This window comes from Mucilaginibacter limnophilus, assembly GCF_004005815.1.
Taxonomy (GTDB): Bacteria; Bacteroidota; Bacteroidia; order Sphingobacteriales; family Sphingobacteriaceae; genus Mucilaginibacter; species Mucilaginibacter limnophilus.
Genome location: NZ_SACK01000004.1, coordinates 56,179 through 113,849, shown reverse-complemented (window position 1 = coordinate 113,849; position 57,671 = coordinate 56,179). Strand labels below are relative to the sequence as shown.

Below are 57,671 nucleotides of genomic sequence, written 5' to 3'. Positions count from 1 at the left end.
CATTGTACCGGTAAATACTTCAAACTCGCCGCCTTTTAGTACATCGATATAATTTAAAAACAGCTTGTTGTAGCCGCTTTTATTGAAGTTCATGCCTTGTATGTAGGTATTGTTATTGCTAATTGCCGCGCCTGCGTTAGTAATGTTAAAAGTTTTTTCTGAAGAAAGTTTTATTATAATTTTTTCAAACTGCGGAAAACCTATATGCAGTTGCTGCTGGCCGGGTGTCATTGTGTATAAACCAAGGCTGCTTAGTACATACCATGCTGAAACTTCAGCGTTCACATCGTTCGCGTTTAATCCGTTAGGGTCGGTTTGATAAAACCGCCTAATGATGCGGTTAATGTATAATTGGGCTTTTTGAGGCGCACCCGTAAAATTATATAGATAAGGCACAATGCCGTTAAAGCCGTTTCCGGTATAGTAGCCTATGGATTTTTCTGGCTCAGAAGCGCTTTTATCACCAATAAGGTATTGATCAAGCTTGCCTTCAAAAGCATCTTTGCCACCATAATAGTCAACCAGCATTTCAGCATCGTGTGGTACCAAAAAAGCGTATTCCCATGCGTTACCGTTAAAGTACGCCGGGTCTTTTTGCGCCGGATTAAATGTCGCCGGCCAGCCGCCGTTTTGCCGTGCAACTAAAAAGCCTGACTTAGGATCATACAAATTTTTCCAGTACTGGGCGTATTGAATAAAGGTCTTGTAATCGGCATCGTGGTTTAACAATTTGGCCAGTTGTGCAAGGCTGAAGTAATTGTAAGCATACACGAGTGTTTTAGCTGCCGCGCCTTCTTCTTTAGCATCTGCATAACCATTTGTACGGAATTTGCCCGCGCTTTCATTTTTATCAAGCTGATTTTTCAGCATGTTGTATGCAGCTTCTGCATCGAATCCTTTTATACCCCTTGCATAAGCCCCGGCAACCCATGCGGCAAATGTCGCGGTGCTATCAGCGCTGGGATTTACGAGATAGCTTTTTATAAAATCAACTGTCCGTGTGCTGTCAATAAGGGTTATCAACTGGTAATGCTGACTAAATTGATTGTATAATGTGCTTACATCATAATAAGTAAAACCTTTAGCCGAAGCGGTGTTGTTGCCATCACGATATTGTCCGTCAACATCCGAAGCGATAGTCGGGTTCAACATGGTTCGGTATAACGCCGAATAAAAATTTACCAGTTTCATCTGTGCATAATCGGGCAGGGCAGGGCCTTTAGCCGAACTATGGTTGTATGGATTACTGATAGATGGCGACTGCGTTTCGCGTGCAGGAAGGGGAGGCGCGCCGCCTTCTACATAAATTTTTGAAAGTTCGGCGTTCCATGCAATTTTTGTCGCTTTCTGAACTTTGTCGATATCAAAGCCTGGTATTTCGGCATTCAAGTTTTTTAGCGCATTATCAGTGCTGACATGTGATAGGCCGGTATTTACAACTACCTCGTTGGGGTTGTCGAACTGAACAACCATCCTGATGTTTTTCCCCTCTGCTTTTTCTTTTCCGCTGAGCATTACTTCATCTGCACGGATGCTGTATGTTTTAAAAGCCTTTGAAAATTTACTGTAAAAATATACCTGGCGAATGCTGCCATTGACATTTACTTTACGGTAACCTTTTATTTCATGATTGCTCAATACTTCAATCTGCGCGCTTTCAACTGTACCACCTTGCAGGTCGATCAAGATGTTGGCTTGAGTGGTTGACGGATAATCAAAAACCTGCATACCGCTGTGCGATGCTGCAGCCAGCTCGACACCTATTTCATACTTATCCAATCGCACTTTATAGTATCCCGGCGATGCCTTTTCAGTTTTTTTTGCATACTTTGAACGGTAATCGGCATCCTTAAAAGTAATGTCGCCGGTGGTAGGCATAAAAATGATCTCGTTAACCACTGAATCTGCGGAAACGTTATATCCTGTTTGCGAGAAACCATAAATGTATTCGTCGGTAAAATTGTATCCACCGCCATTTGGTTGTGTTTGCGGGTTAAGCCTTGCCATGCCATAGGGCAGTACCGCGCCCGGAAAAGTCTTACCTGCTCCGGAAGTGCCAATAAAAGGATCAACCAGCGGGGTATAATCTTTCCTTTTTTGTGCCGATACAGCGATGCTTATATTTAAAAAGGCCAGTGCAAAACACACGCCGCGAATAACTGGGCTCATAGAGTTATTATTTTCCGGATTTTAAACGCAAATAAAACGCTTTATTATGATACGTATGTATCATTGCCGGATGCTACAATATTAAGAAAGTTTTGCGCTGATTTTCTCAAGTACTTTCTGCCAGTGAGCTTTCATTTCATCGCGCTGCTTACTGTCTTGCAATTGTTCTTGATGAAAACTGATGGTAGCTTTTCCTTTAGCATCCAACACACGCACCTGTAGTGTAGAAGTGTTATCCCAGTCGGCTCTTTTCCAGCGCATACGAATGTGTGAATAAGGCTTGACTACTTTTATAGTGCCGCTCACGTCGCCGGATTTAATTTCGGCCTCTTTAGAAAGATTTTCGACCGCAATATTTCCTAACCAAAGTGCCAACCCTTCATCTGAAAATAGAAAGTCCCATGCTTTTTGCAACGAGATATCAAATGTTTTGCGGGCACCAACTTCAAAACCAACAGCTTTCGTTTCCCCTGTAACTTTTTCCATATCAATCTATCAGTTTAAAACTATCGGCATCCTTTAAAAAAGGCATGGCACGGCGGGCAAGTTCAAGTTCGTGCGCTATTATGGTAAAGGTGTACATATCTTCCTCGTCGCGCTTGTAATAAACTACTTTTCCGTTAGGATCGATACAGGTGGAATCGCCCGAATGATATACCTGGTTACCATCGTGCCCAACGCGGTTAACGCCAATAACATAACTTTGATTTTCAACGGCCCGGGCAGGTATAAGGGTCCGCCAGTGCAGCGCACGGCGTTCAGGCCAGTTGGCCACAACAATCAGCAAATCGTATTCGGCATCTACGTTACGCAGCCATACCGGGAAACGCAGGTCGTAGCAAATAACCGGGCATATCTTCCAGCCTTTTAGTTCAACTATGAGTTTTTTACTTCCCGGTGCATAGGTTTCATGCTCTTTGCCCATGGCAAACAGGTGCCGCTTGTCGTAGGTATCATAAGTACCATCAGGGCGCATCCAGATAAGGCGGTTATAAAACTTACCACCTTCGGTAATAATAACGCTACCGGTTACCACACAATCAAACTTTTTGGCAGTATCATGCATCCACTTTACCGTTTTACCGTCCATGGTTTCGGCAAGCGCGGCGGCATTCATGGTAAAACCTGTATTAAACATTTCAGGCAGGATGATCAGATCGGTTTTTTCACGTATGGACGATAACCGCAGTGTGATGTTTTGCAGGTTCTTATCGGTGTTCTCCCAAAATAAATATCCCTGGAAAACAGTAACTTTTAAATTGTCCATAGGCAAAATAGGTTTGCGGCATTAATTAAGGTATGTTGTTATACGTACGTTAACCACCGCAGGTTGTTAAATTCGCATTAACCTTTCAACGGCTTTATCAAGCGTTTCTTGTGTTTTGGCAAAACAAAAACGTATCACATTGAAATCAGTACCCTTGCTGTAAAACACCGATGTAGGTATAGCCGCAACACCTGCCTCCTTTATTAGCCGCTGTACAAATTCAGTATCTTTTTCGGTGCTAATGGCATCGTAATATACCGATTGAAAGTAAGAGCCATAGCAAGGTAGCATTTTAAAACGGGTTTCTTCAAGGCCTTGTCTGAAATGATCGCGTTTTTGCTGGAAAAAGCTTGCCAGATCGGTAAAATACTGTTCGTTCTTGATAAATTCAGTAATACCATATTGCATAGGCGTGTTTACCGAAAATACCTGGTACTGGTGTATCTTCCTGAACTCTTTCGTCATGTATTCAGGCGCTATGCAATAGCCAATCTTCCAGCCGGTGGCATGCAGCGGCTTACCAAATGATGCTACAATAAAACTGCGATCGCGCAATTCAGGATAACGGGCTATGCTTTCGTGCGTTTCACCGTCGTATATCAGATGCTCGTACACCTCATCACTCAAAATAAAAATATCCTGGTTTTTAATGATGCTGTATAGTTGTTGAATGTCCTCTTTACGCAGAATAGTTGCTGTTGGGTTATGCGGCGTATTCAGGATGATCATTTTGGTGCGGTTGCTGATGAGCCTTTTCACCATTTCCCAATTGATGCTGTAGTCCGGCGGTTCAAGCGAGAGCGACTTCACCACGCCCCCCATCAGCCGGATCGCGGGTGCATAGCTGTCGTAGGCGGGTTCAAAAATAATCACCTCATCATTCGGGTTAACCACAGTACTGATGGCGGTAAACAAAGCCTGCGTACCACCGGCGGTAATAGTGATCTCATTATCCGGATTATAGGTGGCGCCGTAAAGCCTTTCGGTTTTAATAGCGATCTGCTCACGTAGTGCCATAACGCCGGCCATAGGAGCGTACTGGTTATGGCCGCTTTTCAGCGCATTGTTCACCATTTCGGTAAGCTCAGGCGGACAATCGTAATCAGGGTAACCTTGCGATAGGTTGATAGCGCCTGTTTCGGCAGCCAAGGCCGACATGGTAGTAAATATGGTTGTGCCTACTTGCGGTAACTTTGATATGAATGGGATCATCAATGGCTAAAATACAGCTTTACGTACATCCTTTACTTATTTGTGGAAAATTTAAATTAATAGCTGAAAGGCGTGATGTGGGGTTTTATTAACTGCGCGGGTTACTAACTCAGCGATGGGTTTCAAACCCATCGCTGTTAATGGAAATTATGATAATAAATCCATCGCTATGTTTAGCAATTGTAATTAATAGGCATCGCTATTGTTATAACAGGCCATCCATTTTTACCTTTCGACACCAATAACTACCTTAGTGCCATGAAGCCATTGAAACTGATTATTGCAGTTGTATTAGCTGCATCTGTAAGTGCGTGCAGTCCTAAAAAGGAGAAAAACGTGCCTGTTGTGGGTTTTGTTGACGCTTTTGAGGATGCTACCATATCGCAGGCACGCACCGGTTTTACCGACGCGCTTAAAAAGAATGGTTTCAGTGAAGAAAAGAATACTGTCAAAATTGAATATAAAAACGCGCAAGGCGATATACCTATGCTTACGCAAATAGTAAACTACTTTGTTAACGAGCCGGTAGATCTGCTGGCAACCTGCACAACGTTATCAACACTAACTGCTGTACAAAAAACCAAAACCATTCCTGTATTTGCTATGGTGTCGCCCACACCGGAACGTATGAAGGTGATTGGCACTGACGGTAAAATACCGCCAAAGCTTTTCGGCGCGGTTGAAGAACTGGAATATATTGATACCTCGTTCTCGCTTATACCATCGTTATTAAACCTGAAGTCGGGCAAAAAGTTGACGGTCGGCATGATCTACAACCAGTCGGAACCTCAATCGGCTGACGCTATGATGCGCATAAAAGGACTTGCAGATAAACTCGGTGTAACCCTTATAGCTTTGCCGCTTAACTCAAGCGCCGATGCACAACTGGTTACGCAATCGCTTCTGGATAAAAATATCGACGCGTTTTTTGCTAACCCTGACAACACCGTGTTTGCTGCATTCGAAACTATTAAAAAGAACTGCGACCAGCGTAATGTGCCCATTTTTACCAGCGAGGCAGGTTTGGTACAGCGTGGTGCGGTTGTTGCATTTGGTGCTGATATTTACCAATGGGGTTATCAGGCAGGCGAACAGGCCGCTCAATATTTAAAAACCGGTAAAACCGATGGTTTAAAGCCTGAAATGGTAGAGATCAGGAAACGGGTTTACAACCCTGAAGTGGCGAAGAGGTACCATATCAGCATTCCATCAAACTTCGAGGCCGTAAAATAGCATGGATTTTTACCTTACAGCGCTGATACAGGGATTGTGCTTTGCAGGCATCGCGCTGGGTATTTATATTTCAATGAAGATTTTTAATATCCCTGATATTACTACCGATGGCAGTTATACTTTAGGCGGCGTGGTAACCTCGGTATTGCTTACGCATCAGCAGCCGTTATACATTGTGCTTCCGGCTGTGATGCTGGCCGGTGCAGTAGCCGGGGCGTTTACAGGCTTTATCCATACCAAACTGAAAATAAACGCGCTGCTATCGGGTATTTTGGTAATGACGGCATTATATTCCATCAATCTTACCCTGATGGGACGCTCAAATATTCCGCTGATAGGCACCGCATCTCTATTTGATGTGCTGCATATTTCATCAAGCCCTAATAACAACACTTTTATAATACTTGCCGCTTTTGTGGTGTTGCTGGCTGCTATTATTAGTTATTTGCTTAAAACTGACTTCGGACTGGCTATGCGTGCCACCGGCAATAGTGAAACCATGATACGAGCCTTGGGCGTAAATACAAACCGTATGAAGATCATAGGCCTGGCACTGGCTAACGCACTTACAGCCACCAGCGGTTACCTGATGACGCAGTTTCAGGGCTTTGCTGATATCAATATGGGTATAGGCATTGTAATAATCGGATTGGGTTCTGTAATTATCGGCGAAACCATTATCAACTGGTTTGGGATAACATCCGCCTGGATAAGTCTGGCGCTGGTGATAGGAGGGGCCATTGTTTTTCAAATGGTATTGGCCGTAACGTTAAGTATCGGTGTTGATGCCAACCTTTTGAAACTGGTTACTGCTATATTTGTACTGCTGATAGTAAGCCTGCCGCGACTGGCGATTAAAAACCGCGTGTTATGATTCAGCTATCGCAGATATCTAAAACATTCAACAAAGGCCGATCTAACCAGGTAAACGCGGTTAATGGCATCAATCTTAACATAAGTGCCGGTGAGTTTGTGGTAATTGTAGGGTCGAACGGATCAGGTAAGTCAACTTTACTTAACCTTATTGCCGGAAGTATTTATGCTGATACAGGCAGTATTAATATTGATGATAACGATGTAACCAAATTGCCTGACTATAAACGTAGTAAATGGATAGCGCGGGTATTCCAAAACCCGTTGAGCGGCACTGCTCCCGATTTGAGCATTATTGATAATTTCCGGCTGGCGGCGATCCGCACCAAACCCAAAGGACTTTCTATTGGCATTGATGAAAAGTTTAAGCAGAAAGTTCGTGAGCAAATAGCTGCTTTAAACATGGGTTTGGAAACCAAGCTCGATCAGCCCATGGGTACACTTTCAGGTGGTCAGCGGCAGGCGCTCACGCTGCTGATGAGCGTTACAGATACCTGTAAAATATTATTGCTTGATGAACCTACAGCCGCCCTCGATCCACGTTCGGCCGATATGGTGATGCGTACAGCAGACAACCTGATAAAACAGTTCGGGCTGACTGCAATTTTGATCACTCACAACCTAAAAGATGCCTACAATTATGGAACGCGTTTGATACAAATGAGCGAAGGTGCTGTAATTCATAATCTTAATACTGATGAAAAATTGCAAATAACACAGAATGTGTTGTTTGAATGGTTTTCGTGAAACAATTTTAACTTTTGGCAAAATTATTGTTTTGGGCTACGTACCATGAAAAACAACAATTTTGAAACGATAAGCGACGCCTACCAATTGGTTAAAGGCGCTAAAATAAAAGGCAAAACACAGGACGAGATATTTGAACTTGGTCATTACGATCCGGATAAACGCGGGTACACCGTTTACCCATACGAGGAAGGCGTTATGTTCAGAGATTTCAGCGTGCTGGTATCTGAAAAGGAACTAAAGAATAATTACCTGATTGAGGTTGTAAAAGCTAAAGCTATACAAGCCGGTATTAATGAAAAAGTTAATGCTTTGGCTGATATTAATAGCCTGAAAAGTGCTTAACACTTTTCAGGTTTTCATTTAAATGTACTTCTAAAAGTAAGGCGGCGTATTGAAAATGCCTTGCTCACTGTCTGTTATATTTTGTTTTTGCAGCCAATTATCCGTAATCTTGCAAAAAATATAACAATGCTACTTCGTAATATACATACCAATAAATACGCTATGCGGCCCATGGGCACGCAGCGGGGGTGGTGTGTATTGTCAATACTCTTCGCTTCGCCATTATAGGCCTCCCGCGTCAACACTAATAAGTATTATTATTTTTTACCGGCTTTGTTATTAAAGCGAACACAATTTTTATGGACACTTATTTTACAATTGAAGAAAAATATCTGCAAGCTGTTGATGAGTTGGCATATGGCGAAACGCCAAAAGCGTTGCGTTTATTTAACGAGATCATTAGTAATGATCCGTTATACTCGCGGGCTCATTTCCAGTTAGGCAAAATATACTATTATAACATAAAGGATTATCAAACAGCAGGGTTTCACTTTAAAACCTGTGCAGAGCTGGAACCGGGTTTTCCTGATGTTTATTATCATTATCTGCACCTCGTGGTTTTTTTAAATATGGAAAACCTGCTTAACCGTATCAAGCATCAGGCTTTAAATACTTCGGGTGTTGATGCTGCTTCGGTATATAAACTTTCAGGTTTATTTTTTGAAAAGAACAAGCGTTTTGATAAGGCTTTGGCTGATTATAATGCCGCTCTTATTGCTGTTACTGATACAAAGGAACAGGAGAACATTGAAAACAGTATCGAACGTATTAAAATGAAAATTCAGCAAAAGGTTATTTATAATTATCAGCTTGCAGAATAGCAAAAAGGCTTAAGATTATTCTTAAGCCTTTTTATTTCTTCTACTCAGCTGTAAATACTTTTACCCAATCCACATACATGGTTGATGTTTGTATGGTGCTGTTGTCAAAGTCCGGACCGAAAATATCACCGCCTACGGCTAAATTGAGTGTAATGCGTTGCTGCTTGCCGAACATAAACGGAATGTAAGCGCCGCCTTTACCTGTTGCCGATTTGGTTTCAACAATCTTACCGTCAAGCAGGTAAGTTAGTGTGTTTTCCGCCCAAATCAATTCGTACACATGATATTGCGTGGTAAGGTCGGTTCCCGAAGTAACCGTTGTAACTGTAGCGCTTCCGTCAGTTTGCGCTACGCCCGGGTTACGGCCATAAAAGTAATTAGTGAGATACTCGTTTGACCGGCCAAGTGATTCAAGTATATCAATCTCCCCGTTGGTTGGCCAGTTGTCACCATATATCCAGAATGCAGGCCACATGCCTGCACCAAGCGGCAGTTTTATACGTGCGCTCACCCTGATTTTTTGCGTTGATGATGTATGAGTAAACGATTCTTTTGACTCGATACGCCCCGAAGTATAAGTAAACGTTTTATTATCAGCCGATCCGGGCAGCGTATTGCCTGTTACCGTTTCTCTTTTAGCGGTGATGAAAAGTTTCCCGTTATCAACCACCAGATTACCGCTTTGATAGTGTTGCAGTTCGTTATTGTAAGCACCGCCTTCCCAAATATCCCACTTATCAAGCCCGGCTGAAAAATCTTCCTCAAAAATTTTTGTATAGCCGAGCGTGGTTAACGATTGTTCGTTAAGCTCATATCCGGCGTTTTCGTCGGGCGTTACAGGTTTCGGTTTTTCATGCTTGGCATCTTTTGAACATGCGGAAAAGAGTACCGGCAATACAGTAAGCCAAAGCAGTGTATTTATTCTCATGGTTTTTTATACGTGATCTTATATATAGCGCCATCAGTATCGTCAGAAGTTACATATAATGAACCATCAGGCCCTTGCGCCAATCCGCACGGACGGCGTTTGGCATTGCCCTGTGCAACATCATCAGGTGTGCCGCCAAAACCATCTGCAAAAATCTCCCAGTCACCATCAGGCTTACCATCTTTAAATGGCTGAAACACCACAAAGTATCCCTTTTGAGGCTCGGGCGCGCGGTTCCATGAACCGTGGAAAGCTATAAAAGCTCCGTTTTTATATCGCTCAGGAAACTGGTTGCCTGTATAAAACAACAAGCCATCGGGTGCAAGGTGCGCAGGGAAAGCGGCAACCGGGTCAATGTATTTGCTGTCACCTTCTTTTTTACCATCACCGCCATATTCCGGTGCAATAATCTTTTTCTTTTGCTGGGGATCATAATAAATATATGGCCAGCCTGCATTATCGCCTTGTTTTAATGCATATAAACACTCGGCAGGCAGTTCAGCTGATTGCTTGTCATTATACAGTTCAGGAAACAGGAAGCTCAGTTGGTCGCGGCCATGTTGCATCACAAAAAGCTGGTTAAGTTGCTGGTTCCAGTCTAACCCAACCACATTGCGCAAACCTGTTGCATAACGCACGCCGTCGGCATACTTCTGGTTAAGCTTATCAGCTTTAAATTGCCATATACCACCTGCCGAATCAAGTATAGGGCAACCTTCTTTACCCATTGAGCCTTTCTGACGATCCTGCTGCTGGCACGAATTGGAGTACGCGCCGATGTTTACATACAGGTTACCCGCATTATCAATCACTATTGATTTTGATTCGTGCTGGCGCCTTTCTATCAAACCGGTAACAATAACTTCAGTTTTTGCCGGATTGATCACCTGGTTCTTGCTGTTCAGCTTATACCGGTAAACCGAGCTGTTCGACGAGGTGTACAGATAGCCGTTTTTAACATACAGCCCCGTACCCGGATAGTTGCCGAATGATAACGTGACGGTTGCTTTTCCGTTTGCCTCGTGTAATACCAGTACACCTTTATTGTTTTTTGTCTTGTTCAGCTTAACAAAAATATCACCTTGTGGGGTAACCGAAAGATGCCTTGCAGACCCTATCCCTTCAGCAATCACTTGTATATTGAAACCCTCGGGTACCTTTACCGGTGGGGTAGTGCTTTGCTGCGCTATGGCAGTAGCCGAAAAAGCAATGCATACAGCTGTAGTGGCTATACGCAGTTTTTTTACAATGGCCGGATTCATGAAGTTTTTCAATTTAGTAGTTGCTTGCCTCATTAAGTAAGGCAATATCATCATTATTCAAAATAATTTCAGCAGCTTTTGTAATTTGTTGTAACTGCTCAATACTGGTAGCGCTGGCAATAGGAGCAGTAATGCCGGGCCTTGCAATCACCCAGGCGATGGCAATAGTCGCCGGGTCAACATTGTGCCTTGAGGCAACAGTATCCAATGCCTTTAATATGTTAAAACCACGCTCATCAAGATACTTTTGTATGCCTCCTCCGCGCTTGCTTTTGTTTAGGTCGGCAGCTGAGCGGTATTTACCTGTTAAAAAGCCGCTGGCTAATGAATAAAAAGTAATAACGCCAAGATTATGTTCAAGGCAAACCGGCTCAAGCTCACTTTCATACCCCGCGCGGTCGTAAAGATTATACTCAGGCTGAAGGCATTCATACCGGGCAAAGTTATTCTGCTCGCTTACTTGTAAAGCTGCCTGCAGGCGTGCCGCGCTGTAGTTTGATGCGCCTATAGCGCGAACCTTTCCTTGTTTGATTAGCTCGGTAAAAGTTTCAAGCGGTTCTTCAAGCGGTGTGTTTTTATCATCTTCGTGTGCCTGATACAGGTCGATATAATCAGTTTGCAAACGTTTTAATGATGCATCAACAGCCTCAAGGATATACTTGCGCGATAATCCGCGTTTGTCTCCCATAGGCTTACCCACTTTTGTTGCGATAATTACCTGGTCGCGCTTTCCGGATTTTTTTAACCAGTTACCAATAATGGTTTCTGATTCACCACCTGAGTTGCCCGACACCCAGCGTGAATATACGTCGGCTGTATCTATCAATTCAAAGCCCGAATCAACAAAGGCATCAAGCAGTTCAAATGAGCGTTTTTCGTCGGCTGTCCAACCAAAAACATTGCCGCCGAAAGCGAACGGACTGATTTGAATGCCCGACCGGCCTATTTCTCTTTTTTCCATATTAAAATTGTTGTTGATTCGCAATGGTAATTTGTTCAGCCAGTTCATCAACCCAGCCTGTAAAATAAGGCTCGGTGCCGGCTACCCGCATCCAATTACCTTCTGCGTCTTTAGCTATAATCAAGTGCAAGGTGTTATCTATCGATGTAAATTCATAAGCCGGGCCAAAGCCATCAACGTTGTTTAATTGTACGGTACCGTCAATCGTGCTGTCTGATCCGGTTAACGTAGCGTCAAATAATTCTGCCATAATGTTTAAATATTATCTGTAAAACAACATCCTGTATAGCGTTCTGTTTCACCGGACACATCAATACAAAGCAATATTCTTGTTGCATTCTTGAACGCTCAAGTACTTCACGTATTAATAATTTGTTAAAACTAATAGTAAAAGTGTGTTGTTGAAATACATATAACTACTGAATTATGAAGAGCAAACCAAATTATTTCCAGGTTTCCCAGGGCGTGTGGGGAATGAAAATAACTTTTGTAAATATTTATATGATTGCCAATCGCCGTGGAGCGGGGAAAGGCTGGGTACTGGTTGACGCCGGTTTACGTGGGTCGGCAAAAAAGATCATCGCTATGGCCGAATCGCTGTTTGGCCCTGGCACAAAACCTGCCGCTATTGTGCTTACTCACGGGCACTTTGACCATGTTGGCGCATTGGAAGAATTGTTAACTTATTGGGATGTGAATGTTTATGCACACCCGTTAGAGCTGCCATATCTTACCGGAAAATCATCTTACCCGCCAACGGATCCGGCTGCAGGCGGCGGCTTGATGTCATTAATGTCATGGGCGTACCCAATGAAGCCAAAAGATCTGGGCGACCGGGTGAGGCCGATAGACAAATATGAAGGTATTCCTGAATTACCTGAATGGAAAGTAATTCACACGCCGGGCCATACGCCGGGGCATATTTCATTGTTCCTGCCGCTTAACACTACCCTTATTGCCGGTGACGCATTCACTACTACCAAAGCCGAATCTGCCATACATGTGCTTAACTTCATTAAAAAACTATCGGGCCCGCCAAAATATGGTACAACCGACTGGCATGCAGCCGAAAGATCTGTAAAAAAACTGGCTGCCTTGCAACCGCGTATTGCTGCAACCGGGCATGGTTATGTAATGCGTGGTAAAGAACTGCAAACTCAGCTGAACTATCTGGCTAACCATTTTCGTGAGCTTGCAGTGCCAAGCCAGGGCCGTTATGTTAAACGCGCGGCGTTTGCTGATGAGGAAGGAGTAAAATACGTACCCTCATATACTGAATCTACTAACATTAAATTGAAAGCCGCGGCTGTTGCTGTAACAGCGGCCATAAGCGTATTTTTTATTACCAGGGCTGTTATCAGTCGCCGGTAACAAATACCTGCTATATTTGCCGGGTGGAAGAAGCGATACCCAACCCGCAGGTACTTATTGACGCAGTTACAACTAAAATGCCTTTCGGTAAACATAAAGGCATATTAATTTGCGATTTGCCGGTGTATTATCTTGAATGGATGCACGGCAAAGGTGGTTTTCCACCCGGCAAATTAGGTATGATGCTTTCAACGGTTTTTGAGATAAAAACCAACGGGGTAGGAAAGATACTCGATGAGATTAAAATGCGGGTGCATGCCGCCCGTAAATAAAGCGTCATAGTAAAATATGGCGCTTTTTTTATTATCCGATTCCAAAGGGGGTGATAAAAAAGGCCGCCCCGATTATCGGAGCGGCCTTAATCAAACCAACTTAATTATGAAAACAAATTTTTATTCTTTCGCCGAAATTACTTTATAGCGATTTCACGCGATTGAATTTTAGCTTCTTCTTTTTTAGCTACGTTCAGTTTCAAAATGCCGTCAACATATTCAGCTTCGATGTTATTTTGATCGGCGCTTTCAGGTAAAGTGAATGAGCGTACAAATGAATTGTAGCTGTATTCTTTCTTGCTGTATTTTTTGCCTTCTTCAACGTTTTCAGCCTTCTTTTCAGCAGAAATGCTTAATACGTTTTTGTCAAGATTGATCTTAAAATCTTCTTTTTTAAGGCCCGGAGCGGCAAGTTCAATGTTGAACTCGTTTTCGGTTTCAGCAATGTTCACCGCAGGTACGCGGGTTGCAAGCCTGTCGGCAACGAAAGAATCGTTTAAGAATGAATCGAAAACATCGCTAAAGAATGGGTTAACTGAGCGATTCTTGTTGTTAAATTTAACCAAAGTCATTTTTATATCCTCCTAAGTATTAGTAATTTTTTTTATTTTAACTTCGTTGATGTATATTCAACTGCTATACCAATACGCTTTTGAATGTATATTGAAGACTTTTTGTCTTGTTTTTTATTTGCTGAATGACTTTTTGACATCAAATGGCTGAAAAATTATCATTATACCGATACAAAACCGATATCCCCATCCGCTTTTCCGACCTTGATGCTTACGGACACGTAAACAACGCGGTATATCTTACTTATTTTGAAATTGCCCGAACCAGCTACTGGACCGAAGCTATTGGTTGGGATTGGAACAAAACCGGAGTAATACTTGGCCGCTCAGAGATCAATTATCTGAAACCACTTACGCTTAACGATAAAATTTCATGCTATGTGCGCACTACACGCATTGGTAACAGCAGTTTTGATGTAATGCATGTGCTGGTAAAACATACCGAAAATGGCGAAGAGATTTGCACCACCGGTAAAACGGTTTGCATTAGCTATGATTACCCGGCCAATAAGTCGACACCTATACCACGCACCGAGCGCCAGCGTATGATAGAGTATGACGAGCCACCGTTGATATTGAATACGAATTGATCGTTCGATTTAAAAATATGCAGTGCGGATTGATTTGTCATTCTGAAACGTAGTGAAGAATCTATTCGCCGATAGATGCTTCGTTCCTCAGCATGACAACAATGTTGTGCTTTACATCTGCACAAAGTCACGCATCCGCATATCTGCACATCTAAAATATCTTCCCCGGATTCAAAATCCCATTTGGGTCAAAAGCCTGTTTGATGCCTTTCCACAAAGCAAAATGAGCGGGTTGGAATTTTACCGGCATATATTCCTTTTGCACCAGGCCAATGCCATGTTCGCCTGAAATAGTGCCACCTAACTTAACAGTAAGCTCAAATATTTCTACAATAGCTTCATTTAGTTTGTGCTCCCAATCGTAATCGCTCATGTTTGCCTGGATGATATTCACATGCATGTTACCATCGCCGGCATGGCCAAAGCAAAGCGATTCAAAGCCATAATGTGAACCAATCTCTTTTATACCTTTTAATAGTTGGGGCAGATATGCACGCGGCACAACAGTGTCTTCTTTTTTGTAATTAGTTGCTGTAGCTTTTATAGCAGGGTTAGTATGCCGGCGGATACGCCATAGTTCGTCTTTCTGGGCGGAAGTATCAGCAAACAAAACATCGCGGCAGCCGAAATTTTCTAATACCCTGTTTATAATTTCGCAATCTTTTAGAATAGTGTCCATGTCGCGGCCATCAACCTCTATCAGCAAGAAAGCCTCGGCAGTTTCGGGTAGACTGAAATTTAGCGAACTGTAATTGATCACCCATTCAACAACCTGGCGCTCCATAAACTCGAGCGCTGATGGCGTAACGCCTGCCCTGAATATGGCTGATACTGCAGCGCAGGCATTTGCGCTATCCGGGAATGAAGCCCACATAAGCACGCTATGAATAGGATAGGGCAGTAGTTTAACCACCGCTTTAGTAACAATACCCAATGTGCCTTCAGAACCGATAAGCAGTTGCGTTAAATTATATCCCGACGAAAATTTGAGTGTATTGGCGGTAGTCCAGATAATATCGCCTGATGGCAATACTACTTCTAAATTGAGTATATACTCACGGATGGTACCATACTTAACAACTCTCGGTCCGCCACTGCCGTGTGCTATGTTACCACCTATAAAGCTGCTGCCCTTGCTTGACGGATCGACAGGGTAATACAGGCCTTTCTCAGCAACGGTATCCATTAAAACTTGGGTTATAACGCCGCTTTCAACTGTGGCCTGCAGGTTGGCTTCGTCGATATCAATAATGCGGTTAAGCCTTTCGGTACTTAACAATACTCCGCCTGCAACAGGGAGTGCGCCGCCGCTCAGGCCGGTGCCGCCGCCGCGAGGAGTAACCGGTATTAAATGCTGGTTGCAAAGTTTTAACAGTTGTGCTATCTCTTCCGGCGAGCCCGGTTTAACCACAACTTCAGGATAAAAAACAAAATGCTCTGTTTCGTCATGAGCATATGTTTCCATATCGCTTTGGCCGGTTATCACATAAGCCTCGCCGACTATTACTTTTATAGCATCAAGTATTTCACCGGTGATCTTGTTGTAGTTCATGGCTTAATATAACGCATAGTAACCGCGCTGTGATCTACTTTGCCTTTAAATGGCGGGTGTTTCTTTTTGATAGTTACAATAATCTCCTCTGCAAAAGAATAACGTTGTTGTATCTGTTGAATGATAGTATTAGCTACAGTTTCAAGCAGTTTGCGTGGCTTTTTCATTTCCTCGCAGCAGAGATGATAAATGTATTCGTAATTGACAGTCTTGTCGAGTTCATCACTTGAGCTTTCATCACCGGCATCAAAAGTAACATCTACTTCAACAATAAAAGTAGTACCAAGTACCTGCTCTTCAGGATAATAACCGTGCTGTGCAAAAAACTCAGCGCCCTTTAACGAAACAGTCGTCATCATGCTCAAAAGTAATCAACATAAATAAATTTGCAATTGCCGCGCTTTACTTACATTTGAGTGAACCAACTATATTTCCTTATGGCTAAGACTGACCTTTTTGAATCGCCCGATTATTATCTTATTGATGAACTGCTTACCGATGAACATAAGCTGATACGCCAAACGGTGCGTGAATGGGTTAAAAAAGAGGTTAGCCCGATAATTGAAGATTACGCGCAGCGAGCCGAATTTCCAAAACACTTATTAAAAGGTTTGGCAGAGTTGGGTGCTTTCGGGCCAACCATTCCAGAGGAATATGGAGGCGCTGGACTTGATTACATGGCTTACGGCATCATGATGCAGGAGATTGAAAGAGGAGACTCGGGCATACGGTCAACGGCTTCTGTACAAGGTTCGCTGGTAATGTACCCGATATATGCTTATGGCAGCGAGGAGCAAAAGAAAAAGTACCTGCCTAAGCTGGCTGCCGGTGAACTGATAGGCTGCTTCGGTCTTACAGAACCTGATCATGGCTCGAACCCGGGCGGCATGGTAACTAATTTTAAAGATGCCGGCGACAATTACCTGTTAAACGGCGCAAAAATGTGGATATCAAACGCCCCGTTTGCTGATATAGCTATTGTGTGGGCTAAGGATGAACAGGGTAAAATACATGGATTAATAGTTGAGCGAGGCATGGAAGGCTTTACTACGCCTGAAACACACGGTAAATGGTCGTTACGTGCATCGGCTACAGGTGAGCTGGTGTTTGATAATGTAAAGGTGCCTAAAGAGAACCTGCTGCCGAATGTATCGGGCATAAAAGGGCCGCTTGGCTGCCTTAATCAGGCACGTTACGGTATTGCCTGGGGTGCTTTGGGTGCGGCTATGGATTGCTACGATGCCGCTCTCAGGTATGCAAAAGAGCGGGTACAGTTTGACAAGCCAATTGCCGGTTTCCAGCTTCAGCAAAAAAAACTTGCCGAAATGATAACCGAAATAACCAAAGGTCAGCTACTGGTATGGCGTCTTGCAACGCTTAAAAACGAGAACAGGGCAACTCCTGCACAAATATCAATGGCTAAACGAAACAGTGTTGAAACAGCATTGAACATAGCGCGCGAGGCAAGGCAAATACTTGGCGGTATGGGTATTACAGGCGACTATCCTATTATGCGCCATATGATGAACCTTGAATCGGTGATAACATATGAGGGCACACATGACATACATTTGCTGATAACCGGTATGGACGTTACAGGTATTGATGCATTTAAATAATAAATTAATTTTTTTAATCGGAAGGCTAAATTCGGCTTTATATATTATATTTGCCTTGTTATCTGTAAGTTAATCCATCATTGAATAACTTTTCCCCCAATTGGTTACTTTCAATGCTGCATTGCCGCTTTGTATGGCTATGCTGCGTATTGCCCATTGCTTTATCCTCCTGCCAGAAAAGACACCCTATTGATAACGGGCAAGACTCCGAAGAATTCAAGCCCATATTAAAACAAGCCAGCTGGTATTTTGAGCATAATCAAATTGATTACGGGTTGGTTTACCTTGACTCTGCTTTCGCTACTTTACCACGGCCTACTATTAATGATAAGTTTAGGTATTATGGTATTAACTTCGTGATTTATAACAAGGTTAAAGGCGATCATGAAAAAGGGCTTGCATTTGCCGATAGCATGCTGTTATATGCTAAAAAAAGCGTTAACGAAAAGCAGTACGCCGCTAATTTCGCCGAGGCGAATTTTGCCCGCGGCGACGCTTTTTTCGATATGAACCGTTTCAGCGATGCATACCAGTGTTTTTACCAGGGCTATCTGGTAGGTAAAAACTATGTTAATAACGAGGCTCTTGGTGATTTTACCTACCGCATGGCCATGATTATGTACAAGCAGGAGCATTATAACCTAGCTGCAGGTTATTTTAAAGAAAGTTATGCGCAAAACCTTGCCGGCACTGATGGGTTTGTACCTTTCTTCCGCAGGCAGGAAATACTGGATAATATTGGTTTATGTTATAAGAATAACGGCCAATTAGACAGTGCGCTGCATTATTTCGATAAGACATTAAGCTATTTGGATGAACATGGTTACAAATACCCCGAAAAAGCTTTTAATGTAGAAATGGCACGTGGTGTTGTTTACGGCAATATGGCTGAGGTGCTCACCAAACGAGGGCAATATCATAAAGCAGCCACACTGCTTAAAAAGAGCATCGCTATAAACCTGCAAAAGGACGCCGACTATCGCGACGCACAACTTACCGAAATAAAACTAGGTAAATTATACCTCGATCTTAATCAGCGCGATTCGTTAAAAAGCCTGCTTGAGCTGATGAAGAAACAGTTTGATACACTAAAGAACGACCAGGCCGAGGCCGAGTGGAACCGTTTGATGGCAAGCTATTTTCTTAAAGATAAAGATTACAAAAAGGCAGCGGAGTATTTATTGGCCTATGATGAGCAAAAAGATACGATAAACAAGCGCCTGACCGGTTTAAGGGAAAGCGATGTTACCCAACAGGTGGCCAATTACGAAAATCAGCATAAAATTGATACCCTGCGTAATAACAATAAACTGCAAAAGATATACCTTATTGCTGCGGTATTGATTACGCTAATGCTTATTGTTATTATCTCGCTGATATTTCGCAACTGGAAACGGTCACGTAACGAGGTGATACTGGTAAATAAGCTGAATCAGCAAATCAACCAACAAAATGCGATTTTGGAGAATGCGCTTGCCGAGCTGAACATCAGCAGCCGGGAAAAGGACAGGATATTGCGTGCCGTAGCGCACGACCTGCGTAATCCGCTGGGTGGTATTGCTTCGCTTACTACATCGCTGATTGATGATGACGATTTTAACGACGAGCAAAAAGTATTGCTTGTTTTAATTAAAGATACCTCATACAACTCGCTTGAACTGATTAACGAGATACTTGAAGCCACAAATAGCTATAACGCCAACTTTAAAAAGGAAATGGTTGATATAAACTCTTTGCTTAGCAATAGCGTAGAGTTGCTGCGTTTTAAAGCGGCAGAAAAGGATCAGCAGATCACCATGGAGTTGTTGAAAGAACCGCGTGAACTGTACATCAGTCGCGAAAAAATATGGCGTGTTATCAGTAACCTCATTAGTAACGCTACCAAGTTCAGTCCGTATGGCGCTATCATACATGTTAAAGTAACCGAAGAAGATGACGAGGTGAAGATTGCTGTTAACGACCACGGTATTGGCATACCAGATCATCTGAAGAGCGAAGTGTTCAATATGTTTACTGATGCCAAACGCCCGGGCACCGCCGGCGAAAAATCATTTGGCCTTGGTTTATCAATCTGTAAACAGATAATTGATAAGCACGACGGCAAGATATGGTTTGAAAGCAATGAGCATGATGGTACTACCTTCTTTGTGAAGCTTCAAAAGCAAGCAGCTTGATTTCATTAAGCTGAAAATCTGCTTGTTAGTAATTTCCTTGTAAAACGTGTAAACCTTCCGTAGAAACGCAATGTTATTCAATAGTTAATAATTTATTGATTTGAATAACTATTTTTCTATATGGGAAAAGATAAAAACGGGGCATACATTGCACCAAAAGGAAAACCATCGGGTAGCGAAAATGAAACCCACCACTTAAAAGATGCATTTGCAGCTGTTGATCCGGAAACAGAAAAGGTGATAGCTGAAAAATATACCGAAGACGGTACTGATGAATTGTCGGCCAACGTGCACGTAAGGCACCCCAACCGCAATGTGAACAAGAACCAGGAGGACGAGGACAACGATCAATAAAATGCATACCTATGGAACTGATAACAAGAGAAGAAATAACTGAACTGGCAAACGAGCATAGTGATCCCTGCATATCGGTTTATGTACCTACCCATCAGTCGGGAATGGAAGTAAATGAAGGGCATGATCTGATATTATTTAAAAATGGACTTCAACAGGTAAAAAATGTACTTGAGGAAAGAGGTACTGATCCTGTAAAGATTGATGCATTACTGAAGCAAGGCTTTGCCTTATTAAAAGAAGAAAAATTCTGGAATAATCTTGGTGAAGGACTGGCAGTATTTATATCTGAAAAAACGTTTAAAACAGTCGTGCTACCTTACACAGTAAAAGAGGAGACTATAATTAACAGCGCGTTTTATGTTACACCACTATTGCAGGCTGTAAGTAAACCGTGTCCGTTCTATTTACTGGTATTGAGTAAAGATAACGCGCGCTTTTACGAAGGTGACAAATATCAGCTGAAAGAACTTGAAGTTGAAGGTTTGCCTTATGGCGTTGATGACGTAGTTCATTTCGAAGATAAAGATGATCAGCGGCTTTTCAGACGCGGCAGCAGTGCCGGCAGGGAAGGTGGAGGCAGTTATCATGGACACGTTGAAGGTCAGGCTGATAATAAACAAACCATAGCTTTATATTTTCAGGAAGTTGACCGCACCTTGTTTGCCGAGGTGTTACATGATAAAACCGCGCCTTTAATACTTGCAGCGGTTGAATATCAAATACCAATTTACAAAGGCATTACCAAATACAATCATGTTTGGGAAGAAGGTATCATTGGTAATTCTGATCATGAAAGCGAACGCACACTGCATCAGCAGGCTTGCGAACTGCTAAAGCCTTACTTTAAACAGAACGTAAACAAGGCGCTTGAAAACTATTACAACCAGATAGCCGGTCCGTTAACCTCGTCGATGCCGGAAACGGTGATACCTGCAAGTCATTATGCACGTGTTGCCGACTTGTTTGTATGCCGCGACGAGCATATTTGGGGTAGGTTTAACGAAGCGGATAACGCCTTGGAGATACATCCTGAAAAACAGGATGGTGATGATTGCCTGATAAACAGTGCGGCTGTAAAGGTGATGGCCAACGGTGGAGATGTGCATGTGCTTGATAGGGAGAAGATGCCCAAAGAAAGCATCATCGCGGCATCACTGCGCTATTAACTATTTTTTAAGAAATTGGCATACCAGCGGCCGGATGATTTTATGATCCGCTGCTGGGTGCCGAAATCTACATAGATCAACCCGAACCTTGGGTGATAACCTTCGGCCCATTCAAAGTTATCCGTCAGCGTCCAAATAAAATATCCCTGTACCTTGCACCCTTCCTGCTTTGCTTTTAGCACCTGTTGCAGGTGTTTTTGTAAGTAGTCAATGCGCTTTACGTCATTTACCTCATTATTTTCAACCTTGTCCGGAAACGCTGCGCCATTCTCAGTAATTAAAAGCTTTTTTATCTCCGGATACTGGTCGTATTTTTTCAATACCTCGTATATCGCTTTTGGATACACCTCCCAACGCATATCTGTAAGTGGTACGTTCCGGTTTTCAGCCTTAACCAGCCGGGCGCCAATGTAGGGTGTAAAAAATGAATATTTTACTATCTCTCGGGTGTAATTCTGCAGACCAATAAAATCAAAATCAAAAGCCATTTTATCCTCATCTCCCGGATAAAAATATTTCTTTAATGATTTCAAAACAGGCAGATCAGCATACGGATAGCCCATGCCCAATACCGGTTCAATAAACAAGCGGTTTATTAAAGCATCGGCACGTTTAGCTGCCGCTATGTTTCTGGGTGTTTGCGAATATGGTTCGATATGAGAACATGAAAAGGTAGTTCCTATTTGTGCCTGCGGGCAAAGCGCGCGTAGTGTCCGACCACCGGCTGCAATGCAAAGTACAGCATGATGAACAGCCGGTAAGAAGTTTTTTATCCCGCTGCGTCCGGGCGCATGTATGCCGAAGAAATATCCAGCACCGGTAAACACCGCAGGCTCGTTCATCACCATCCAGTGTTTTACACGGTCGCCAAAAGCATTGGCGCATATTTTTACATATTCACTAAACCAATCAACAATTTCACGATTAGTCCATCCGCCTTTTACTTCCAGCGCCTGCGGCAAATCCCAATGGTATAATGTGATCCATGGTTCTACGCCTTGAGAAATACAATAATCAATAATATGGTTATAGTGCTCAATACCTTTTTGATTAACCTCACCCGTGCCGCTTGGCAGTATGCGTGTCCACGCAATAGAGAAACGGAAGTTCGGTATATTAAGCTCTTTAACAAGATCAATATCCTTTTTGTAGGAGACATAGAAATCGCAGGCCGTAGTAGCCTTGTCGCCGTTTAGTATCTTTCCTTTTCGTGCGGTAAAATTATCCCAGATAGATTCGCCCTTGCCATCAACGTCGCACGAGCCTTCTGTCTGGAAAGCGGCGGTAGATACGCCCCAGGCAAAATCATCCCCAAAAAGTTTTCTGTTTAGTGTAGATTGAGAAGCAGTAGTCGCCATTAAATTGAGCCGATAGTAAAGCCCAAAATGGACAATAAAATTCTATTTAAAAAACGCTTTTTGATAAATACTTAATGTATAAATGATGAGGGTATGCTTTTAAGCAGCATCCATTCTTTTATGCCGGTAAAAAGCTTCGAAAAAATGTTGAGCAGTTTCATATGGTGGAGTTGATGTAAGTAAAGTTACAGGCCGTATATCAAGCTATGGTGCTGTTAATGTTATTTAATTGTTAAAAAGCAAAGACCGTATTCAGGATAGTTATAAAACAAAGCGCTACGTTATTTACCTTTGGAGCGCAATCCACTCAGGCAATATGAAAGAATACTTTTTACCCCTTTTTGATTACGACCGCCATTGCAACGAGTTAATGCTCGAGCTGATAATTAAGGCAGGTAGTCCTGAAAAACCGGTAAAACTAATGGCACATATACTTGGCGCGCAACAGGTATGGTTAAACCGCTGCAATGGGCTTGCAAATGCGTATACAGTTCCTGTTTGGCCTGATTGGCAGGTTGAAGAATTGTCGCCTTATATGAAAAACAATCCGTTAGCGTGGGCAGCTTTCTTAGCAAAAGCCGATTTTACACAGCGTATTGTTTATAAAACTTCACAAGGCGCAGCTTTTGATAATACCGTAACTGAAATACTTACCCATGTAATAAATCATGGTACGCACCATCGCGCACAAATTGGTCAGCACTTAAAGCTTGCCGGTATTGAAGAACTGCCACTCACCGACTATATTTTTTGGGTACGAGGACAACGATAACTTAACACCGATATGAAGAAAACACTTATTTTATTTGCCGCTACCGCGATCATTTCATCAGGTTGTAAAGACAGTAAAAACGAAGAACAACAAGAAAAGCAACTGTTTACTGAAGTGATGGCTATACACGACGACCTGATGGGTTATGAAAGCACCCTGATGGAAAACAAGAAGAAGCTCGACAGCCTGGCTAAAAATCCCACTCTTAAAGATTCGGCTGAGATTTTAGATAGAAATCTTACCACTGCCGATGATGCCATGGGCGAGTGGATGCATCAGTTTGACCCGGATTACTCGGGTAAACCGCATGACGAAGCGATGAAATATCTGCAACAGCAAAAACAAGAAATACAAAAAGTGGATACGCTTACTAAAAAAGCTGTAAGCGAATCAGGAAGGTTCATTTCAACCCATAAATAAATGAAGAAACTTACAGGATTACTTTTACCGGTGTTGATGATAGCGGCATGCACATCGAATCATACCGGCAAAACATTGCCTATATACGGCGAGCGCGAACCCGTTACTAAAGCACTGAACAGCCAGCAGGTTACTGACACTGTTTACCACACCATACCTGCGTTTAAGTTTATAAACCAATTTGGCGATAGCATAACCGATAAAAGCCTAAATGGTAAAATATACGTAGCCGATTTCTTTTTTACCAGCTGCCCAAGTATTTGCCCCATTATGCACCGCAACATGCTGAATGTGTACAACGCTTTCAAGGATGAAAAAGACATCAACATTATTTCTTTCAGTATCGACCCAAAGCACGACAGTGTAGCTGTGCTAAAAAAATATGCCGATGGCCTGGGCATAAGCGGGAATAGCTGGTGGCTGCTGCAGGGTGATAAAATGGCTACGTATGACCTTTCAAAAAGCTTTTTGGTCACCACGCCAAAAGAAGACGAAAAAGAAAAGTTTATTCACGATGGCTACTTCATACTGATTGATAAACAAAAACGTATCCGCGGCAGCTATGATGGTACCAACGAAGAGCAGGTTAAGCAGCTTATTGAGGATATCAAAACCTTAAAAGCTGAACCGGCGGAGACGGCTAAATGAAAAAGCTTGCTGCTATAGCATTTTTGTTAACGGCAATGGGCTGCTTTATACTATCATGCCAGAGCAGTGAGGACATTGAGTTTAAACGCCATTATGCAGGCGGCATGCTGTTATATCAAACGCATTGTCAAAATTGTCATGGTAAGAACGGTGAGGGATTGTCGGCGCTTATACCACCGCTTACCGATACCAATTATATCAGTAAGAACAGGCATAAACTGGCTTGCTTTGTGCAAAACGGCGCCAACGGCATCATCAATGTATCCGGGAAGTTTTATGAAGGCAGTATGCCGCCTTCGGGCTTGTCTCCAATTGAAATTGCAAAGGTGCTGACGTATGTGGGCAATTCTTTTGGTAACAAAACCGGCCTTATAAATTTAAATCAAGTACAGAAGGATTTAAAGGAGTGTAAGTAGCTATGAGTCGGAAAGTCGAAAAAGTCCGAAAGACACTTCATACAATTCAAATTATCTGTGCTCTAACTCCTTTTAATCTTCCTAACTTTCGGACATTTCCGACTTTTCTAACTTCCGGACTTATAACTAAATCTCTATCTTTACACCTGCAAAATGTTCTATCGCTGTCTGCGCAAGCGGAGAGAGGAAAGTCCGGGCAACATAGGGCATCCTGCTTCCTAACGGGAAGGCGCCATGGCATGGCGACAGAAAGTGCCACAGAAAATATACCGCCCGTTGTGGGTAAGGGTGAAAACGCGAGGTAAGAGCTCACGGCTTTTCCGGGTGACCGGAATCGCGGTAAACCTCAGGAGTTGAAAAACCAAATAGGTCCCGTGCATGAAGCGGCCCGCTTCAGATGGCCGCAAGGCTGTCAACGGGATGGGTAGGTTGCTTGAGCTGCAGAGCAATTTGCAGCCCAGATAAATGATAGAAACCGCCGCATGGCGGATACAGAACCCGGCTTACAGCTTTGCTGCCATAATGCCCCTTTCAATTATGAAAGGGGTTTTTTATTATTTTGTAAAACTATAAGTGTTTACTTTTGTATACATATAATACACATTATATTTAGTTAAGTTTTTACTCAAGCAATCACAGTTATTGAATACCACTACAAATGGCTAAAATTTTAATTATCGACGACGAGCGGGCGATCCGCAGCACATTGCGTGAGATTTTGGAATACGAAGATTATCAGGTTGAAGACGTTGACAACGGCGTTGACGGGCTGGAGATGATACAGAATAACGATTACGACCTGGTACTGTGCGACATCAAAATGAACCGCATGGACGGCATGGAAGTACTGCAGGAGGGATTAGTTATTAAACCTGATCTGCCGTTTATTATGATTTCCGGCCACGGTACTGTTGAAACCGCTGTTGAGGCCAGCAAAAAAGGGGCGTTCGACTTTATTTCCAAACCACCTGACCTGAACCGCTTGCTTATCACCGTACGCAACGCGTTAGACCGTGGTAGCCTGGTTGTTGAAGCCAAAACCCTTAAACGTAAAGTTTCAAAGGTTCGGCCTATACTGGGTGAATCACAGGCGATAGGCAAAATAAAAGAAACCATTGAGCGTGTAGGCCCTACCGACGCACGTGTGCTGGTTACCGGCGCCAATGGTAGCGGTAAGGAGCTTGTTGCACGCTGGCTGCACGAAAAATCAAACCGCGCCAATGCGCCTATTATCGAGGTTAACTGCGCCGCTATACCAAGTGAATTGATTGAAAGCGAGTTGTTCGGTCACGAAAAGGGATCGTTCACCTCGGCTATAAAACAACGCATTGGTAAATTTGAATCGGCAAACGGCGGTACTTTGTTTCTTGACGAGATAGGGGATATGAGCCTTTCGGCACAAGCTAAGGTATTGCGTGCGCTCCAGGAAAATAAGATCACACGTGTGGGCGGTGAAAAAGAAATAGACGTTGATGTGCGCGTTATAGCGGCAACGAATAAAGACTTGCTGAAAGAAATTGATGCCGGTAATTTCCGTATGGACTTATATCACCGCCTTAGCGTTATCCTGATACACGTGCCACCGCTTATCGAGCGTAAAGAAGATATCGGCCTGCTTACACAAAGCTTTTTGGAAGAGATATGCGGCGAATACGGTATGCCGCCTAAACGAATTTCAGAAGCCGCTATCGACGCGTTGAAGGCGCTGCCGTGGACAGGTAACATCCGTGAGCTGCGCAATATGGTTGAAAGGCTGATTATTATGAGTGATAAGATCATTACCGATAATGACGTACGGGCTTTTGCTAATCCATCAGGACCAGCTACAACTGCAACTCCTGCCGCTACAACATCAACACAAACGGATTACAACCAGTTTAAAAACTTCCAGGAGTATAAGGATTACGCTGAGCGCGAGTACATCAAGTTCAAACTGGAAAAAAACAACTGGAATGTATCAAAAACAGCCGATGATATTGATATCCAACGCAGTCACCTGTACAGCAAAATTGAAAAGTACGGGCTTAAGCGTGGCGAACAATAAATCAATGCGGAACCTCAGTTCCGCATGTTGATATACTGCAGTGGTTGCCCAAAGTCGCCCTGGCGGCATAAGGCAATCACTGCCTGTAAATCATCAATCTTTTTGGCCTGCACACGCACCTGATCGTCCATAATTGAGGCCTGCACTTTAAGCCCGCTGTCTTTTATGGCTTTTACTATCTTCTTGGCGGCTTCTTTATCAATGCCCTCTTTAACGGTGATCTCTTTACGTATCATGTTTCCGGCGGCGTAGTGCTCTTTGCCAAAATCAAGCGCCTTGGCATCAAGCCCTTGTTTCATCATGCGGCTTATAATAGAGTCGGTTATGGCCTTAAGGCGCATATCGTTTTCAGTAACAATGGTTATCTCATTGGTTTTTTTATCTAATTCAACCGTGCTTTTCGAGTCGTTGAAATCGTAACGGTTCAATATTTCTTTTTTAGCGTTGTTGATGGCGTTATCCAGTGTCTGGCCGTCTATCTTGCTTACAATATCAAATGATGGCATAGTGCAGAAGTTTAAATTTTGTCAAAACTACTACAAAATAATTATTGTAGTAATATATACCTTTTTGATGTAAACAATGAGTTAATATTAACTTAACAAATAAATAGGCACATTTGTGCTTGCGGCTGCAAGGCCGCATGTTTTATATATGGATACCAAAGATATACCGTTAATCAACAGGGAGATAAGCTGGTTGTATTTTAACGACCGTGTATTGCAGGAGGCAGCAGATCCTACTGTTCCGTTAATTGACCGTATAAGGTTTCTCGCTATATTTTCATCAAACCTTGATGAGTTTTACCGTGTAAGGGTAGCTACGCTTAACCGCCTTACCAATCTTAACCAAAAATCGAAACAGATATTAGGCTACAATCCTAAAAAGATACTTAACCAGATAAAAAATCAGGTAGTAAAGCAGGAACGTAAGTTTAATAACCTGTACGAAAACATCATTGTTAAACAGCTTGCCGAAGAAAAGATCTTTATCCTTGATGAAAAGCAGCTTAACGTAGCCCGCGGTACTTTCGTTAAAAATTACTTCCGCGAAAAGTTACTGGCCACGCTGGTGCCTATAATGCTTGATGACGGTAATGCGGTACCCGAACTAAAAGACCGTGTGATTTACTTTTTTGTAAAGCTCACAAAAAACAAAAAAGCACGTTATGCGCTGATTGAATTCCCTGATAATCTGCCAAGGTTTTTAGAGCTACCGGAAACAAATAGGCTCAAATTTATCATCCTGCTTGATGATATCATCAGGTATAACCTTGAGGATATCTTCTTTATCTTTGATCATGACACTATAGAGGCATACTCGATACAGTTAACACGTGATGCCGAACTTGACCTGGACAAAGAGGTGAGCGAAAAATTTGTCGACGCGTTATCAAAGAGCCTGCAAAAGCGTCATAAAGGTAAGCCCATGCGTTTGTTGTACGACAGCGATATGCCTGTTGAAATGCTTCAGCACCTGGTAAACAGGATGAACCTGCAGGGCGAAAGCCTTATACCGGGCAGCCGTTACCATAACTTTAAAGATTTTATAAAGTTCCCGAACGCCGGAAGGCCGGAGCTGGAATACGCACGTTATCCGCAGCTACCGGTTTCTGACCTTTCATTTGGCCGAAGCCTGATGGGAGTAATAGCAAAGAAGGATTATTTGGTAAGCACGCCATACCAGTCGTTCGATTATATTATCCACTTTTTACGCGAAGCGGCTATCGACCCAAAAGTTAGGGAGATAAGCATAGCCGTGTATCGTTTGGCCGAAAATTCAAGGGTGGTACACGCGTTGATAAATGCCGCTAAAAATGGCAAAAAAGTAAATTGTTTGGTTGAGTTAAGGGCGCGTTTTGACGAGCAAAATAATATCCACTGGAGCAACAGGCTTGAAGAAGAAGGCGTAAAAGTGCTATATGGCATCCCCGGATACAAAGTACACTCAAAAATATGTTTGGTAACGCGTGCCGAAAAAGGAAAATTGGTGCGCTATGCATGCCTGTCAACCGGAAACTTCAACGAAAAAACAGCCCAGATATACGCCGATCATACCTTGTTTACGGCAAACAAAAAGATTACCGGTGATTTAGCATTGGTATTTAAGGCTTTGATAAAAAACACTTTACCAAAAGGCTTAAAAAATTTAATTGTATCACCTGTTGACTCACGTCCGGCTATTTATAAGCTTATCGATAATGAAATCAAAAACGCAAAGGCAGGCAAGCAGGCTTACATGATATTAAAAATGAACAGCCTTGCCGACGAGCAAATGATAGCCAAACTGTATCAGGCCAGCAACTCGGGTGTTAAAATACAACTGATTGTACGTGGGATGTGCTGTTTGATACCCGGCTTAAAGGGGTACAGTGAAAATATTAACGTGATAAGTATTGTTGATAAATACCTTGAGCACGCGCGGGTGCATATCTTTTGCAATGGCGGGGATGAACTGGTATACCTTACCTCGGCCGACTTTATGACACGTAATATTGATAACAGGGTAGAAGTTGGCTTCCCGGTGTATGATGAAGCGTTGAAAGAAGAGATACGCGATATGATTGATATACAATTGGCTGACAACACCAAATCGCGCGAAATAACGGCAAGCAACACCAACAAATACCATAAAACAAAAAGCGATGTACCGCATCGCGCGCAAATAGAGATTTACAATTACCTGAAAAATAAAAATTAATACATTGTGAGATACGCCGCAATAGACATAGGCTCGAATGCAGTTAGAATGCTGATAGCCGAAATTGTTGAAAACCATCACTCGGTTTCATTTAAAAAAGTGACCCTTATACGCGTGCCGCTGCGCCTTGGCGACGATGCGTTTTTGCACCAGCATATTTCCGAAAAAAAGGCAACAGATCTTATAAAATCAATGCAGGCGTTTAGTAACCTGATGGATGTTTACAAAGTGAGCGATTACATGGCCTGTGCCACATCAGCCATGCGCGAAGCCAAAAATGGCCCGGAGGTGGTTAAGCAAATAAAAGAAGCTTCTAACCTCGATCTGGAAATTGTTCACGGCGAAAAGGAAGCGAAGATTATATCAGCCAGCCACGCCGAAGAGGAAATAGACCGAAGCAAAAACTATTTATACATCGACGTAGGCGGTGGCAGCACTGAACTATCCTTGTTTGCAGCAGGCGAACTCATTGCATCTCGTTCGTTTAACCTGGGAACCATCCGTATTTTGGATAATCAGGATAAAGAGGAAACCTGGGAAGAAATGAAAGAGTTTATCCGTAAGAACACACGCGGTATCAAAGACATTTCAGGAATTGGTACGGGCGGTAACATTAACAAGCTTTACCGCTTGTCTGACCTGAAAGATAAGTCGCCATTGCCGTTCAATAAATTAAAGTCGCTGTACAGTTACTTGTGCTCTTTTTCACTTAAAGACCGCATAAATGTACTGGGCCTGAATCATGACCGTGCCGACGTAATTATACCTGCCTGCGAGATATATATTACCGTGATGAAAACGGCCGGAATCAAGAATATATACGTACCAAGCGTAGGTATGGTTGACGGAATTATTCAAACATTGATAGAAAAAAATTTCCGAAAAACTCATTAAAAAATTGTTAGGAAATTTTTTAAAAAAATGTAAAAATCTTACTACATTTGTGATGCCCTCTCATAGGGTATGTTTTTCATAGGTAGATGTAGGGTCGGGTACATAGTATTCGACCCTTTTTTGTGCCCGCAACTTTATCCCGCCGCTTTTGTTATACTTGTGCTGATTTATGAAAAAGAAGATCGTTATAGCCATTACCGGTGCAAGCGGCGCCATTTACGCCAAGCTTTTACTTGATAAATTACAGCAGTTGTCTGTACAAGTTGAAGAGGTGGGTATTGTAATGTCAGACAATGCCCGCGAGGTATGGCGCGTGGAACTGGGCAATGAGGATTATAGCCATTACCCGTTTAAATTTTATAGCAAGCATGATTTTAACGCGCCGTTCGCATCAGGTTCGGCACGGTTTGATACTATGGTGGTGGTGCCATGTTCGATGGGCACGCTCGGGCGTATAGCCAGCGGAGTGTCTGACGACCTGACAACCCGCGCCGCCGATGTTATACTAAAAGAGCGCCGCAAACTGATCCTGGTAGCACGCGATACGCCGCTCAACCTCATCCACATCCGCAACATGGAAACGGTTACCCTTGCCGGCGGAATTATCTGCCCGGCCATACCATCGTACTACAGCAAACCACAAACTATTGAAGATGTAGCCATGACGGTGGTAAACCGTGTTATTGATTTGATAGGGTTGGAAAGCGAGAGCTACAGGTGGGGAGAGAAATAGGTCCATCTACGCGTCATTGCGAGGAACGAAGCAGTCTCTGAAGTTTTTGCAATGAATGGTCTATTGAGCCAAGGAAATTAGTCATTTAATGTACTTGGATTAAACACGCCGGTGATAACGCCGTTAACCAAGTCCGCTACCTTTATATCTTTTCTTGATACTTGCTTCTCACCGTTAAAAAACTTTTTTATTGCAGGTAGCAAGGTGTCTCCTTCGCTGGCAATATACTCTTCACCCTTGAAAGCGCTCATATCGATGTTATATTGTTCCGAATATATTATCAGCAAATCAATTGTATCATCACCATAAATTCGTAGGTCTGTTTCAAGCATTGATTCCTCATTTATGTTTTTCTGATGAACCCCGGAGAAATCACTAATCATCACTTTTAATTCAGATAATATTTGCGCATGGGTTTTCGACATTTTTACATCATTATTTTAGCTAATGTATTCATTTATTGTTTCAGCAAAATAATTTTGACGATCCAATAACCGTACTTACATCAACCTAATCAACAATTCAACCAAAATACCTACCTTTGCACCTTGTAAATGAACAGGAAAGTAGCATTTTACACACTTGGCTGTAAGCTTAATTATTCGGAAACTTCGGGTATTGGCCGCTTGTTTAACCAGGCGGGTTACGATACTGTTGAGTTTTCTGATACCCCCGATGTATTTGTGATCAACACCTGTTCGGTAACCGAGAATGCCGATAAGAAGTGCAAAAAGATAGTTAAGGAAGCTTTAAAGGTTTCACCTAATGCTTATGTAACTATTGTGGGTTGCTACGCGCAGCTTAAGCCAAAAGAAATTGCTGAAATACCCGGTGTTGACATGGTGCTTGGTGCTGCAGAGAAGTTTCAAATAGTTGATCATATTACCGACCTTACCAAACGCCCTAAAGCAGTTGTATATAATAGTCCGGTTAATGAGGTTAACCAGTTTGTGCCTTCATACTCATTTGGCGACCGTACACGGACTTTCCTGAAAGTGCAGGACGGTTGTGATTACTCGTGCACCTTTTGTACCATTCCGCTGGCCCGTGGCGCAAGCCGCAGCGATACCATTGCGAATGTACTTGAGCAAGCCAGGCAGATTGCTGCTTCAGGCATAAAAGAGATCGTGTTAACCGGTGTTAACCTTGGCGATTTCGGTATCCGTAACGGTAATCGGGAAGACCGGTTCTTTGACCTTGTAAAGGCCTTAGATGAGGTAGAAGGCATTGAGCGGTTCCGTATTTCATCAATCGAACCAAATTTACTTACCGACGAGATCATTGAGTTTGTGGCAACCTCGAAAAGATTTGTGCCACACTTCCACATTCCGCTGCAATCCGGTTCAGACAAAATATTAGGCCTGATGCGCCGCCGTTACAAGCGCGCGCTGTATGCCGACAGGGTAACTAAGATAAAAGCTGTAATGCCCGATTGCTGTATCGGTGTAGATGTTATCGTTGGTTTTCCAGGCGAAACACGTGAAGATTTTATTGATACCTACAATTTCCTTAACGGGCTGGATATTTCATACCTGCATGTGTTCACCTATTCGGAGCGTGAAAATACACTGGCGGCAGAAATGGCGGGCTCGGTACCAGGGTCAACCCGTGCCGAACGCAGCAAAATGCTGCATATATTAAGCGACAAAAAACGCCGTGCTTTTTACGAAACTCAGTTAAATACCACCGCCGAAGTGCTGTTTGAAGGCGATATAAAAGACGGACTGATGCACGGCTTTACCCGTAACTACGTGAAGGTTGAAGTGAAGTACGACCCCATATTGGTTAATGAATTGAGGACAGTGCAGTTAACCGACATTTCACCGGCGGGTAATGTAGAAATTACAGAGGCCGAGGAAATATTAGTGCATTAAAGCCTATATTCGTTGCCAAAATAAGCAACTATGTTTCCTACCATATCCGAACTGATACATTATCTAACCGGCTTAAACATCCCTTTACCCATACAAACATTCGGCTTTTTTGTGGCCCTGGCTTTTATGGCTGCTTACTGGGCGTTTGTACAGGAATTTAAGCGTCGCGAGGCAAAAGGTGAGATAAAGCCATTCGAAAAAACGGTTACTATAGGTAAGCCTTTATCAAATGCAGAGATTGTTGGCAACGGTATATTCGGTTTCATAATAGGATATAAACTGCTCGACGCTGCATTAAATTACAACGAACTTGTAGCTGATACGCAAGGATTTATTCTTTCGGCACGAGGAAATGTGGTAGGTGGTATTATCTTCGCGGCGATATTTATCTACTGGGCTTATGCCGAGAATAAAAAGCAACGCCTTGCCGAACCTGTTACCAAGCGTGTGTTAGTGCATCCGCACGAGTTAATGGGTAATATCCTGCTTTGGGCGGCTATCGCCGGTTTTGCAGGTGCTAAGCTGTTTAACGCGCTGGAGAACTGGGATGCTTTTATGAATGATCCGGTTGGTATGCTGATAGGCTTTAGCGGATTAACTTTTTATGGTGGATTAATTTGCGGTGGTGCAGCTGTATTATATATAGCCCACAAACACCGCATTAGGCCGCTTACCATGCTTGATATTGGCGGACCGGGTATGATGCTGTCGTATGCCATTGGCCGTATAGGTTGTCATTTAGCTGGTGACGGCGACTGGGGTATAACTAACTTAGCGCCAAAACCAGGATGGCTAAGTTGGGCGCCCGACTGGGTATGGGCATTCAGGTATCCGCATAATGTGAATGGCGAAGGTGTACCAATACCCGGCTGCATTGGTAAATATTGTGCACAGTTAAAAGAGCCTGTGTTCCCTACACCGTTTTACGAAGTAATTATGTGTTTGCTGCTGTTCTGGTTTTTATGGAGCATCCGCGACAGGATAAAAGGCCCGGGTGTTTTCTTCGGCATATACCTGATATTGAACGGTGTTGAACGTTTCTTTATCGAGCTGATCCGCGTTAATACAAAATATCATGTTGCCGGAATATCTTTCACACAAGCCGAACTTATATCCCTGATATTGGTTATAGCTGGTATTGTACTTATAGCGAATGGCAAGAATAAAAAGTCTTCTGCCGCTGTAGCATAATCAGGTTATTAACATCTATCTGCATAAATTATGGATTTGAAAGATATTGTACTGCAAACTACTGAGCTTTCTAAACAGGTTGGTGCTTTCATCAGGCAGGAAAGAAAGACCTTTAGCATTGATAAAATTGAATACAAAGGTGTAAACGACCTGGTATCATACGTAGATAAAACCGCCGAGCAGCAACTTGTTACAGGACTGGAAAAAATATTACCTGAGGCTGGTTTCATTACCGAAGAAAAAACAAATACTAAAGTAGGAGAGCGTTACAACTGGGTTATAGATCCATTGGATGGTACTACTAATTTTATACATGGCTTGCCGCCATACTCTGTCAGCATTGCTTTAAAAGAAGGCGACGAACTGGTTGCCGGTGTGATATATGAAGTGAGTCTTGACGAATGTTTTTATGCCTGGAAGGGCGCCCCGGCTTACCTGAATGGCAACGAAATACGGGTAACCGATACGCCTTCGCTTGAAAAAAGCCTGATAGCTACAGGTTTCCCGTATTATGATTTTGGCAAGCAGCAGGCTTATATCGATCTGTTTGCCGAACTGATGCGTAGCTGCCATGGTTTGCGCCGTTTAGGTTCGGCTGCGGTCGATCTGGCTTATACCGCTGCCGGACGTTTTGAGGCATTTTATGAGTATAACCTTAATGCCTGGGATGTAGCAGCAGGTATCGTTATAGTACGCCAGGCGGGTGGTGAGGTAAAAAACTTCAGCGGCGGTGATGAGTGTATTGAGTCGAGGCAGTTGATGGCCACTAACGGTAGAATAAGTGGTGAGCTGCTGCAGGTAATACAGAAATATTTTTAGTGAACACTGCGGTCATCCCGAACTTGTTTCGGGATCTCACCTGGGCGCAGTTACTTGCATGAGAGATGCTGAAACAAGTTCACCATGACATTTAAATAAAAAAAGCACTGATTCAAAATCAGTGCTTTTTTTATATCGGTGAAATCTCACCTCAAATCAGTGTAATCATCAAATTACAGCGCTTCGCTCACCACTTCCTGTACTTCAGGTACCATACGTTTAAGCAGGTTTTCAATACCGGCTTTAAGTGTTACTGTTGACGATGGACAGCCGCTGCACGAGCCGCGAAGCTCAACAGTAACCACGCCTTCTTCAAATGATTTGTATGCAATGGCGCCGCCGTCCTGCTCAACAGCCGGGCGAACGTAGTCGTTCAATATTTGTTGTATTTTTACTTCAGTATCACTGCCTTCAAAGTTTACTTCTACAGGCTCTTCGGTGCGTACGGTAAGCTCTGATTCAACCGCGCCTTTTACAAATTCTTTCAGTATCGGCTCAATATCTTCCCAGTCGGTACCATCGGTTTTGGTAACGGTGACAAAGTTGCTGGCGAAGAACACGCCGTTTACAAACGAAAATTTATACAGTTCTTTTGCAAAAGTTGAACCCTCGGCACTTTCTTTAGTAGGATAGTCAACACTGCCGTTTATCAGCAGTTTGTTAACAATAAACTTCATAGTGGCCGGGTTAGGGGTGGCTTCGGTATATACGTTGATGTTCATCTCTGTTTCTATTTAAACTAATAACAAATTTAATGATGAATTTGATTAGTAGTATATACTGATTTAGTTATGACCTGTTGGTGACTGTAAGAAGTTATGAGTTCCTTTTGATATATACATGAAGACTGCTTATCCAAACACGCTTTATAAATATCGCTGATTTATATCTGTCATCTTTAGATTTATATATTAACTCATGGTAACCAAAGCCATTTGACCGTGATGGTAGATATTGTGTTAACGATATATACGCATCATTAGTTACTATGTTAGGTTTGCCGGGATACAAAGGATATATATACAATTCAGAATTTTGAAGATATACCCTTTTATATCGCAACAAATTATATACTCCTATACCAAAGGCCAAAGCATTCCAAAAAAGCCATGGAACAATTTCTGAAGACAATATATCTTGAGGAAAAATATTCTTAGTTATTAGTAAACCAATAAAAGGGAAGAAAAGAACCATCACGTACGTTAAGTATGAATAAAGTCTTTTCTTTTTCATGTTGCTATATCCCCGTATAATTCAACGGCGAGATACCTTTTATTTCTTCTTTAATCTCATCGCTTACATTCAGCGTCTTTACAAAAGCAGCGATGGTTCCTGCGTTTACCTGTGAGTTGGTTCGGGTAAGTTCCTTCAATGCCTCATACGGATTAGGGTAGGCTTCACGGCGAAGTATGGTTTGTATAGCCTCGGCAACTACCGCCCAGTTGGCTTCAAGATGTGCGTTTATGGCGGCTTCGTTTAACAATAATTTACCCAATCCTTTTATGGTTGATTTTATGGCGATAAGTGTATGTGCTACAGGGACGCCAATATTACGTAATACAGTGCTATCGGTAAGGTCGCGCTGCAGGCGTGAGATTGGCAGTTTAGCTGCCAGGTGTTCAAACAGGGCATTGGCTATGCCAAGGTTGCCTTCCGAGTTTTCAAAATCTATCGGGTTAACCTTGTGAGGCATGGCCGATGAACCTACTTCGCCTGCTTTTATTTTCTGCTTGAAGTAGTTCATGGAGATATACGTCCACACGTCGCGGTCAAGGTCGATCAGGATATTGTTGATGCGTTTCAATGCATCGCACTGTGCCGCGAAATTGTCGTAATGCTCAATTTGCGTGGTATATTGTGAGCGGCTCAAGCCTAAAACGTCATTCACAAAGTGGTTGCCGAAGGCTTTCCAGTCAATTGCCGGGTAAGCGATATTGTGTGCGTTAAAATTGCCCGTAGCGCCGCCAAACTTCGCCGAATAGGGTACCTGCTGCAATTGTACCAGTTGTTTCTCGATACGTTCAACAAACACCTGTATCTCTTTACCCAAACGTGTTGGTGAAGCCGGCTGCCCGTGCGTATGCGCCAGCATGGGGATGTTTTCCCATTCAGTGGCGTAGCTTTTCAGCGTATCAACCAGTTCCGTTATAGCCGGATAATACACATCCTGTAAAGCTACTTTGAACGAGTAAGGTATGGCGGTGTTGTTAATATCCTGTGAGGTAAGTCCAAAGTGAATAAACTCTTTGTACTGGTCAAGACCACCTATTTCATCGAACTTTTGCTTGATGAAATACTCAACGGCCTTAACATCATGGTTGGTAATTTTCTCTATCTGCTTAACACTTTCAGCATCAGCTTCGCTGAAATTTTTGTAAATATCGCGTAGCTTTTCGCTCAAGCTTTTATCAAAATCCTTTAGTTGCGGCAACGGGTGCTCGCACAGGGCAATGAAATATTCAATTTCAACAAACACGCGGTATTTAATAAGCGCATATTCTGAAAAATACGCTGCCAGTGGTGCTGTAATGTTTCTATAACGTCCGTCTATAGGAGAGATTGCTGATAAAGCGTTAAGCTGCATACGGTAAATTTTCTGCAAAGGTAAAATTAATGTGCGAATGTTGTGATAATTGAGTGCGATGAGTTAACACATTGTAAACGAATGGTAAAATCAATTGGAAACTTTGAAATCAAAAAATGTTTCCATAGTTTTGTGCCGTAATGGAACAAAAAGACAGAATAGTAGTGGGTGCCGAAGACCTTTTTTTAAAGGCCGGGATAAAAAGCGTTACTATGGACGACATTGCCCGCCATTTAGGTATGTCGAAAAAAACCATTTACCAATTTTATAAAGACAAAAACGAACTGGTGGTAGCACTGGTAAAGAAGAAGCTGCAGGAAGATGAAGACCAGATTCGGGGCATAATTGAGCAATCGGGCAATGTGATTGAGGAGATGATCAATATGATGAAGTGCAATGAAGAGATCTTCAGCCGCATTAATCCTATTGTAATACATGATATGCAGAAATACCATCCCGAAGCATGGAACCTGTTTCAGGAATTTAAAGCAGGCTTTCTGGTAAATATGCTTGAGGTGCTGTTGGATAAAGGTAAAAAGCAAGGCTATATACGGGAAGATATTGACGTGCGCATCATTTCGCGCATGCGGGTGAGCCAGGTAGAAATGGGCTTTAATACGCAGGTGTTTCCGCTGGCTGAGTTTAACCCATGGAGGGTGCAGTTTCAGTTTTTAGAGCATTTCTGTTTTGGTGTATGTACGCTCGAAGGCTATAAACTGCTTGATAAATACAAAAGTGCATTAAATGATAAATAAATCACTGTTGACACAGGGTTGTCAATGCGAATAATTTTTTTGCAGCGGTAATGATAAAGCCAATGAATACGTAAACAAGTTAACTCAATCACAAAAACACTCGAACATTAACCACAACAATTTATATATGAATACACGCAATATATTTTTTATTACACTGCTAAGCCTTTTCGCGCTTAACGGTTTTGCGCAGCAAAGTCCGCCGCGCACGCCGCAAAGCTATAGCTTTAGCCTCCAGGACGCTATCAATTATGCTTATCAGCATAATGATTCTATGAAAAATGCTGCTTTAAGTATTAAAAGTGCAAACTATCAGGTTAAAGAAACCATTGCTACCGGTTTGCCACAAATAAATGGTTCAGCATCATTTCAGTATTATTTTAAACCTCCAGTAGCAGTTGGACCAACGTTTAAGCAAAACCCGCCAAACCCGGATAATCCATTTGATCCGGCCAATATCGACAAGGATGCGCCGGTAACGGTATTTCCTTTTGGCCCAATCCGTACAACCAGTGTTTTTTCGGTACAGGCTACTCAATTATTGTTCAGCGGTACTTTCATTGTGGGGTTGCAAGCGGTAAAAACATTTAGAGAGCTGTCTAACCGCAACTTTTCGCGCTCAAAAATTGAAACCAATGTGGCCGTTACCAAGGCATACTACCAATTTTTGGTAAATACTGAGCAAATAAGATTACTTGATGCTAATATCAAACAGTTAAAACAGCAGCTTGATGAAACATCGGCGCAAAACAAGCAGGGCTTTGTTGAAAAGATCGATGTTGACCGTTTAACAGTGCAGTATAACAACCTGGTAACAAATCGTGAAAATGCATTTCGTTCGCTTGATCTTGCCAACCAGATGCTTAAATTCCAAATGGGCATGCCTGTTGAAGACCAGCTTACACTTACTGATAAACTTGAAGATGTTAAACTAACTCAGCAGATACAAAGCACTGCTGACACAGGTTTTTATCGTAATCGTATAGAATATCAATTGCTGGAAACCAACATTACCCTTAACGAGTTGGACGTTAAAAGCAAAAAGGCCGAATTTTTACCATCGTTATCATTAAACGGCGGTGTTAACTATGTGTTCCAGGAAAACCATTTGCGTTATTTATTTGACCGCAGCTTTCCGAACAGTTATATAGGTTTAAGCCTTAACGTGCCAATTTTTAGTAGTGGCTTACGCTTAAATCAACTGCGCCAAAAGCAAATTAATGTTGAAAAAGCAAAAAACGAATTAAGCAACGCGGTAAATGGATTTAAACTTCAGGCTAACGCCGCTAATGTTACTTATGCTAATAGCATACAATCGCTCAACAGTCAAAAAAGTAACCAGGCTCTTGCACAGGAGGTTCTTCGCGTATCACGCATAAAATACCAGCAGGGCGTGGGCTCAAGCATCGAGGTATCTCAGGCGCAAACAGCTTTAGAGCAGGCTAATGATCAATATATACAAGCTTTATATAATGTTTTGGTAAGCAAGGTTGACCTTGACAAAGCATACGGACGCATACAATAAGATCAATCACAACATATAATATACATAATCACACAAATGAAAAATTTATTATACATAGCCGCCCTATTGTTCCTGGCATCATGCGGAGGCAATAAACCGAAAGATAAAAAAGCCGAGCTGGCCGAGCTGCAAAAGCAGCAGGCTGAGCTGAACGCGAAAATTGCCAAACTGCAAGCCGAAATTGGTACCAACGACTCGGGCAAGGTGCTTGATGTAACCGTTTATAAAGTTGAAACAGGCCAGTTTAGCAACTATGTAGAAATACAGGGTAAAATTGATGCTGAAGAGAACGTTACCGCATTTCCGCAGGCAGCAGGTGTTATTACAGCTATTTATGTAAAGCCGGGACAACGTGTAAGCAAAGGCCAAAAGCTTGTACAGTTAGACAATAGTGTGTTAGTACAGCAAATTGGCCAGGCCGAAGCACAAGTTACTTTAGCACGTAGCTTATATCAACGCCAAAAAAATCTGTGGGATCAAAAGATTGGTACTGAAGTGCAGTTTTTACAGGCACAAACCAATTTGCAGAGCACTGAAAAACAACTGTCTGCATTGCGTCAGCAATCGGCTTTATATAGTATAAAATCGCCTATAAACGGCACTATTGAGCAAATGGACCTCAAACTTGGTGAATCTGTTAGTCCGGGTTTATCAGGAATTGGTATTGTTAATGATAAAAATCTAAAAGTAAAAGCTAATGTACCGGAATCATACGCTTCAAGCGTAAGCACCGGTAACAAGGTGAAAATTTTAATACCCGATGCAAATGACTCAGTTACTACTAGTGTAACCTTTGCAGGAAAGGCTATCGATCCGGTATCAAGGAGTTTTCCAATTGAGGTAAAGCTGCCATCGCGTAATACATTAAGGCCGAATATGACAGCGGTACTAAAAATTGCCGATTACACCAAAGCTAATGCTATTGCCGTGCCGGTTAAAGCTATACAAAAATCAGAGAACGGCGATTACGTGTATGTTAACCAGAACGGTGTTGCAAAACAAAAGAATGTAAAGCAGGGCAATGTATCAGGCGGTCGTGCTGAAATAGTATCAGGCCTGCAGACGGGCGACCTTGTAATAGTTGAAGGCGCTGCTGATTTGGAAGACGGCGACAAAGTAAAAGTACTGCAAGGCATATAAAATCTATCACATAAAAAAATTCCTTTCTGTTATGAAAGATGTTGAAAAACAATTTGGACCATCCAGTTGGGCCATAGATAATAAAACGGCAATATATGCAATGGTGTTTATTATAACACTGTTAGGCTTGTTAAGCTATATTAACCTGCCGAAAGAGAACTTTCCGGACATTGCGCAGTCTAAAGTGTTTGTGCAAACGCAGTACCTTGGCCAATCGCCCGAGAATATTGAGCTGTTAGTTACCCGCCAAATAGAAAAGCAGTTAAAATCACTTAAAGGCCTAAAAAAGGTTACATCTAACTCGCTGCCAAACGTATCGGTAATAACTGCCGAGTTTAACGCGAATGTTAATATACGGGATGCTAAACAGGATGTAAAAGAAGCGGTTGATAAAGCGAAGCCCGATTTGCCTCAAAATGATGATAACTTGAAAGAATCAAGTATATCAGACATTAACGTTGCCGACCTGCCCATACTATATGTCAACCTTTCGGGTAATTACGACCTGAAAAAATTGAAAGAGTATGCCGATAATCTGAAAGATGAGATTGAAAGTTATAAAGAGATATCAAAAGTTGAATTAGTAGGTGCTTTAAAACCTGAAATTGAGATCAACGTTGATATGAATAAGATGACCGCCGCGCAGGTAAGTTATAATGATATTATAACAGCTGTTGGTGGTGAAAACATAATCGCGTCTGCCGGTACCATTAAAATGGATGGCGTACGCCGAAGCGTTGATATCAGACAGGATTTTAAGAATGCCGAAGAAGTTGCCGCCATGGTGATACGTAACCCAAGCGGCCGCGCTGTTTACCTGCGTGACATTGCTGAGGTTAAAGACGGTTTTGCCGAGCAGGAAAGCTACGCGCGTTTGAAAACTAATGAGCAAAAGGCTTACAAAAACGTTATCACGCTTAACGTGAGCAAGCGTTCGGGCGAAAACCTTATCGCGACATCAGATAAGATAAACGCGATGATAGCCGAGAAGCAGCGCACTGAGTTTCCGCGCGGACTTGACATTACCGTAACCGGCGACCAAAGCGACCAGACACGTACTACCGTGAACGACCTGGTGAATACCATCATCATCGGCTTTATACTGGTAACGGTTATCCTGATGTTCTTTATGGGTACTACAAACGCAATTTTCGTGGCATTGTCAGTACCATTGTCGTGCTTTATCGCCTTCCTGGTGATGCCGGCCATAGGCTTTACGCTGAACATGATCGTGCTGTTCTCGTTCCTGCTGGCGCTGGGTATAGTAGTGGATGATGCTATTGTGGTGATAGAAAATACACACCGTATTTTTGACAACGGAAAAGTGCCTATTGCCAAAGCCGCTAAAATGGCTGCCGGTGAGGTATTCCTGCCGGTATTCTCAGGTACCATGACAACCCTTGCACCGTTTGTGCCGCTGGCTTTCTGGAACAGTTTGATCGGTCATTTCATGTTCTTCCTGCCAATTACGCTGATCATTACTTTGTTGGCATCGTTAATTGTGGCTTACATTATTAACCCGGTATTCGCGGTTGATTTTATGAAACCGCATGTTGAGGGCGAGCATAATAATCCGAAGTTTGATAAAACGGTTAAAAAGGTATCTATTATCATGGCTGTTATAGCGGTGATAGGCTATTTGATCAACATTGGTTTAGGTAACTTCGTGGTGTTTGCATGGGTGTTGTATATGCTTAACCACTTTGTATTTGTTAAGTGGATTGACCGTTTCCAAAACGGCGCATGGCCTAAGTTTCAAAACTGGTATGCGCGTATGCTTGAAAAAGCTGTGCGCAGCCCGTGGTGGGTATTGGCCGGTATAATCGGTTTGTTTTTCCTGAGCATTGTGTTTACGGCTATCCGTTCGCCAAAAGTGGAGTTCTTCCCTGAGGCCGACCCTAACTTTGCCTACGTTTATATTACACTGCCAACCGGTACCGACCAGGAATTTACCAACGAGGTGACACGTAAGCTTGAGCAGCGTGTGGCTGATGCTGTTGAACCGGATAAAGATCTGGTTAAATCAATCATCTCGAACGTAACTGTTGGCGTAACCGACCCGCAGGATGAAGATCAGGGCTCTTATCCAAACAGGGGTAAAATAGCGGTAGCATTTGTAAAATTTGGTGAGCGCGAGGGCAAAAGCACTAAAGTTGTGCTGGCTAATATCCGTAAAGCGGTAACCGGTGTTGTACCGGGCGCGCAAATTTCTGTAGCGCAGGAGCACGGTGGCCCGCCAACGCAAAAAGATATCAGTATTGAGATAGCCGGTGATGATTTGGATACGTTAACAAAAACGGCTACACGTTTGAAAAACTTCCTGATAAAGCAAAATATCGGTGGTATTGAAGAACTAATACCCGACGTACAGGATAACAAGCCCCAAATTGTGTTTACTGTTGACAGGGAGCGCGCTAACCGTGAAGGTATCAACACCGATCAAATCACAAAGACATTAGGCGCTACCATATACGGTGCTAAAGCTGCTGATTTTAGGAATACTACAGAGGATAACTACGAAATAAACGTACAGGCCATGGAAGCCCAGCGCCATGATATTGACGCTATACGAAACTTGAAGATCACCTACCGTGATTTTGCAACCGGTGGAGCTATTCGTCAGGTGCCTATATCGGCTTTTACTACTATTGAGTATAAAAACACGTACAGTAATATCAAACATAAGCAACAGCGCCGTGTGATTACGCTGGGCTCGAACGTTATACCGGGCTTTAATGCCAATGAGGTTAACCAGCAGATATTGCAGTCGGTAAATAACTTCAAAAAGCCGGAAGGCGTAACCATCCGTCAGGGAGGCGGTCAGGAAGACCAGGTTGAAGCCGCAACATTCCTGTTATCGGCATTAGGTGTTTCTTTTATGATAATTCTGGTTATCCTGATGATGCAGTTTAATTCATTCGGTAAAACGTTCATTATCATCAGCGAGATATTCTTTAGTATCATAGGGGTGTTCCTGGGTATAAGTATCTTCGGCATGACCATCACCATCGTAATGACGGGTGTAGGTATCATCGCGCTCGCGGGTGTGGTGGTACGTAATGGTATATTGCTGGTTGAGTTTACCGACCTGCTTCTTGAGCAAGGTATGAGCCTGCACGACGCGGTGGTTGAAGCCGGCCGCACCCGTATGACCCCGGTAATACTTACCGCAACCGCGGCAATACTTGGTTTGTTCCCGCTGGCTGTTGGTTTCAATATCGACTTTGTTGGGCTGTTCACCTCGTTTGAGCCGCATATTCACTTTGGTGGTGATAACGTAGCCTTCTGGGGCCCGCTGTCATGGACGATGATCTTCGGTTTGGCATTCGCTACCATTATCACGCTTATTATAGTGCCATGTTTGTACCTGATACGCACCCGTTTAAAAGACAGGCTGGCCGGACGCAAGCACAATGAAGACGAAGCGATTTCAAAGGAAGAGTTAGCCGCTTTAAATCATCATTAAAAAACAACAATTCCCAATAAATTAACAATTGAAAGGCCCCGCAGTAACGCGGGGCTTTTTATTTTGGTGCCAGATTTTTGACAGTGTTGACGGTGTTGACAGGTGTTGACGGTGTTGACAGTGTTGACGGTGTTGACTGGTGTTGACAGTGTTGATGGGTGTTTACCCTGTTGATGTCAACACCTGTCTTGAGCTAATAATAGCAACAAATTTATCTACTCACCACTCACTTTTCACCATTAACCAACCTTAATGTATCTGCCAGTCGATAGGTTGTTTGCCTTCTTTCTCTAAAATAGTGTTGGTTTTCGAAAAATGCCTGCATCCAAAAAAGCCGTTGTCGGCAGAGTAAGGTGAGGGGTGGGCAGCCTTTAATACATGATGCTTTTGGGTTTCGATAAGCTCTGTTTTTGCTTGCGCAAACTTCCCCCACAGCAAAAAAATGATGCCTTCTTTTTGCTCAGATATGGTCTTGATGACAGTATCGGTAAATATTTCCCAGCCCTTTTTTTGATGCGAGCCCGGGCTTCCTGCACGTACGGTAAGCGTGGCGTTAAGCAGCATTACACCTTGTTCGGCCCATTCCGTTAGCTCACCGTGCGAGGGTATGGTAAAACCCGGAATATCGCTTTGTAGTTCCTTGTAAATATTTTTAAGCGAGGGCGGCGGATTAATACCCTTTTGCACTGAGAACGATAGCCCGTGCGCCTGGTTCGGCCCGTGATAAGGATCCTGACCAAGCAATACTACTTTAAGATTATTGAACGGCGTTTTGTTGAAGGCGTTAAAAATATCACTGCCTTTAGGGTATACTTTATGCCCGGCTTCTTTTTCTTCTTTCAAAAACTGTTTAAGCCGTATCATGTAATCTTTTTCAAACTCGTCTTTCAGTATATTCAGCCACGAAGGCTCCAGATCTATCGCCATAAATATTATAGTAATATGTTGATTAAGACTGCAAATAAACGGATATTTGCGCTCTATTTAGTAATTACAATTTATGTCAAATACTGTTCGCTTAATTATAGCGTGTGTAATAATGGGAGCCGGCGTAACCCTTTGTGGTTTTGGTTTCTGGGGCTGGGGAATACTGGTTGTTCTGTTAGGGGGTATAGTGCTGCTTAGCTTTTTCTTTAACGAGAATATGATACTGGCGCAGTGGTTTCTGCGTAAAGAAAATTCAGAGAAAGCTGAACAATGGCTGCTGAAGATCACTGATTACGAAAAACAGCTGCACCGCAACCAGCATGGTTACTACAACCTGCTGATAGGCCTGATTGAATCGCGCAAGGCGCCGCTTAAATCAGAAAAATACTTTAAGAAAGCCCTTTCACTGGGCATGACCATGTCGCACAACACCGCATTGGCTAAACTTAGCCTGGCGGGCATAGCAATGGCCAAACGCAATAAGCGAGAAGCTGATATGTATTTAAAGGAAGCGGCTAAAGATGATAAAAACAAGTTGCTTGCTGATCAGATAAAAATGATGAAAGCGCAGATGGGACAGATGGATAAGCAACAAGTAGTACGCGGCGGTTACCGTCAGTTCTAAAAAGTAAATAATGAACGGCTCTTTAAATAAAGGGCCGTTTTTATTTTTCTTCTATTGAACTGAAGTAGCTTGGCTCAGATGAGTGTGTTTGTGAAGAGGTATAATGTCTCTCAACAAAACCGAAATCATCTTCAGCAGGCCTTGAAACTTCAACCATTTTCAATATATTCCTGATTACCGACAGATCAAATATTTCCCTGTTTAGTTTGATCAGGTATTCGTTTTCTGTTATTTCAACTATAGAGCTTGTCATAAAATTTGTATTATACAGTATTTAACTATAAAACTAAACAACTGTTTTAATACGAAAGTTTGCTTTCTTTTATGATTTCGTTAAGAAATTATTAACAGTGGTTGTGAAAAACTTTTTACTTAACAACGCCCTATTATAAAATTGTATAAAACAAAATGGGCAACCTGGTAAGGTTGCCCATTTTGATATGTAATGAACAATTTTTTTATTCAAACCACTTCATCACCTCTTCTTTCGAAGGCATGGCGATATCAAGTTTTAACTTTTTGCGCATACCGCCCATGTCGTTATAAACTTTGTTCGGGTTGGCTGCTTTTAACTCTTCAATAGTGTTAAAACCCATTTTATTTAAAACGGGTACCCATTCAGGTTGTACGCCAATATTAACAAAATCATCAAGCGTAGAAATTTTTGATTTCTTTTCGGGGCGCATTTGCGGGAAGAACAATACTTCCTGTATGGTGCTTTGATTGGTAAGCATCATCACAAGTCTGTCGATACCTATGCCCAGACCTGATGTTGGCGGCATGCCGTATTCTAACGCGCGAAGGAAGTCGTCGTCCATGGCCATGGCTTCTTCGTCTCCACGACCGGCAAGTAACAACTGCTCTTCAAAACGCTCACGCTGATCGATAGGGTCGTTCAGTTCCGAGTAAGCGTTGGCTATTTCTTTGCCATTTACAAACAACTCGAAACGCTCAACTAAGCCATCTTTGCTGCGGTGCTTTTTAGCAAGCGGCGTCATTTCAATAGGGTAGTCGGTAATATAAGTAGGCTGTATCAGGTGCGCTTCAACTTTTGCGCTGAATATCTCGTCAATAAGTTTGCCTTTACCCATAGAATCATCAACTTCTATCGATAAATCAGCGCAAACCTTGCGCAAGCCGGCCTCATCCATTGCTGAAACATCAATGCCGGTATATTTTAGTATCGAATCATACATTGACAGCTTTTCGTACGGACCGGCAAAGTTTATTTGATTTTCGCCAACCTGTACGGTAGTTTTACCATGTACGGCTTTGGTGACCGTTTCCAGGCACTCCTCAACCATGGCCATCATCCAAACATAGTCTTTGTAGGCCACGTATATCTCCATGGCGGTAAATTCCGGGTTATGAGTGCGGTCCATACCTTCGTTACGAAACATTTTGCCAAACTCATACACGCCATCAAAACCGGCGACAATGAGTCTTTTCAGATATAACTCGTTGGCTATGCGCAAAAACAGCGGCATATCAAGCGTGTTGTGATGTGTTTTAAACGGACGTGCCGCCGCTCCGCCGTGCACAGCCTGCAGGATGGGCGTTTCTACTTCCATCCATCCTTGCGCGCTAAAATATCCGCGCATAGCGCTGATCACTTTTGAGCGGTTAATGAATATTTGTTTGTATTCAGGGTTAACAGTAAGATCGACATAGCGTTGGCGGTAACGCAACTCAGGATCGGTAAAGCCATCGTAAATATGCCCTTCATCGTCGCGTTTTACAACAGGTAGCGGTTTAAGCGACTTTGCAAGTACAGTCATTTCCTGCACATGTACCGAAATTTCGCCGGTTTGGGTAATAAATACATAACCCTTAACACCGATGTAATCGCCTATATCAAGCAGCTTTTTAAATACGGTATTATAAAGCGTTTTATCTTCGCCGGGGCAAATGTCGTCGCGTTTCAGGTAAACCTGTATACGGCCTGTCGAGTCCTGCAGTTCGGCGAACGAGGCGCTGCCCATTATACGGCGGGTCATGATACGGCCGGCAATCGTTACTTCTTTATACGCCTCTGGATTGTTGTTAAAATTCTCATTGATATCCTTTGCCCAGGCATTTACCTTGTATTCCTCGGCCGGATACGGGTTGATGCCTAAAGCGCGTAATTCCTGTAATGATTTGCGTCGTAAAATTTCCTGTTCAGATAGGGCGGTGCTCATGTTATAAAATACCTGATTTATTAAGGCTGCAAAAATAGCGTTTTAGTTGGAGATGTGAGCAGTTTGCGTTAAGAATTGGACTACGGCAACTAAAACAATTTACCTGTTTTTTCTCTGGAGAATAGTTTGTACATACAAACTTTAGCCGTATTATTACATCAACCAATTACAATTAAACCATTTTGCTCAAGCCATGAGATACATTTACCATTGTTTAACATTTCATATTTTATTAGTCACACAGGCGGTCTTCGCCCAAACTTCGGATACTTATACAATACAAGGCCGTGTAATAGATTCGGCCACAAACAAGCCTGTTGATTATGTTACAGTCAGTCTCGACAAAACTAATGGTGATCCGATGAAAGCAGGTTATTCCAAAACTGACGGCTCTTTTATTCTGGATAAAATAGTTAGCGGGACGTACATGCTGCACATTTTATATGTTGGATATGGCAGCAAATCCATCCGGTTGAATGTAAGCGGAAATTTTAATCTGGGTACCATATCGCTTTCTTCGCAAAGCAAGCAACTAAGCGAGGTACAGGTAACCGCAATGAGACAGATAGTACGGCAGGATGTTGACCGGATTACGTATGACATACAGGCCGACCCCGACAGTAAAACCCTGAATATGCTGGATATGATGCGCAAGGTGCCTTTGCTGTCAATTGATGCTGCGGATAACATCCGTTTGAAAGGAAACAGCGATTATAAGATCCTTATAAACGGAAAGCCCTCGGGGCTGATGACGCGTAACCCGCGTGACGCCCTACGCAGTATGCGCGCAGGGAATATTAAATCTGTAGAAGTGATCACAACGCCGCCTGCCAGGTACGAAAGCGAAGGTTTGGCAGGTATCATCAATATCATAACCAACCAGCGCACTGATGAAGGTTATAACGGCGATGTCGGGTTGTATTATATCACTTATGAAAGCCACGGCACATGGACGGACCTGAACGTTAAAAAAGGGAAATTTGGAGCGGTTGTTTATGCCGAGGGGTTTATCCGCAACGGCCCCGATCTGAATTTTACAAATGTCCGCGAAAGCACACAGCCTTTTATGCAACGTGTAGAGCAACGAGGCAAAAACAATAACAATAATTCCGGGAAGGGCTTGTATATCACAACTGATCTCAGTTTTGAGATAGACTCTCTTAACCTGCTGACAGCCAACATTGGTTATTACCCCGAGTACATTGACCGCAAAGGTGAGATGTCTGTTATCACAAACAATATAGATAACGGCAATACGTACCTTTTAGACAATACCGACGATTACAGCCGCGACGCGCTGGACTTGGGGGTGAATTACCAATTAGGCTTCAAGAATAATAAGGACAGACTACTTTCTGCCTCGTATAAATACATGTGGGCTGCAACCGACCAGAATATCATGAACATTGCTACCGCCAATGTTTTTTATAATGATAATAACATATTGAATCAATTAAATAAAGCCGCTTCACTTGAACAAACGGCCCAGCTTGATTTTGTGCACCCGTTAAAGAGATTAAGTATCGAAGGTGGATTTAAAGCCATTTTCAGGGATAATAACAGTGATTTCAGCAGCCGTACCTTTATGGGTAATAATGGTGCAATATTGCCAGAAAATGTAGTTGCTGATAAGTTTGATTACCTGCAAAAGGTATATGCTTTTTACAATTCATATGAGTATAAAGTGAACGAAAAAAATTCCCTTAAAGCCGGCTTACGTTTGGAACGTACAGTAATAGACGCTGATTTTACAACCAGCGGTATAGATTTTAATACAGGTTATAATAAACTGATACCTTCAGTAGCACTGCTGCACAAATTTAAAAATGCAGGAAACTTAAATTTTGGATATACGCAACGGATACAGCGGCCTAACATCTGGCAGCTTAATCCTTTTGTAAATACCAGCAATCCGGTGTTTTACACCTCGGGCAATCCAGATTTGAAACCGGTACTAAACCATAACTTTGAATTGAACTACAGTAAGTTTGGTAAAGGTACTTTTGTTGGCGGTATTAGCTATTCATTTGCCGATAATACTATACAAAACGTGGTTGCTTTGGGTGCTGATTCCATCAGCAGGTCGAGCTACCAAAACCTGGGTAAGAACGACAATATTGGCGCTGATATAAATTTTAATTACCCTATAACTGAAAAGCTGAGCGTTAACTTTGGCGGAAGACTTGCTTACCTGTGGATGGACGGCTTAGTTAATGGCAACCCTTACAGCAATAAAGGCATGCAAGGACACTTCACCAGTAATTGGAGCTACGGTTTCGGCAATAACTGGCGGCTCAGTGCAGATATAAATTACAACAGCCGTTCGCTTAGCCTGCAAGGTGAAACCAGCAGCTTTACCTATTCGGCGGTACGTGTAAGTAAGGATGTATTTAAGAAGCAGGGAACGTTTATGCTGGCGGTGATTAACCCATTTCCGCAATACCGAACCTTAACCACCAAACTTAATACAGAAGGTTTTATGCAGCAGTACCAAACCCGGGTGCTGATACGCGGAGTTCATTTGAACTTCTATTACCGTTTTGGCAAGCTAAAAGAAGCTGTTAAAAAGAACAGGAGAGGGGTTAATAATGATGATGTGGAGAAATTGAAGTGAAGAATTGTAACGACTATTAGAAATGCTGCCTGGTTAAACTGTTAAGAACAACTCTTCCAACTTTTGCACAAAAAGCCCCAGATGATAGCCATCAGCCAGACCATGATGCACATGTATTGATATAGGCATCATCATTTTACCATCAGCAGCGGTGGACACCTTTCCTACTGAAATTTTCGGCATACTATCGGGAAACTTAAAGCTGCGAGCATGACTAATGCCTGTAAACTTTATCCATGGCAATGCCGAAAAATGTATCACGTCCTTATCGGGGCAAAGATAGCCTAATCCGTCAAGCGCCTTTATACGTTCCGTTTCTTTGATTGCCGCAGCGGCAAATTCATTAAAATCAGTATCATAGTTAAAACGGCTGTAGCCAAAAGTGCCATCTTCACGACCGATCGTAGGGCTAACGCTTATGGTATCATATACAACAATTCTGTGGTCATCTGTTATACGATACCTCATAGCTTCTGTCGCGTTAACCGCTGTAAGTATTTTGTGCATGTAATACAGGTAGAAAGAATACCTGTTTGCTTTGGCAGTGCGGTAAACAGCAGTACAGTCAAGGTCAACAGTAACGCCATAGAACGGCTCGTCAAAGCTGCTGAAAAATTCAAAATGTTCCTTGCGTTTCCAGGTAGAAAAGTCGATATAGTGCATAGCGCAAAGGTAATACTAATGCGTTTGCAGGTGGAACACCTGCAAAGGGGCGGGTTATCGTCAACTATGATATTTTAATATATTAATGGCAATAACCTTTTTATTTTTACGAAGTATTAACCTATTATTTTTAACTGAAACTTCATCAAACTCATATTCAGGAAAATTACCTTCAATACTAATACTGCTTACTGAAAACACATATTTTTTAGCTGTATCCAAATAATGTATTACAATTTGCCGAGGGTTATCATGGTTTGCAAAATAAATCACAAAAGGATAAAATTTATTAGTACTATGGTCGTAAATTAACTCGCCCAACTCTAAAACTTTTTTTCCGTTTAGCTTATTTATAACGACAAAATTGCAGCGTCCGTTAGCTGGACAACCGGTTCTGAACAGTAAATACTTATTATACTCTTTTGCAAGTTGATAACCTATCCGGTAATTAATTCCGTACAATTCACGAAACATCTCACCGGTCATGCTATAAATAATTTTCTTTAATCCCTTATTGTTTTCTAATGTTAGCCAAACTGAATCACAGTTAAATTGATAATAAAGTTTGGAGCCGTTTTGCAGACTAACGATTTTACAATTGGCGGGACTTTCGATAATCGACTTGTCATCAGGACAGCCACAGATTTTAGATTGTCCCCAACTTGTTTGAAATACAAGTAGACCTAAAAGTAATATCCCGATATCTTTCATATCAATCCGCCTCAGTTTCCTGCAGATAAAGCTCGTCAATCACATCAGCATATTTCTTCTCAATCACTTTGCGTTTAGCTTTAAGGGTAGGCGTGATCTCACCATCTTCCATGCTGAATGGCTTACGCTTTACTTTAAAAGCTTTTATGCGCTCAAACTTAGCCAGTTCATTTGATAATTTGCGGATGTCCTGACCTATCCATTGGTTTATTTCCTTGTCGTCAATAAATACTTCCGGACGTTCAAAAAACTCTTCTTTTAAATTGAATTGTTCCTGAAGCGATTCTTTGTTGGGTATGATGATGGCTGTAATGTGCTCACGTTTATCGCCAATTAAAAATACGCCTTCAATTTTGGGGCTTTTTAGGTAGGTGTTCTCCACCGGAGTAGGATAAACGTTTTTGCCATAGGCGTTTACCAGCATGTTTTTCAGCCTGTCGGTTATCTGAATATTACCTTTATAAAAGCGGCCAATATCACCTGTATGAAACCAGCCGTCAGCATCAATGGCAACGGCGGTTTCTTCCGGTTTGTTCCAGTAGCCCTTCATTACGCAATGCCCGCGCACAATTATCTCGCCTTCCTCACTCTGGAAATCCGGCTTAAAGCTTTCGTGGGTTTGTATAGTGTAAATCTGTTTGGTGTCGATATTTTGTATGCCTACTTCAATACCCGGTATAACACGGCCTGCGGTGCCATATACCTGCCTGTCCTGCTCATTCACGCTCATCACCGGTGATGTTTCAGTAAGGCCATAGCCTTCTAAAACTTTTATACCAAGGTCGCCGAAAAACTCACCTACGTTTTTAGGTAGTGCGCCGCCACCAGAGATCATGAATTTCAGCCTGCCGCCGGTTTTCTCTTTTATCTTATTGAATACCAGTTTTTCGGCTATTCTATTTTGAACCGAAAGCACAATGCCCGGCGTTTTGCCTGCTTCGTTGGTTTCACGAAACTTCCGCCCGATACCCAACGACCATGTAAATATCTTAGCTTTAAAACCACCACCCGCGGTGCCCGATTTCATAGCCCTGTCCTGTATTCGCTCGAGCAGTCGTGGTACGCAATTCATCACCGTCGGGCGTACCTCGCCCATATTGCGGGCAAGCAAGTCGAGGCTTTGCGCGAAAGCAATTTTACAGCCAACAGCAAGGCAAATATGATAAGTTGCTGTCCGCTCAAACACATGCGACAGTGGCAGGAACGACAGGAAAACATCATCCTTATCCACCACAGTGATCTGTATTAAACTGGCCCAAACGTTGGTGGTAAGATTGTAATGGGTTAGCATTACACCTTTAGGAATACCGGTTGTACCTGATGTATAAATCAGGCAGGAAAGATCTGACGGCAGTATGGCTTCTCGACTGGTTGTAATTGCTGAGCGGTACTGGTCAATTAGAGTAAGTCCCTCTTCAGCGACCTGTTTTAAGCTTACAATATTAGCGTTAACGGCGCTGTTGATATGTTTTTCGTGATCGTCAAACGCCGGGATAACGCGTATCAACGCCGGGCAATTGTTAGCGATTTTAAGTACTTTTTTAAACAGAAAAGGATTGCCTACCAAAATTGTGCGCGCGCCCGAATCATTCAGGATATATTCCATATCCGCCTCGCTAAGGGTAGGGTAGATAGATGTGTTTACCGCACCAATTTGCTGTAATGCCTGATCATAATAAATATAATCCGGACCGTTCTCGATGATCAATGCCAGCTTATCACCTTTTTGTATGCCGATGTGCAGCAGCCATGCCGATATAGCATCGATCTTTTCAATAGCTTCTTTATATGTAATGTCAACCCATGTATCCTTTACTTTATGACTTAAAAATGGATGCGTTTCCGGGTGAATGTTAACTACTATATTGCGTATAAAACCGGGAACAGTTGAAACTTTATTCTCGAAATTCATTAATTCAGGTTATCAATCAGTAAACAAAGCTAATTTTTATTTTACAAAATTCCGACGATATCTTTCTCATGCCTGACTTTTAAATGATAACACTTGTTTCAGTAATATTTAAGATTGCTAAATAATTAATATCACAATGAAAATAATAATTGTAGGTGCATCAGGCACCATAGGCAAAAAAGTAGTTGAGGCTTTGAAGACAGATCATGAGATAGTTACCGCCGGTTCAAAAAGCGGCGATCTGCAGGTTGATATCACCTCGCCTGAATCAATAGAAGCGTTCTACAAACAGGTAGGAAGTTTCGACGCACTAATAAGCACTACAGGTTCAGGGCACTTTGGATTGATTAAAGACGCAACGCCCGCTGATTATAAAAAGGGGATAGAAAATAAGCTTTTAGGGCAGGTAAACCTGGTGCTGATCGGTCAGCATTATATTAACGCTAAAGGTTCTTTTACACTTACGTCAGGCTTGCTGGCAACCGAACCGTTTTTAAATTTCAGTAACGTAACATTAATCAATGGCGCTTTAAATGCCTTTGTTAAAGGAGCCGCTATTGAATTGGAAGACGGTGTACGTGTTAATGTTGTGAGTCCGGGTGTGGTGATTGATTCACCGCATTATTTCCCTGTATTTCCGGGTGCGGTTCCGGTTACCATGGACAGAGTAACGGCGGGTTATGTGCGGAGTATATTTGGCGGTATTACAGGACAGGTGATAGACGTGTATTAGCCCCGCTCCAACTTTTCTAAAAATAGAGTATAAATGATATAATGTATTACAGTACTCTCCAAGCAGAGGGTAGAGTAGTTCATAAAAAAAGCCACTTAAAAGCGGCTTCTCTATATCATAGCGTCAGATACCTTATACCGAAAAGCTTTCGCCGCAACCGCAGGTGCGGCTTGCGTTAGGGTTATGGAAGTTAAAGCCTTTTCCGTTCAACCCGTCTGAGAAGTCAAGTTCAGTGCCGGCCAGGTAAAGGAACGATTTCATGTCAAGCGCCATGCGTACACCTTTATCTTCAAAAAATTGGTCGCCTTTTTTCTCTTCGTTATCAAAATCCAAATTATATGATAAGCCCGAGCAACCGCCACCCTGTACCGATACCCGCAGAAAATACGAGGCATCAAGCCCGGCGTCCTGCATCAGGTGGTTTATTTTATCTTTCGCTTTATCAGTTACTGTAACCATTTTTAAATAGATTCAAAAGTTAAGAATCAGGAATCAAGATATAGCCATCAAAATTTAAACCAGTTTATTTCTTGGTTCTTAATTCTTGGCTCTTGACTCTGCTCTTAATGGTGTGATTTTTCCAGCTCAATTGGCTCTAAACCGTTTTTTACACGGTAGTCGTTAATAGCCGCTTTAATAGCGTCTTCGGCCAGTACCGAGCAGTGGATTTTTACCGGCGGCAATGCCAGCTCTTCAACAATATCCATATTGTCTATAGCCATTGCATCGTCAATGGTTTTGCCTTTAAGCCACTCTGTAGCTAACGACGACGACGCGATAGCCGAGCCGCAGCCGAAGGTTTTAAATTTTGCGTCGGTGATAACATTGTTGTCATCAACTTCAATTTGCAAACGCATTACGTCGCCGCACTCAGGGGCACCTACAAGACCGGTACCTACTTTGTGGCTGCTTTTATCTAATGTACCCACGTTGCGCGGGTTGGTGTAATGATCAATTACTTTATCTGAATATGCCATTGTCTTATGTCTTTAAATTCTAATCTCTAAATACTAAATTCTATTTTGCTCCCGAAATTCGAAATTAAAATCTTAGTGTTCTGCCCACTCAATTGAGTTCAGGTCGATACCTTCTTTAAACATTTCCCATAGTGGTGAAAGCTCGCGAAGGTGGTTAACCGCTTTTTTAGTTACCTCGATAGCGTAATCAACTTCTTCTTCGGTAGTGAAGCGGCCTAAGCCAAAACGTATCGAAGAGTGTGCCAGATCGTCTGACAAACCTAAGCTTTTAAGAACGTATGACGGTTCTAACGAAGCCGAAGTACAGGCAGAGCCTGATGATACAGCAAGGTCTTTCATCGCCATCATCAAACCTTCACCCTCAACATATTTGAAAGAAATGTTTGCTACGTGCGGTAAGCGGTATTGTTTGTTACCGTTAACATAGCTTTCTTCAAGTTCGGTTAATGATGCTTCCAGTTTATCACGAAGTGATGACAGGCGCAATGCTTCAGATGCCATTTCTTCACGGGCTATTTCGCAAGCTTTACCTAAGCCAACAATGCCTGGTACATTCAATGTACCTGAACGCATACCGCGCTCGTGGCCACCACCGTCCATTTGTGCAGTAACCTTAACACGCGGACCTTTACGACGAACGTAAAGCGCGCCTACACCTTTAGGACCGTACATTTTATGTGCTGATAAAGCCAGCAGGTCAATACCGTCAGCATTAACATCAACCGGTATTTTACCAACCGCCTGGGTAGCGTCTGTCATGAACAGGGCGCCATATTTGTGTGCTATAGCAGCAATTTCTTTCACCGGCTGAATAACGCCAATCTCGTTGTTACCATACATGATAGATACCAGTATGGTTTCCTGGGTCATGTTTTGTTCAAGTAACTCAAGGTCAACCAGGCCATCTTCCTTAACAGGAAGGTAAGTAACGCGACCACCCATTTTTTCAACGTGTTTACATGCGTCTAAAACGGCTTTGTGCTCGGTTACAGCAGTTATAATATGATTTCCTTTGTCTTTATACATTTCAAACACACCCTTAATGGCAAGGTTGTCACTCTCGGTAGCGCCTGAAGTAAAGATGATTTCCTTTTCGGTTGCTCCAATTATTTTAGCCACTTGTTCGCGGGCATAGTCAACAGCTTCTTCAGCCACCCAGCCAAACGCGTGGTTACGGCTGGCAGCGTTACCAAATTTGTTGGTGAAGTAAGGCAGCATAGCCTCAAGCACCCGCGGATCCATTGGGGTAGTTGCGTTATTATCTAAATAAATAGGTAAGTCCATAGTGTGTGTTTATCAATACAAAGATATACAAATAAATTATTTAAAATTGTTCAAAAACTGTCATGATTTTGGTCACTTTTTAAAGAATTTTAGTTCGTAAGTCCGAAGGTCGTAAAGTCCGAAAGACGGAAACAGTATTACACGTTACATTCATAACACCAACTTTTCTAAAAACGGAACTCCCGGACTTTCTGACATATGCGGACTTTCGGACT

Annotated in this window: 55 protein-coding genes and 1 other RNA gene (1 of these 56 running past the window's edge); 31 read left to right on the top strand and 25 right to left on the bottom strand. The window is 42.6% G+C overall.

All coding sequences use genetic code 11. The features are described from left to right. The 4 genes from EOD41_RS11475 to EOD41_RS11460 all read right to left on the bottom strand — a co-directional run. Positions 1-2,169, bottom strand: partial view of a glycoside hydrolase domain-containing protein gene (locus tag EOD41_RS11475; RefSeq protein ID WP_127704957.1) — the 5' portion only. The gene continues 282 nt to the left of window position 1, outside the view; only the first 2,169 of its 2,451 coding nucleotides appear in the window; the start codon lies at positions 2,167-2,169; its stop codon lies off the left edge, out of view. Positions 2,170-2,250: 81 nt separating this feature from the next. Further along, entirely contained in the window at positions 2,251-2,655 is a 405-nt protein-coding gene (locus EOD41_RS11470; RefSeq protein ID WP_127704956.1) for an SRPBCC domain-containing protein, read from the bottom strand. A gap of 1 nt (position 2,656) precedes the next feature. Further along, on the bottom strand, positions 2,657-3,436 hold the full coding sequence (locus EOD41_RS11465) for an amidohydrolase (protein ID WP_127704955.1): 780 nt from the start codon (positions 3,434-3,436) through the stop codon (positions 2,657-2,659). A gap of 66 nt (positions 3,437-3,502) precedes the next feature. Next, positions 3,503-4,648: a methionine aminotransferase gene (locus EOD41_RS11460; RefSeq protein WP_127704954.1), complete on the bottom strand. Its 1,146-nt coding sequence runs from the start codon at positions 4,646-4,648 to the stop codon at positions 3,503-3,505. 258 nt (positions 4,649-4,906) lie between these two features. Here EOD41_RS11460 and EOD41_RS11455 point away from each other — a divergent pair, with 258 nt between their 5' ends. The 5 genes from EOD41_RS11455 (at position 4,907) to EOD41_RS11435 (ending at position 8,667) form a co-directional block, all read left to right on the top strand. Further along, positions 4,907-5,881 carry an ABC transporter substrate-binding protein gene (locus EOD41_RS11455; protein WP_127704953.1) on the top strand — a complete coding sequence of 325 codons (975 nt, stop codon included), beginning with the start codon at positions 4,907-4,909 and terminating at the stop codon, positions 5,879-5,881. Between the two features lies 1 nt (position 5,882). After that, the gene (locus EOD41_RS11450) at positions 5,883-6,755 is read left to right on the top strand and encodes an ABC transporter permease (RefSeq protein ID WP_127704952.1); all 873 of its coding nucleotides are present in this window, start codon (positions 5,883-5,885) and stop codon (positions 6,753-6,755) included. Then, positions 6,752-7,501, top strand: coding sequence for an ABC transporter ATP-binding protein (locus EOD41_RS11445; protein ID WP_127704951.1), 750 nt, complete (start codon positions 6,752-6,754; stop codon positions 7,499-7,501). Before EOD41_RS11450 ends, EOD41_RS11445 begins: the two co-directional genes overlap by 4 nt. 45 nt (positions 7,502-7,546) lie before the next feature. Continuing rightward, positions 7,547-7,846: a hypothetical protein gene (locus tag EOD41_RS11440; protein WP_127704950.1), complete on the top strand. Its 300-nt coding sequence runs from the start codon at positions 7,547-7,549 to the stop codon at positions 7,844-7,846. Between the two features lie 299 nt (positions 7,847-8,145). Further along, the gene (locus EOD41_RS11435) at positions 8,146-8,667 is read left to right on the top strand and encodes a hypothetical protein (protein ID WP_127704949.1); all 522 of its coding nucleotides are present in this window, start codon (positions 8,146-8,148) and stop codon (positions 8,665-8,667) included. 40 nt (positions 8,668-8,707) lie between these two features. On the opposite strand, the gene EOD41_RS11430 is transcribed toward EOD41_RS11435, so the two are convergent. Genes EOD41_RS11430 through EOD41_RS11415 form a run of 4 tightly spaced genes read right to left on the bottom strand, consistent with a single transcriptional unit; the run spans position 8,708 to position 12,068 of the window. After that, positions 8,708-9,595, bottom strand: a complete 888-nt coding sequence (locus EOD41_RS11430) for a glycoside hydrolase family 16 protein (RefSeq protein ID WP_127704948.1) — start codon at positions 9,593-9,595, stop codon at positions 8,708-8,710. Further along, complete coding sequence (locus tag EOD41_RS11425; protein WP_240663361.1) at positions 9,592-10,890, bottom strand: PQQ-dependent sugar dehydrogenase; 1,299 nt, start codon at positions 10,888-10,890, stop codon at positions 9,592-9,594. Before EOD41_RS11425 ends, EOD41_RS11430 begins: the two co-directional genes overlap by 4 nt. Next, positions 10,871-11,818: an aldo/keto reductase gene (locus EOD41_RS11420; RefSeq protein WP_127704947.1), complete on the bottom strand. Its 948-nt coding sequence runs from the start codon at positions 11,816-11,818 to the stop codon at positions 10,871-10,873. Before EOD41_RS11420 ends, EOD41_RS11425 begins: the two co-directional genes overlap by 20 nt. 1 nt (position 11,819) lies before the next feature. After that, a complete protein-coding gene (locus EOD41_RS11415) occupies positions 11,820-12,068 on the bottom strand; it encodes a hypothetical protein (RefSeq protein WP_127704946.1) in 249 nt (82 codons plus the stop codon). Between the two features lie 176 nt (positions 12,069-12,244). Here EOD41_RS11415 and EOD41_RS11410 point away from each other — a divergent pair, with 176 nt between their 5' ends. After that, positions 12,245-13,189 carry an MBL fold metallo-hydrolase gene (locus EOD41_RS11410; protein WP_127704945.1) on the top strand — a complete coding sequence of 315 codons (945 nt, stop codon included), beginning with the start codon at positions 12,245-12,247 and terminating at the stop codon, positions 13,187-13,189. A gap of 23 nt (positions 13,190-13,212) precedes the next feature. Continuing rightward, entirely contained in the window at positions 13,213-13,461 is a 249-nt protein-coding gene (locus EOD41_RS11405) for a DUF3820 family protein (protein WP_240663359.1), read from the top strand. A 137-nt stretch (positions 13,462-13,598) separates the two neighbouring features. Here EOD41_RS11405 and EOD41_RS11400 read toward each other — a convergent pair whose 3' ends face one another. Continuing rightward, the gene (locus EOD41_RS11400; protein ID WP_127704943.1) at positions 13,599-14,033 is read right to left on the bottom strand and encodes an Hsp20/alpha crystallin family protein; all 435 of its coding nucleotides are present in this window, start codon (positions 14,031-14,033) and stop codon (positions 13,599-13,601) included. A 143-nt stretch (positions 14,034-14,176) separates the two neighbouring features. On the opposite strand from EOD41_RS11400, the gene EOD41_RS11395 reads away from it, so the two are divergent. Beyond that, positions 14,177-14,623 (top strand): acyl-CoA thioesterase, encoded by a 447-nt coding sequence (locus tag EOD41_RS11395; RefSeq protein WP_127704942.1) that lies wholly within the window; start codon positions 14,177-14,179, stop codon positions 14,621-14,623. A 151-nt stretch (positions 14,624-14,774) separates the two neighbouring features. Here EOD41_RS11395 and EOD41_RS11390 read toward each other — a convergent pair whose 3' ends face one another. Together EOD41_RS11390 and folB are read right to left on the bottom strand one after the other, a co-directional pair. After that, on the bottom strand, positions 14,775-16,175 hold the full coding sequence (locus EOD41_RS11390; RefSeq protein ID WP_127704941.1) for an FAD-binding oxidoreductase: 1,401 nt from the start codon (positions 16,173-16,175) through the stop codon (positions 14,775-14,777). Beyond that, positions 16,172-16,534: a dihydroneopterin aldolase gene (gene folB, locus EOD41_RS11385; RefSeq protein WP_127704940.1), complete on the bottom strand. Its 363-nt coding sequence runs from the start codon at positions 16,532-16,534 to the stop codon at positions 16,172-16,174. The genes EOD41_RS11390 and folB overlap by 4 nt, the downstream gene beginning before the upstream one ends. Before the next feature lie 78 nt (positions 16,535-16,612). Here folB and EOD41_RS11380 point away from each other — a divergent pair, with 78 nt between their 5' ends. From EOD41_RS11380 to EOD41_RS11365, 4 genes are all read left to right on the top strand, one after another. Next, positions 16,613-17,794, top strand: a complete 1,182-nt coding sequence (locus EOD41_RS11380; protein ID WP_127704939.1) for an acyl-CoA dehydrogenase family protein — start codon at positions 16,613-16,615, stop codon at positions 17,792-17,794. 113 nt (positions 17,795-17,907) lie between these two features. Next, positions 17,908-19,968, top strand: coding sequence for a tetratricopeptide repeat-containing sensor histidine kinase (locus EOD41_RS11375; RefSeq protein WP_127704938.1), 2,061 nt, complete (start codon positions 17,908-17,910; stop codon positions 19,966-19,968). 120 nt (positions 19,969-20,088) lie between these two features. Beyond that, positions 20,089-20,322: a hypothetical protein gene (locus tag EOD41_RS11370; RefSeq protein ID WP_127704937.1), complete on the top strand. Its 234-nt coding sequence runs from the start codon at positions 20,089-20,091 to the stop codon at positions 20,320-20,322. A gap of 11 nt (positions 20,323-20,333) precedes the next feature. Next, positions 20,334-21,491, top strand: coding sequence for a baeRF7 domain-containing protein (locus EOD41_RS11365; RefSeq protein ID WP_127704936.1), 1,158 nt, complete (start codon positions 20,334-20,336; stop codon positions 21,489-21,491). On the opposite strand, the gene EOD41_RS11360 is transcribed toward EOD41_RS11365, so the two are convergent. Continuing rightward, complete coding sequence (locus EOD41_RS11360) at positions 21,488-22,849, bottom strand: GH1 family beta-glucosidase (RefSeq protein WP_127704935.1); 1,362 nt, start codon at positions 22,847-22,849, stop codon at positions 21,488-21,490. The two genes, EOD41_RS11365 and EOD41_RS11360, sit on opposite strands and share 4 nt — an antisense overlap. 229 nt (positions 22,850-23,078) lie before the next feature. Here EOD41_RS11360 and EOD41_RS11355 point away from each other — a divergent pair, with 229 nt between their 5' ends. From EOD41_RS11355 to EOD41_RS11330, 6 genes are all read left to right on the top strand, one after another. Further along, positions 23,079-23,621: a DinB family protein gene (locus EOD41_RS11355; protein WP_127704934.1), complete on the top strand. Its 543-nt coding sequence runs from the start codon at positions 23,079-23,081 to the stop codon at positions 23,619-23,621. 12 nt (positions 23,622-23,633) lie between these two features. Beyond that, positions 23,634-24,041, top strand: coding sequence for a hypothetical protein (locus EOD41_RS11350; RefSeq protein WP_127704933.1), 408 nt, complete (start codon positions 23,634-23,636; stop codon positions 24,039-24,041). After that, complete coding sequence (locus EOD41_RS11345; RefSeq protein WP_127704932.1) at positions 24,042-24,689, top strand: SCO family protein; 648 nt, start codon at positions 24,042-24,044, stop codon at positions 24,687-24,689. Next, positions 24,686-25,105, top strand: a complete 420-nt coding sequence (locus EOD41_RS11340) for a c-type cytochrome (protein ID WP_127704931.1) — start codon at positions 24,686-24,688, stop codon at positions 25,103-25,105. The genes EOD41_RS11345 and EOD41_RS11340 overlap by 4 nt, the downstream gene beginning before the upstream one ends. 145 nt (positions 25,106-25,250) lie before the next feature. Beyond that, positions 25,251-25,627, top strand: an RNA gene (gene rnpB, locus EOD41_RS11335) — RNase P RNA component class A. A gap of 136 nt (positions 25,628-25,763) precedes the next feature. Next, positions 25,764-27,149: a sigma-54-dependent transcriptional regulator gene (locus EOD41_RS11330; protein WP_127704930.1), complete on the top strand. Its 1,386-nt coding sequence runs from the start codon at positions 25,764-25,766 to the stop codon at positions 27,147-27,149. Between the two features lie 14 nt (positions 27,150-27,163). Here the strand turns inward: EOD41_RS11330 and EOD41_RS11325 are convergent, their stop codons facing one another. Then, entirely contained in the window at positions 27,164-27,655 is a 492-nt protein-coding gene (locus EOD41_RS11325) for a YajQ family cyclic di-GMP-binding protein (RefSeq protein ID WP_127704929.1), read from the bottom strand. 148 nt (positions 27,656-27,803) lie between these two features. Here EOD41_RS11325 and ppk1 point away from each other — a divergent pair, with 148 nt between their 5' ends. The 3 genes from ppk1 to EOD41_RS11310 all read left to right on the top strand — a co-directional run bounded on the left by ppk1 (position 27,804) and on the right by EOD41_RS11310 (position 31,476). Then, positions 27,804-29,849, top strand: coding sequence for a polyphosphate kinase 1 (gene ppk1 / locus EOD41_RS11320; RefSeq protein WP_127704928.1), 2,046 nt, complete (start codon positions 27,804-27,806; stop codon positions 29,847-29,849). A 6-nt stretch (positions 29,850-29,855) separates the two neighbouring features. Beyond that, positions 29,856-30,743, top strand: coding sequence for a Ppx/GppA phosphatase family protein (locus tag EOD41_RS11315; RefSeq protein ID WP_127704927.1), 888 nt, complete (start codon positions 29,856-29,858; stop codon positions 30,741-30,743). 169 nt (positions 30,744-30,912) lie between these two features. After that, on the top strand, positions 30,913-31,476 hold the full coding sequence (locus EOD41_RS11310) for a UbiX family flavin prenyltransferase (RefSeq protein ID WP_127704926.1): 564 nt from the start codon (positions 30,913-30,915) through the stop codon (positions 31,474-31,476). A gap of 77 nt (positions 31,477-31,553) precedes the next feature. On the opposite strand, the gene EOD41_RS11305 is transcribed toward EOD41_RS11310, so the two are convergent. Continuing rightward, on the bottom strand, positions 31,554-31,901 hold the full coding sequence (locus tag EOD41_RS11305; RefSeq protein WP_127704925.1) for a DUF1493 family protein: 348 nt from the start codon (positions 31,899-31,901) through the stop codon (positions 31,554-31,556). Between the two features lie 129 nt (positions 31,902-32,030). Between EOD41_RS11305 and mtaB the strand changes: the two genes are divergently transcribed. From mtaB to EOD41_RS11290, 3 genes are read left to right on the top strand one after another with little or no spacing between them, the layout of a single operon-like run. Next, on the top strand, positions 32,031-33,350 hold the full coding sequence (gene mtaB, locus EOD41_RS11300; RefSeq protein WP_127704924.1) for a tRNA (N(6)-L-threonylcarbamoyladenosine(37)-C(2))-methylthiotransferase MtaB: 1,320 nt from the start codon (positions 32,031-32,033) through the stop codon (positions 33,348-33,350). A 30-nt stretch (positions 33,351-33,380) separates the two neighbouring features. Next, a complete protein-coding gene (locus tag EOD41_RS11295) occupies positions 33,381-34,541 on the top strand; it encodes a prolipoprotein diacylglyceryl transferase (RefSeq protein ID WP_127704923.1) in 1,161 nt (386 codons plus the stop codon). 30 nt (positions 34,542-34,571) lie between these two features. Further along, on the top strand, positions 34,572-35,360 hold the full coding sequence (locus EOD41_RS11290; RefSeq protein ID WP_127704922.1) for an inositol monophosphatase family protein: 789 nt from the start codon (positions 34,572-34,574) through the stop codon (positions 35,358-35,360). A gap of 173 nt (positions 35,361-35,533) precedes the next feature. Here EOD41_RS11290 and EOD41_RS11285 read toward each other — a convergent pair whose 3' ends face one another. Both EOD41_RS11285 and purB read right to left on the bottom strand, forming a co-directional pair. Further along, the gene (locus EOD41_RS11285; RefSeq protein ID WP_127704921.1) at positions 35,534-36,082 is read right to left on the bottom strand and encodes a NifU family protein; all 549 of its coding nucleotides are present in this window, start codon (positions 36,080-36,082) and stop codon (positions 35,534-35,536) included. A gap of 515 nt (positions 36,083-36,597) precedes the next feature. Continuing rightward, positions 36,598-37,944 (bottom strand): adenylosuccinate lyase, encoded by a 1,347-nt coding sequence (purB, locus tag EOD41_RS11280; protein WP_127705237.1) that lies wholly within the window; start codon positions 37,942-37,944, stop codon positions 36,598-36,600. Between the two features lie 140 nt (positions 37,945-38,084). Between purB and EOD41_RS11275 the strand changes: the two genes are divergently transcribed. From EOD41_RS11275 to EOD41_RS11260, 4 genes are all read left to right on the top strand, one after another. Then, on the top strand, positions 38,085-38,699 hold the full coding sequence (locus EOD41_RS11275; RefSeq protein WP_127704920.1) for a TetR/AcrR family transcriptional regulator: 615 nt from the start codon (positions 38,085-38,087) through the stop codon (positions 38,697-38,699). A gap of 127 nt (positions 38,700-38,826) precedes the next feature. Next, complete coding sequence (locus EOD41_RS11270; protein WP_127704919.1) at positions 38,827-40,224, top strand: TolC family protein; 1,398 nt, start codon at positions 38,827-38,829, stop codon at positions 40,222-40,224. A 36-nt stretch (positions 40,225-40,260) separates the two neighbouring features. Then, complete coding sequence (locus EOD41_RS11265) at positions 40,261-41,364, top strand: efflux RND transporter periplasmic adaptor subunit (RefSeq protein WP_127704918.1); 1,104 nt, start codon at positions 40,261-40,263, stop codon at positions 41,362-41,364. Between the two features lie 31 nt (positions 41,365-41,395). Further along, entirely contained in the window at positions 41,396-44,830 is a 3,435-nt protein-coding gene (locus EOD41_RS11260; RefSeq protein WP_127704917.1) for an efflux RND transporter permease subunit, read from the top strand. A gap of 249 nt (positions 44,831-45,079) precedes the next feature. Here the strand turns inward: EOD41_RS11260 and ung are convergent, their stop codons facing one another. Then, on the bottom strand, positions 45,080-45,757 hold the full coding sequence (ung, locus tag EOD41_RS11255; RefSeq protein ID WP_127704916.1) for a uracil-DNA glycosylase: 678 nt from the start codon (positions 45,755-45,757) through the stop codon (positions 45,080-45,082). A 73-nt stretch (positions 45,758-45,830) separates the two neighbouring features. On the opposite strand from ung, the gene EOD41_RS11250 reads away from it, so the two are divergent. Continuing rightward, positions 45,831-46,382 (top strand): tetratricopeptide repeat protein, encoded by a 552-nt coding sequence (locus EOD41_RS11250; protein ID WP_127704915.1) that lies wholly within the window; start codon positions 45,831-45,833, stop codon positions 46,380-46,382. Between the two features lie 40 nt (positions 46,383-46,422). On the opposite strand, the gene EOD41_RS11245 is transcribed toward EOD41_RS11250, so the two are convergent. Both EOD41_RS11245 and lysS read right to left on the bottom strand, forming a co-directional pair. Continuing rightward, positions 46,423-46,635: a hypothetical protein gene (locus EOD41_RS11245; RefSeq protein ID WP_127704914.1), complete on the bottom strand. Its 213-nt coding sequence runs from the start codon at positions 46,633-46,635 to the stop codon at positions 46,423-46,425. Between the two features lie 205 nt (positions 46,636-46,840). Beyond that, positions 46,841-48,562, bottom strand: a complete 1,722-nt coding sequence (gene lysS / locus EOD41_RS11240; protein ID WP_127704913.1) for a lysine--tRNA ligase — start codon at positions 48,560-48,562, stop codon at positions 46,841-46,843. Between the two features lie 193 nt (positions 48,563-48,755). On the opposite strand from lysS, the gene EOD41_RS11235 reads away from it, so the two are divergent. Beyond that, complete coding sequence (locus EOD41_RS11235) at positions 48,756-51,176, top strand: outer membrane beta-barrel family protein (RefSeq protein ID WP_127704912.1); 2,421 nt, start codon at positions 48,756-48,758, stop codon at positions 51,174-51,176. 33 nt (positions 51,177-51,209) lie between these two features. Here EOD41_RS11235 and EOD41_RS11230 read toward each other — a convergent pair whose 3' ends face one another. From EOD41_RS11230 to EOD41_RS11220, 3 genes are read right to left on the bottom strand one after another with little or no spacing between them, the layout of a single operon-like run. Next, positions 51,210-51,839 carry a chloramphenicol acetyltransferase gene (locus EOD41_RS11230; RefSeq protein WP_127704911.1) on the bottom strand — a complete coding sequence of 210 codons (630 nt, stop codon included), beginning with the start codon at positions 51,837-51,839 and terminating at the stop codon, positions 51,210-51,212. Positions 51,840-51,899: 60 nt separating this feature from the next. Next, positions 51,900-52,550 (bottom strand): hypothetical protein, encoded by a 651-nt coding sequence (locus EOD41_RS11225; RefSeq protein WP_127704910.1) that lies wholly within the window; start codon positions 52,548-52,550, stop codon positions 51,900-51,902. Between the two features lies 1 nt (position 52,551). Then, positions 52,552-54,462, bottom strand: coding sequence for an AMP-dependent synthetase/ligase (locus EOD41_RS11220; protein ID WP_127704909.1), 1,911 nt, complete (start codon positions 54,460-54,462; stop codon positions 52,552-52,554). A 136-nt stretch (positions 54,463-54,598) separates the two neighbouring features. Between EOD41_RS11220 and EOD41_RS11215 the strand changes: the two genes are divergently transcribed. Continuing rightward, entirely contained in the window at positions 54,599-55,195 is a 597-nt protein-coding gene (locus EOD41_RS11215) for a short chain dehydrogenase (RefSeq protein WP_127704908.1), read from the top strand. A 132-nt stretch (positions 55,196-55,327) separates the two neighbouring features. On the opposite strand, the gene EOD41_RS11210 is transcribed toward EOD41_RS11215, so the two are convergent. From EOD41_RS11210 to EOD41_RS11200, 3 genes are all read right to left on the bottom strand, one after another. Next, positions 55,328-55,654 carry a HesB/IscA family protein gene (locus tag EOD41_RS11210; protein WP_127704907.1) on the bottom strand — a complete coding sequence of 109 codons (327 nt, stop codon included), beginning with the start codon at positions 55,652-55,654 and terminating at the stop codon, positions 55,328-55,330. Between the two features lie 104 nt (positions 55,655-55,758). Beyond that, positions 55,759-56,172, bottom strand: a complete 414-nt coding sequence (iscU, locus tag EOD41_RS11205; RefSeq protein ID WP_127704906.1) for a Fe-S cluster assembly scaffold IscU — start codon at positions 56,170-56,172, stop codon at positions 55,759-55,761. Between the two features lie 72 nt (positions 56,173-56,244). Continuing rightward, a complete protein-coding gene (locus tag EOD41_RS11200; protein ID WP_127704905.1) occupies positions 56,245-57,456 on the bottom strand; it encodes an IscS subfamily cysteine desulfurase in 1,212 nt (403 codons plus the stop codon). Between the last annotated feature and the right edge of the window lie 215 nt (positions 57,457-57,671).

Excerpts from the sequence above, each read along its gene's own strand:
- EOD41_RS11470 (WP_127704956.1), bottom strand. The coding sequence starts at position 2,655 with ATGGAAAAAGTTACAGGGGAAACGAAAGCTGTTGGTTTTGAAGTTGGT.
- EOD41_RS11465 (WP_127704955.1), bottom strand. The coding sequence starts at position 3,436 with ATGGACAATTTAAAAGTTACTGTTTTCCAGGGATATTTATTTTGGGAG.
- EOD41_RS11460 (WP_127704954.1), bottom strand. The coding sequence starts at position 4,648 with ATGATCCCATTCATATCAAAGTTACCGCAAGTAGGCACAACCATATTT.
- EOD41_RS11455 (WP_127704953.1), top strand. The coding sequence starts at position 4,907 with ATGAAGCCATTGAAACTGATTATTGCAGTTGTATTAGCTGCATCTGTA.
- EOD41_RS11450 (WP_127704952.1), top strand. The coding sequence starts at position 5,883 with ATGGATTTTTACCTTACAGCGCTGATACAGGGATTGTGCTTTGCAGGC.
- EOD41_RS11445 (WP_127704951.1), top strand. The coding sequence starts at position 6,752 with ATGATTCAGCTATCGCAGATATCTAAAACATTCAACAAAGGCCGATCT.
- EOD41_RS11440 (WP_127704950.1), top strand. The coding sequence starts at position 7,547 with ATGAAAAACAACAATTTTGAAACGATAAGCGACGCCTACCAATTGGTT.
- EOD41_RS11435 (WP_127704949.1), top strand. The coding sequence starts at position 8,146 with ATGGACACTTATTTTACAATTGAAGAAAAATATCTGCAAGCTGTTGAT.
- EOD41_RS11430 (WP_127704948.1), bottom strand. The coding sequence starts at position 9,595 with ATGAGAATAAATACACTGCTTTGGCTTACTGTATTGCCGGTACTCTTT.
- EOD41_RS11425 (WP_240663361.1), bottom strand. The coding sequence starts at position 10,890 with ATGAGGCAAGCAACTACTAAATTGAAAAACTTCATGAATCCGGCCATT.
- EOD41_RS11420 (WP_127704947.1), bottom strand. The coding sequence starts at position 11,818 with ATGGAAAAAAGAGAAATAGGCCGGTCGGGCATTCAAATCAGTCCGTTC.
- EOD41_RS11415 (WP_127704946.1), bottom strand. The coding sequence starts at position 12,068 with ATGGCAGAATTATTTGACGCTACGTTAACCGGATCAGACAGCACGATT.
- EOD41_RS11410 (WP_127704945.1), top strand. The coding sequence starts at position 12,245 with ATGAAGAGCAAACCAAATTATTTCCAGGTTTCCCAGGGCGTGTGGGGA.
- EOD41_RS11400 (WP_127704943.1), bottom strand. The coding sequence starts at position 14,033 with ATGACTTTGGTTAAATTTAACAACAAGAATCGCTCAGTTAACCCATTC.
- EOD41_RS11395 (WP_127704942.1), top strand. The coding sequence starts at position 14,177 with ATGGCTGAAAAATTATCATTATACCGATACAAAACCGATATCCCCATC.
- EOD41_RS11390 (WP_127704941.1), bottom strand. The coding sequence starts at position 16,175 with ATGAACTACAACAAGATCACCGGTGAAATACTTGATGCTATAAAAGTA.
- folB (WP_127704940.1), bottom strand. The coding sequence starts at position 16,534 with ATGATGACGACTGTTTCGTTAAAGGGCGCTGAGTTTTTTGCACAGCAC.
- EOD41_RS11380 (WP_127704939.1), top strand. The coding sequence starts at position 16,613 with ATGGCTAAGACTGACCTTTTTGAATCGCCCGATTATTATCTTATTGAT.
- EOD41_RS11375 (WP_127704938.1), top strand. The coding sequence starts at position 17,908 with ATGCTGCATTGCCGCTTTGTATGGCTATGCTGCGTATTGCCCATTGCT.
- EOD41_RS11370 (WP_127704937.1), top strand. The coding sequence starts at position 20,089 with ATGGGAAAAGATAAAAACGGGGCATACATTGCACCAAAAGGAAAACCA.
- EOD41_RS11365 (WP_127704936.1), top strand. The coding sequence starts at position 20,334 with ATGGAACTGATAACAAGAGAAGAAATAACTGAACTGGCAAACGAGCAT.
- EOD41_RS11360 (WP_127704935.1), bottom strand. The coding sequence starts at position 22,849 with ATGGCGACTACTGCTTCTCAATCTACACTAAACAGAAAACTTTTTGGG.
- EOD41_RS11350 (WP_127704933.1), top strand. The coding sequence starts at position 23,634 with ATGAAGAAAACACTTATTTTATTTGCCGCTACCGCGATCATTTCATCA.
- EOD41_RS11345 (WP_127704932.1), top strand. The coding sequence starts at position 24,042 with ATGAAGAAACTTACAGGATTACTTTTACCGGTGTTGATGATAGCGGCA.
- EOD41_RS11340 (WP_127704931.1), top strand. The coding sequence starts at position 24,686 with ATGAAAAAGCTTGCTGCTATAGCATTTTTGTTAACGGCAATGGGCTGC.
- EOD41_RS11330 (WP_127704930.1), top strand. The coding sequence starts at position 25,764 with ATGGCTAAAATTTTAATTATCGACGACGAGCGGGCGATCCGCAGCACA.
- EOD41_RS11325 (WP_127704929.1), bottom strand. The coding sequence starts at position 27,655 with ATGCCATCATTTGATATTGTAAGCAAGATAGACGGCCAGACACTGGAT.
- ppk1 (WP_127704928.1), top strand. The coding sequence starts at position 27,804 with ATGGATACCAAAGATATACCGTTAATCAACAGGGAGATAAGCTGGTTG.
- EOD41_RS11310 (WP_127704926.1), top strand. The coding sequence starts at position 30,913 with ATGAAAAAGAAGATCGTTATAGCCATTACCGGTGCAAGCGGCGCCATT.
- EOD41_RS11305 (WP_127704925.1), bottom strand. The coding sequence starts at position 31,901 with ATGTCGAAAACCCATGCGCAAATATTATCTGAATTAAAAGTGATGATT.
- mtaB (WP_127704924.1), top strand. The coding sequence starts at position 32,031 with ATGAACAGGAAAGTAGCATTTTACACACTTGGCTGTAAGCTTAATTAT.
- EOD41_RS11295 (WP_127704923.1), top strand. The coding sequence starts at position 33,381 with ATGTTTCCTACCATATCCGAACTGATACATTATCTAACCGGCTTAAAC.
- EOD41_RS11290 (WP_127704922.1), top strand. The coding sequence starts at position 34,572 with ATGGATTTGAAAGATATTGTACTGCAAACTACTGAGCTTTCTAAACAG.
- EOD41_RS11285 (WP_127704921.1), bottom strand. The coding sequence starts at position 36,082 with ATGAACATCAACGTATATACCGAAGCCACCCCTAACCCGGCCACTATG.
- purB (WP_127705237.1), bottom strand. The coding sequence starts at position 37,944 with ATGCAGCTTAACGCTTTATCAGCAATCTCTCCTATAGACGGACGTTAT.
- EOD41_RS11275 (WP_127704920.1), top strand. The coding sequence starts at position 38,085 with ATGGAACAAAAAGACAGAATAGTAGTGGGTGCCGAAGACCTTTTTTTA.
- EOD41_RS11270 (WP_127704919.1), top strand. The coding sequence starts at position 38,827 with ATGAATACACGCAATATATTTTTTATTACACTGCTAAGCCTTTTCGCG.
- EOD41_RS11265 (WP_127704918.1), top strand. The coding sequence starts at position 40,261 with ATGAAAAATTTATTATACATAGCCGCCCTATTGTTCCTGGCATCATGC.
- EOD41_RS11260 (WP_127704917.1), top strand. The coding sequence starts at position 41,396 with ATGAAAGATGTTGAAAAACAATTTGGACCATCCAGTTGGGCCATAGAT.
- ung (WP_127704916.1), bottom strand. The coding sequence starts at position 45,757 with ATGGCGATAGATCTGGAGCCTTCGTGGCTGAATATACTGAAAGACGAG.
- EOD41_RS11250 (WP_127704915.1), top strand. The coding sequence starts at position 45,831 with ATGTCAAATACTGTTCGCTTAATTATAGCGTGTGTAATAATGGGAGCC.
- EOD41_RS11245 (WP_127704914.1), bottom strand. The coding sequence starts at position 46,635 with ATGACAAGCTCTATAGTTGAAATAACAGAAAACGAATACCTGATCAAA.
- lysS (WP_127704913.1), bottom strand. The coding sequence starts at position 48,562 with ATGAGCACCGCCCTATCTGAACAGGAAATTTTACGACGCAAATCATTA.
- EOD41_RS11235 (WP_127704912.1), top strand. The coding sequence starts at position 48,756 with ATGAGATACATTTACCATTGTTTAACATTTCATATTTTATTAGTCACA.
- EOD41_RS11230 (WP_127704911.1), bottom strand. The coding sequence starts at position 51,839 with ATGCACTATATCGACTTTTCTACCTGGAAACGCAAGGAACATTTTGAA.
- EOD41_RS11225 (WP_127704910.1), bottom strand. The coding sequence starts at position 52,550 with ATGAAAGATATCGGGATATTACTTTTAGGTCTACTTGTATTTCAAACA.
- EOD41_RS11220 (WP_127704909.1), bottom strand. The coding sequence starts at position 54,462 with ATGAATTTCGAGAATAAAGTTTCAACTGTTCCCGGTTTTATACGCAAT.
- EOD41_RS11215 (WP_127704908.1), top strand. The coding sequence starts at position 54,599 with ATGAAAATAATAATTGTAGGTGCATCAGGCACCATAGGCAAAAAAGTA.
- EOD41_RS11210 (WP_127704907.1), bottom strand. The coding sequence starts at position 55,654 with ATGGTTACAGTAACTGATAAAGCGAAAGATAAAATAAACCACCTGATG.
- iscU (WP_127704906.1), bottom strand. The coding sequence starts at position 56,172 with ATGGCATATTCAGATAAAGTAATTGATCATTACACCAACCCGCGCAAC.
- EOD41_RS11200 (WP_127704905.1), bottom strand. The coding sequence starts at position 57,456 with ATGGACTTACCTATTTATTTAGATAATAACGCAACTACCCCAATGGAT.